At 47.0% G+C, this 54,866-nt stretch carries 49 protein-coding genes and 1 pseudogene; 28 read left to right on the forward strand and 22 right to left on the reverse strand.

Going from position 1 to position 54,866, the window contains the following annotated elements:
- Positions 1 to 255 precede the first annotated feature (255 nt).
- Positions 256 to 729 carry a TspO/MBR family protein gene (locus tag QUA90_RS22590; protein ID WP_333323304.1) on the forward strand — a complete coding sequence of 158 codons (474 nt, stop codon included), beginning with the start codon at positions 256 to 258 and terminating at the stop codon, positions 727 to 729.
- Positions 730 to 1,144: 415 nt separating this feature from the next.
- Here QUA90_RS22590 and QUA90_RS22595 read toward each other — a convergent pair whose 3' ends face one another.
- A complete protein-coding gene (locus QUA90_RS22595; protein ID WP_333447837.1) occupies positions 1,145 to 3,208 on the reverse strand; it encodes a hypothetical protein in 2,064 nt (687 codons plus the stop codon).
- Between the two features lie 246 nt (positions 3,209 to 3,454).
- Complete coding sequence (gene hslO, locus QUA90_RS22600) at positions 3,455 to 4,354, reverse strand: Hsp33 family molecular chaperone HslO (RefSeq protein WP_333230499.1); 900 nt, start codon at positions 4,352 to 4,354, stop codon at positions 3,455 to 3,457.
- A 420-nt stretch (positions 4,355 to 4,774) separates the two neighbouring features.
- Here hslO and QUA90_RS22605 point away from each other — a divergent pair, with 420 nt between their 5' ends.
- Entirely contained in the window at positions 4,775 to 5,428 is a 654-nt protein-coding gene (locus QUA90_RS22605; RefSeq protein ID WP_333447840.1) for a Crp/Fnr family transcriptional regulator, read from the forward strand.
- Positions 5,429 to 5,446: 18 nt separating this feature from the next.
- Here the strand turns inward: QUA90_RS22605 and QUA90_RS22610 are convergent, their stop codons facing one another.
- Positions 5,447 to 8,545 carry a tetratricopeptide repeat protein gene (locus tag QUA90_RS22610; protein ID WP_333447842.1) on the reverse strand — a complete coding sequence of 1,033 codons (3,099 nt, stop codon included), beginning with the start codon at positions 8,543 to 8,545 and terminating at the stop codon, positions 5,447 to 5,449.
- A 27-nt stretch (positions 8,546 to 8,572) separates the two neighbouring features.
- On the opposite strand from QUA90_RS22610, the gene QUA90_RS30510 reads away from it, so the two are divergent.
- A complete protein-coding gene (locus QUA90_RS30510; RefSeq protein ID WP_445242787.1) occupies positions 8,573 to 8,773 on the forward strand; it encodes a hypothetical protein in 201 nt (66 codons plus the stop codon).
- A gap of 417 nt (positions 8,774 to 9,190) precedes the next feature.
- Here the strand turns inward: QUA90_RS30510 and QUA90_RS22620 are convergent, their stop codons facing one another.
- Positions 9,191 to 10,411: an FtsW/RodA/SpoVE family cell cycle protein gene (locus tag QUA90_RS22620; protein ID WP_333447844.1), complete on the reverse strand. Its 1,221-nt coding sequence runs from the start codon at positions 10,409 to 10,411 to the stop codon at positions 9,191 to 9,193.
- Positions 10,412 to 10,447: 36 nt separating this feature from the next.
- On the opposite strand from QUA90_RS22620, the gene QUA90_RS22625 reads away from it, so the two are divergent.
- Positions 10,448 to 10,870 (forward strand): EamA family transporter, encoded by a 423-nt coding sequence (locus QUA90_RS22625; protein WP_333447846.1) that lies wholly within the window; start codon positions 10,448 to 10,450, stop codon positions 10,868 to 10,870.
- A gap of 118 nt (positions 10,871 to 10,988) precedes the next feature.
- On the opposite strand, the gene QUA90_RS22630 is transcribed toward QUA90_RS22625, so the two are convergent.
- The 4 genes from QUA90_RS22630 to QUA90_RS22645 all read right to left on the reverse strand — a co-directional run bounded on the left by QUA90_RS22630 (position 10,989) and on the right by QUA90_RS22645 (position 13,317).
- Positions 10,989 to 11,192: a phycobilisome linker polypeptide gene (locus QUA90_RS22630; RefSeq protein ID WP_006634929.1), complete on the reverse strand. Its 204-nt coding sequence runs from the start codon at positions 11,190 to 11,192 to the stop codon at positions 10,989 to 10,991.
- A gap of 322 nt (positions 11,193 to 11,514) precedes the next feature.
- Positions 11,515 to 12,000, reverse strand: a complete 486-nt coding sequence (gene apcB, locus QUA90_RS22635) for an allophycocyanin subunit beta (protein WP_006634930.1) — start codon at positions 11,998 to 12,000, stop codon at positions 11,515 to 11,517.
- Positions 12,001 to 12,176: 176 nt separating this feature from the next.
- Positions 12,177 to 12,662: an allophycocyanin subunit alpha gene (gene apcA, locus QUA90_RS22640; protein WP_333036136.1), complete on the reverse strand. Its 486-nt coding sequence runs from the start codon at positions 12,660 to 12,662 to the stop codon at positions 12,177 to 12,179.
- A gap of 505 nt (positions 12,663 to 13,167) precedes the next feature.
- Positions 13,168 to 13,317 carry a hypothetical protein gene (locus QUA90_RS22645; RefSeq protein WP_333323310.1) on the reverse strand — a complete coding sequence of 50 codons (150 nt, stop codon included), beginning with the start codon at positions 13,315 to 13,317 and terminating at the stop codon, positions 13,168 to 13,170.
- A gap of 398 nt (positions 13,318 to 13,715) precedes the next feature.
- Between QUA90_RS22645 and QUA90_RS22650 the strand changes: the two genes are divergently transcribed.
- Positions 13,716 to 14,918 carry a hypothetical protein gene (locus QUA90_RS22650; RefSeq protein WP_333447848.1) on the forward strand — a complete coding sequence of 401 codons (1,203 nt, stop codon included), beginning with the start codon at positions 13,716 to 13,718 and terminating at the stop codon, positions 14,916 to 14,918.
- Positions 14,919 to 15,110: 192 nt separating this feature from the next.
- Here QUA90_RS22650 and QUA90_RS22655 read toward each other — a convergent pair whose 3' ends face one another.
- Positions 15,111 to 15,695 (reverse strand): endonuclease dU, encoded by a 585-nt coding sequence (locus QUA90_RS22655; protein WP_333447850.1) that lies wholly within the window; start codon positions 15,693 to 15,695, stop codon positions 15,111 to 15,113.
- 98 nt (positions 15,696 to 15,793) lie between these two features.
- Here QUA90_RS22655 and glpK point away from each other — a divergent pair, with 98 nt between their 5' ends.
- The 4 genes from glpK to QUA90_RS22675 all read left to right on the forward strand — a co-directional run bounded on the left by glpK (position 15,794) and on the right by QUA90_RS22675 (position 18,955).
- Entirely contained in the window at positions 15,794 to 17,281 is a 1,488-nt protein-coding gene (gene glpK / locus QUA90_RS22660) for a glycerol kinase GlpK (RefSeq protein WP_333447852.1), read from the forward strand.
- Positions 17,282 to 17,355: 74 nt separating this feature from the next.
- Entirely contained in the window at positions 17,356 to 17,727 is a 372-nt protein-coding gene (locus QUA90_RS22665; RefSeq protein ID WP_333390312.1) for a c-type cytochrome, read from the forward strand.
- Between the two features lie 246 nt (positions 17,728 to 17,973).
- Positions 17,974 to 18,414 carry a DUF3122 domain-containing protein gene (locus QUA90_RS22670; RefSeq protein ID WP_333390315.1) on the forward strand — a complete coding sequence of 147 codons (441 nt, stop codon included), beginning with the start codon at positions 17,974 to 17,976 and terminating at the stop codon, positions 18,412 to 18,414.
- 325 nt (positions 18,415 to 18,739) lie between these two features.
- A complete protein-coding gene (locus QUA90_RS22675) occupies positions 18,740 to 18,955 on the forward strand; it encodes a hypothetical protein (protein WP_015176895.1) in 216 nt (71 codons plus the stop codon).
- A gap of 169 nt (positions 18,956 to 19,124) precedes the next feature.
- Here QUA90_RS22675 and QUA90_RS22680 read toward each other — a convergent pair whose 3' ends face one another.
- Both QUA90_RS22680 and QUA90_RS22685 read right to left on the reverse strand, forming a co-directional pair.
- A complete protein-coding gene (locus QUA90_RS22680) occupies positions 19,125 to 21,218 on the reverse strand; it encodes a pentapeptide repeat-containing protein (RefSeq protein ID WP_445300135.1) in 2,094 nt (697 codons plus the stop codon).
- A gap of 192 nt (positions 21,219 to 21,410) precedes the next feature.
- Positions 21,411 to 22,102: pseudogene (locus QUA90_RS22685) on the reverse strand (hypothetical protein); the annotation flags it as partial.
- A 299-nt stretch (positions 22,103 to 22,401) separates the two neighbouring features.
- On the opposite strand from QUA90_RS22685, the gene rplU reads away from it, so the two are divergent.
- A complete protein-coding gene (gene rplU, locus QUA90_RS22690; RefSeq protein ID WP_333036112.1) occupies positions 22,402 to 22,794 on the forward strand; it encodes a 50S ribosomal protein L21 in 393 nt (130 codons plus the stop codon).
- A gap of 27 nt (positions 22,795 to 22,821) precedes the next feature.
- On the forward strand, positions 22,822 to 23,121 hold the full coding sequence (rpmA, locus tag QUA90_RS22695) for a 50S ribosomal protein L27 (RefSeq protein ID WP_190738131.1): 300 nt from the start codon (positions 22,822 to 22,824) through the stop codon (positions 23,119 to 23,121).
- A 201-nt stretch (positions 23,122 to 23,322) separates the two neighbouring features.
- Here rpmA and thiS read toward each other — a convergent pair whose 3' ends face one another.
- On the reverse strand, positions 23,323 to 23,535 hold the full coding sequence (gene thiS, locus QUA90_RS22700) for a sulfur carrier protein ThiS (protein ID WP_015176890.1): 213 nt from the start codon (positions 23,533 to 23,535) through the stop codon (positions 23,323 to 23,325).
- A gap of 97 nt (positions 23,536 to 23,632) precedes the next feature.
- Entirely contained in the window at positions 23,633 to 24,715 is a 1,083-nt protein-coding gene (locus QUA90_RS22705) for a thiamine phosphate synthase (protein ID WP_333447858.1), read from the reverse strand.
- 222 nt (positions 24,716 to 24,937) lie between these two features.
- On the opposite strand from QUA90_RS22705, the gene QUA90_RS22710 reads away from it, so the two are divergent.
- Positions 24,938 to 26,815: a DUF1565 domain-containing protein gene (locus QUA90_RS22710; RefSeq protein ID WP_333447860.1), complete on the forward strand. Its 1,878-nt coding sequence runs from the start codon at positions 24,938 to 24,940 to the stop codon at positions 26,813 to 26,815.
- Positions 26,816 to 27,427: 612 nt separating this feature from the next.
- On the opposite strand, the gene QUA90_RS22715 is transcribed toward QUA90_RS22710, so the two are convergent.
- Positions 27,428 to 28,105 carry a peptidoglycan-binding protein gene (locus QUA90_RS22715; RefSeq protein WP_333390324.1) on the reverse strand — a complete coding sequence of 226 codons (678 nt, stop codon included), beginning with the start codon at positions 28,103 to 28,105 and terminating at the stop codon, positions 27,428 to 27,430.
- Between the two features lie 264 nt (positions 28,106 to 28,369).
- Here QUA90_RS22715 and QUA90_RS22720 point away from each other — a divergent pair, with 264 nt between their 5' ends.
- From QUA90_RS22720 to QUA90_RS22735, 4 genes are all read left to right on the forward strand, one after another.
- Complete coding sequence (locus QUA90_RS22720; protein ID WP_333447862.1) at positions 28,370 to 30,298, forward strand: SdrD B-like domain-containing protein; 1,929 nt, start codon at positions 28,370 to 28,372, stop codon at positions 30,296 to 30,298.
- A gap of 87 nt (positions 30,299 to 30,385) precedes the next feature.
- Positions 30,386 to 30,553 (forward strand): hypothetical protein, encoded by a 168-nt coding sequence (locus QUA90_RS22725; protein WP_333323331.1) that lies wholly within the window; start codon positions 30,386 to 30,388, stop codon positions 30,551 to 30,553.
- Positions 30,554 to 30,825: 272 nt separating this feature from the next.
- Positions 30,826 to 33,285 (forward strand): SdrD B-like domain-containing protein, encoded by a 2,460-nt coding sequence (locus tag QUA90_RS22730; RefSeq protein WP_333447864.1) that lies wholly within the window; start codon positions 30,826 to 30,828, stop codon positions 33,283 to 33,285.
- Between the two features lie 202 nt (positions 33,286 to 33,487).
- A complete protein-coding gene (locus QUA90_RS22735; protein ID WP_333084600.1) occupies positions 33,488 to 34,348 on the forward strand; it encodes an SDR family oxidoreductase in 861 nt (286 codons plus the stop codon).
- A gap of 621 nt (positions 34,349 to 34,969) precedes the next feature.
- On the opposite strand, the gene QUA90_RS22740 is transcribed toward QUA90_RS22735, so the two are convergent.
- Positions 34,970 to 35,998, reverse strand: a complete 1,029-nt coding sequence (locus tag QUA90_RS22740; protein WP_333323336.1) for a hemerythrin domain-containing protein — start codon at positions 35,996 to 35,998, stop codon at positions 34,970 to 34,972.
- A gap of 399 nt (positions 35,999 to 36,397) precedes the next feature.
- On the opposite strand from QUA90_RS22740, the gene QUA90_RS22745 reads away from it, so the two are divergent.
- A complete protein-coding gene (locus tag QUA90_RS22745) occupies positions 36,398 to 37,663 on the forward strand; it encodes a pitrilysin family protein (RefSeq protein ID WP_333447866.1) in 1,266 nt (421 codons plus the stop codon).
- A gap of 255 nt (positions 37,664 to 37,918) precedes the next feature.
- Entirely contained in the window at positions 37,919 to 39,187 is a 1,269-nt protein-coding gene (locus QUA90_RS22750) for a pitrilysin family protein (protein ID WP_333447891.1), read from the forward strand.
- A 356-nt stretch (positions 39,188 to 39,543) separates the two neighbouring features.
- On the opposite strand, the gene QUA90_RS22755 is transcribed toward QUA90_RS22750, so the two are convergent.
- Complete coding sequence (locus QUA90_RS22755; protein ID WP_333447868.1) at positions 39,544 to 41,808, reverse strand: patatin-like phospholipase family protein; 2,265 nt, start codon at positions 41,806 to 41,808, stop codon at positions 39,544 to 39,546.
- 629 nt (positions 41,809 to 42,437) lie between these two features.
- On the opposite strand from QUA90_RS22755, the gene QUA90_RS22760 reads away from it, so the two are divergent.
- From QUA90_RS22760 to QUA90_RS22805, 10 genes are all read left to right on the forward strand, one after another.
- A complete protein-coding gene (locus QUA90_RS22760; RefSeq protein WP_333447870.1) occupies positions 42,438 to 44,258 on the forward strand; it encodes an efflux RND transporter periplasmic adaptor subunit in 1,821 nt (606 codons plus the stop codon).
- Positions 44,259 to 44,661: 403 nt separating this feature from the next.
- Positions 44,662 to 45,927: an ABC transporter permease gene (locus QUA90_RS22765; RefSeq protein WP_333447872.1), complete on the forward strand. Its 1,266-nt coding sequence runs from the start codon at positions 44,662 to 44,664 to the stop codon at positions 45,925 to 45,927.
- A gap of 8 nt (positions 45,928 to 45,935) precedes the next feature.
- Positions 45,936 to 46,124, forward strand: a complete 189-nt coding sequence (locus QUA90_RS22770; RefSeq protein WP_333447874.1) for a hypothetical protein — start codon at positions 45,936 to 45,938, stop codon at positions 46,122 to 46,124.
- Between the two features lie 156 nt (positions 46,125 to 46,280).
- Positions 46,281 to 46,616, forward strand: a complete 336-nt coding sequence (locus QUA90_RS22775) for a cation:proton antiporter subunit C (protein ID WP_333323344.1) — start codon at positions 46,281 to 46,283, stop codon at positions 46,614 to 46,616.
- On the forward strand, positions 46,613 to 48,043 hold the full coding sequence (locus tag QUA90_RS22780) for a cation:proton antiporter (protein ID WP_333447876.1): 1,431 nt from the start codon (positions 46,613 to 46,615) through the stop codon (positions 48,041 to 48,043). Before QUA90_RS22775 ends, QUA90_RS22780 begins: the two co-directional genes overlap by 4 nt.
- Positions 48,040 to 48,423 (forward strand): Na+/H+ antiporter subunit E, encoded by a 384-nt coding sequence (locus QUA90_RS22785; protein ID WP_333323347.1) that lies wholly within the window; start codon positions 48,040 to 48,042, stop codon positions 48,421 to 48,423. The genes QUA90_RS22780 and QUA90_RS22785 overlap by 4 nt, the downstream gene beginning before the upstream one ends.
- Before the next feature lie 145 nt (positions 48,424 to 48,568).
- Positions 48,569 to 48,799, forward strand: coding sequence for a hypothetical protein (locus QUA90_RS22790; protein ID WP_190739580.1), 231 nt, complete (start codon positions 48,569 to 48,571; stop codon positions 48,797 to 48,799).
- Positions 48,796 to 49,083, forward strand: a complete 288-nt coding sequence (locus QUA90_RS22795; protein ID WP_333389921.1) for a monovalent cation/H(+) antiporter subunit G — start codon at positions 48,796 to 48,798, stop codon at positions 49,081 to 49,083. Before QUA90_RS22790 ends, QUA90_RS22795 begins: the two co-directional genes overlap by 4 nt.
- Entirely contained in the window at positions 49,073 to 49,660 is a 588-nt protein-coding gene (locus QUA90_RS22800) for a DUF4040 domain-containing protein (RefSeq protein ID WP_333323350.1), read from the forward strand. Before QUA90_RS22795 ends, QUA90_RS22800 begins: the two co-directional genes overlap by 11 nt.
- Complete coding sequence (locus QUA90_RS22805; RefSeq protein WP_333323352.1) at positions 49,660 to 50,325, forward strand: Na(+)/H(+) antiporter subunit B; 666 nt, start codon at positions 49,660 to 49,662, stop codon at positions 50,323 to 50,325. The genes QUA90_RS22800 and QUA90_RS22805 overlap by 1 nt, the downstream gene beginning before the upstream one ends.
- Before the next feature lie 290 nt (positions 50,326 to 50,615).
- On the opposite strand, the gene QUA90_RS22810 is transcribed toward QUA90_RS22805, so the two are convergent.
- The 6 genes from QUA90_RS22810 to QUA90_RS22835 form a co-directional block, all read right to left on the reverse strand.
- Positions 50,616 to 51,236: a Uma2 family endonuclease gene (locus tag QUA90_RS22810; RefSeq protein ID WP_333447879.1), complete on the reverse strand. Its 621-nt coding sequence runs from the start codon at positions 51,234 to 51,236 to the stop codon at positions 50,616 to 50,618.
- Between the two features lie 77 nt (positions 51,237 to 51,313).
- Positions 51,314 to 52,750, reverse strand: a complete 1,437-nt coding sequence (locus QUA90_RS22815) for a class I SAM-dependent methyltransferase (RefSeq protein WP_333447881.1) — start codon at positions 52,748 to 52,750, stop codon at positions 51,314 to 51,316.
- A complete protein-coding gene (locus QUA90_RS22820; RefSeq protein ID WP_333447883.1) occupies positions 52,747 to 53,409 on the reverse strand; it encodes a restriction endonuclease in 663 nt (220 codons plus the stop codon). The genes QUA90_RS22815 and QUA90_RS22820 overlap by 4 nt, the downstream gene beginning before the upstream one ends.
- A 132-nt stretch (positions 53,410 to 53,541) precedes the next feature.
- Positions 53,542 to 53,790: a DUF4926 domain-containing protein gene (locus QUA90_RS22825; RefSeq protein ID WP_333447885.1), complete on the reverse strand. Its 249-nt coding sequence runs from the start codon at positions 53,788 to 53,790 to the stop codon at positions 53,542 to 53,544.
- A gap of 18 nt (positions 53,791 to 53,808) precedes the next feature.
- A complete protein-coding gene (locus QUA90_RS22830) occupies positions 53,809 to 54,141 on the reverse strand; it encodes a DUF6883 domain-containing protein (protein ID WP_333447887.1) in 333 nt (110 codons plus the stop codon).
- 105 nt (positions 54,142 to 54,246) lie between these two features.
- On the reverse strand, positions 54,247 to 54,723 hold the full coding sequence (locus tag QUA90_RS22835; RefSeq protein WP_333447889.1) for a hypothetical protein: 477 nt from the start codon (positions 54,721 to 54,723) through the stop codon (positions 54,247 to 54,249).
- Positions 54,724 to 54,866 lie beyond the last annotated feature (143 nt).

Raw genomic sequence — 54,866 nt, forward strand, 5'->3', positions numbered from 1 at the left:
TTAATATTAAGCACTTTAAAAACTGGTTTACAAGCTGCTGCTACTGTACTTCATAAACCTGGAATCCCCTGTATTATGAAACGGAATAGAAAAAAATAAATTGAGGTTTCCCAGAAGTCTAAATTAGTTGTCAACTGATGTTGGGGTTTCGCAACTGGGCCCAATCTAATATAACTAGGCACAGATTGCGCGATCGCCAAAATCCGAGATAATATCTGCTGAATCGAACCCGTCAACCTCGCCCAAGGTAACAAAATGATTAAATCCTGGATGGTAATTGGAGGAGTCGCCTTTGTAGTAGCTTTAGCTGCTAACATAATCGCGCCCAGCGACATCCAATGGTTCAACCGCTTACAGCGTCCCAGATGGCTAGTATTTGAAAAAGCAATTCCCCTAATTTGGACAGTAATTTTTATTTGTGCAGCTTGGTCAGCAGTGATTGTTTGGGAAAAAGAACCAGGAACTCAGGAGACTTGGCTGAGAATGGGTTTGTACCTACTTTTAGAAATAGTAACTATGTCTTACACCTCGGTTATGTGCAAAGTTAGGAGCCTAAAAGTCGGCACAATAATCGGCGGAACTGGCGCTATTTTAAGCGTAATGCTAGCTTTAAGTGTCTTGCAAGTTTCGGAGCCGGCCGCCCTGTTATTGCTACCTTACATACTTTGGAGTCCGATCGGCACTTACACCACTTGGGCAATGATGCACCTGAATCCGGCGGATGTTTAATTGATCTAAAATTACAGGTAATTGGTAATTGATCATTGGGAAAAAGGTAATTGCTAAGATGTACCTCACCCAATAGAAAACTGCTATAGCAAGCCTCGTATCAATTGTGAAGTCTTTCTCTTGTCTCTCTTCTCTTCCTTTTCTTCCTACCCTACCCTTCGGGAACCCCTGCGGGGAACGGGAACGGCTTCGCCGAACGCGCCCTTTGCGTCTTCGCGGTTCGTTAAATAGAGATTCTCTGAGTTTTATCGCGTGGTGGGGGTGGCTTTATTTAATTTGTTGGCAATGTGAGGATTATTCGTAAACCCACCCCTAGAAGTTGATTGAGAATGATGGTTGATTTGAGTTAAAACTCAAATCAAGCACTAATTCTCAGACTTTAAACCCCCGCCCAATGTCGGGCAAACCAGTTAACCTAACGATTGCCAGAGCTGGTCGGAGGCTCAATTTCCGGCGGTTCAGGAGGGGGAGATTCAGACTCAGGAGGATTCAGCGACTCCTCCCAAACTTTGATTTGCGATCGAGCTTGCTCAAAAGCCCGAGTACCCGAGGGAATTTTCTTCAAAGTCGCGATCGCCCCAGCCAGATCCGACGACGACTGTTCCACACCAAGCGCCAAAATCCGCTGGCTCCACTCATCAATCGCCTCACTCGCCTGCCACCGGAGCGAACTCGACTCGGGAACCTGACTTGCCAGCGCAATAGCCGTTTGCAAAGCCTCAGCAGTCCCGGCTCGGGCCGTCTGACGGGCGTTCTGCAAACCTTGCTCGCCCTGAAATTGAGCCTCCCAAGTCCGAATGTTCGATCGAGCTTCCTCATAAAGCACCCGTCCCGATCGAATCCGGCGGGCCATCTCAATTGCCCCCGCCAAATTGCCGCTCGCCGCTAGCTGCTGAGCTCTATCCAAAAACGGCTGGTCAACAAGCCGCTGTCTCCTGTCGATCCAAGCTTGAATTTTGGCTTGAGCTTCCACGTAAAGCGCCCTACCTCTAGCTATCCGAGAAGCTTGAGCAACGGCGGCTTCCAGAGAATTCGGATCCCCCGTACTCGCCAAATCGTTCGCTCTTTGCAAATACGGACTGTCTTCCAGCAGCTCGATTTGACGGCTCAAGCGGCTAATTTGACTGCGAGCTTCCGAAGCGCGGGGATTTGATTCCGGGACTGTTTGCAATTGCGCGATTGCAGCCCTCAAATCATTTACCCCACCCGGCGCCGCCAGCCTGCTTGCCAAATCCAAAACTTTCACATCAGCCATTTCTTGTTGCCAGCGGCCGACTAAATCTTGAGCTTGTTTGTATAAAGGGCGGCCGGACTTCAACTTTTGAGCAATCTCGATCGCCTTGGAGAAACCCTCAACAGAGCCAGTCAAAGCCTGAGAAGTAGCATTCGCCAACTCATTAAAATCCTGTACTTGTTCCCTTAAATTTGCCGACTCTGGAATCTTGTTAGCGATCGCCATCGCCTCCTGCCAATCCCCTGCTTGCAAGCGTTTTTGGGCGATATCCAGAATTTTCTTGCTAAATTCCGTGATCGCCTTATTGGCAGCTTGATACAAATAACTGTTTTGATCAATTCCCTGAGCCAGCTTAATCCCCGTCACCAGATTGTCGAGACCTCCCTCGGAGGCTGTATTCCGGGCTTTTAGCAACTTATTGCCCTCAGCCCGAGTCGTCTGAATTAGCTTAGTCAATTCCTCGTACTTAGCCGATTCCCAGAAAGTATTTCCCAAATCCAAAAGCAGAGTAGCTTGGCTGAAAGCCAGCGGCCACTCTTCCTGACGCAAGTGGTCTTCAGCCGTGCGGTAAATTTTCTCTGCATCGCCCCATATCGACTGCCACTTTTCAATCTGCTTTTCCACCTTCGGGTAAGCGGGAACGTTTTTAGGAACCTTACGAGCGAGCCCAATCGCCTCCTCCAGCTTTCCTTCTTGGAAACTAGCATTTCCCAGCCTGAGAATATCCTCCGACCACCGATCGATTTGAGTGTTAATTCTCGGCCGCAACGGATGGTTTTGTGGCAAAGCATTCACTAATTCGATCGCCCTGAGCAAATCATCCGCCGTCCGCTTGCTTGCTGCTTCTTGAGCGCAAAAAAAGCGATCGTTAGCAGAAGCCGTTGGCCAAAAAATCTTTGAGCAATTGGACTGCGAGGTCAGGTTGAGTAAAGACGCAATTGCCACAAACCCCATACCCACCGATAGCATCAAACTCAGCGCCAGCCAAAACTGCCACTTATTCGACCAGTTCCGCCAAAACGGATTGTGTTCCCCCGGCGGCTGCGAGTTTTCCCCAGACAAATTCGGCGGTAGTTCCAGATGCCCTCCCGGCAGTTTTCCCGAAGTAACCAACTCTCGGAGCTCTTTAAGTCGTTCAGCCCGGTTTTTCCTTGCTGGTAAGCGCACCAGCGACGAAGTATCCTTTGTTGACTCCAAGGATTCTGATGCAGACCAACGGCCTGGTATTTTGCGATCTTGACTCATATCCTCACCACAAACAGCAACCAGCCAGCGTTAGTTATTTAAAAACTGCGAGCGCTGCTATCAACTGCTCTATAAAATGTATTCATCACTTTTACATACTCCCGTCGGCCCCAGACTGCAAGAGCCGATCGCCAAACCGCCAAAATCAAAATTTTGTGATTAGGTAATTGATAATGCGTAATTGGCAATTGGTCAAGGCCATCATCCCTAACTCGCACTCAATAGAGCCAATTACACATTATCGTCTCAAGAACCGGAGTTTGAGCGCAAATCGCCGATCAGTTCCGCAAGTTGGTCGCTATTAGCTTGGTAAACCTCATTGCAGAAATGGCACGTAGCCTCAGCCCCCCCATCTTTTTCAATCATGTCTTGCAATTCGGCTTCGCCCAACATTTTCAAAGCTCCCAAAACTCGATCGAACGAACAGCCACAGTCAAAGCGCACCATCTGAGTTTCCGGGAAAATTTCCAGGCCCATATCTCCCAGTAACTCTTCGAGAATCTGGTGCAGCGTTTTGCCTGATCGCAGCAGCGGCGTAAAGCCCGACAATTCAGCAACTCTAGATTCTAAAGTTTGCACCAATTTTTCGTCCGTTGCCGCCTTGGGCAGAACCTGCAACAGCACACCCCCAGACGCTTCTACCCCGCCCGCCCCCACAAACACCCCCAAAACCAGAGCCGAAGGCGTTTGCTCCGAGGTTGCCAAATAGTGAGTCAGATCGTCGCCAATTTCGCCGGAAACCAATTCCACCGTACTTGAATAAGGGAAGCCATATCCAACGTCCCGCACCACGTACAAATAACCGTCACCTATTGCCCCGCCGACATCGAGTTTGCCTTTAGCATTGGGCGGCAATTCCACTTCGGGATTATCCACATAACCTCGAACCGTTCCATCAAGTCCCGCATCCACCAGAAGCCCGCCCAGCGGCCCATCTCCTTTGATGCGAATGTTGACTCTCGATTCTGGCCGCTTCATGCTGGAGGCGAGTAACAGCCCCGCCGACATTGTGCGGCCGAGGGCGGCTGTAGCCACGTAGGAGAGCTTGTGCCGCTGTCTTGCTTCTTCGGTGAGGCGGGTGGAAATGACGCCTACAGCGCGAATTCCGCCCTCTGCGGCTGTAGCGCGAATTAATTGATCGGCCATGAAAAACCTTACTTTTCTCTTTTGATACCTTCTTGAACTATTTTATAAGTTCTTGAAGGTTGTGGCAGCAGAGAGCAGCACTTGACTCAGCGGGCCTGGGAGTGCGATCGACCTTCAGAACTCGCCTCTGTTTTCTATAAAACCTTGATTTACCGACTCTTTATTAACAAATATTCGGCGGATTTTTTAACTTAAATATTTATTTGCAAAAGCCCGAATAACGAGTACATTTATTTTCTTTAAGCCAGCGGCTCGTCAGTCATTATTTTATAACAACTAACAACTAATGACTAACAACTAATGACTAATGACTAAAACTTATCTTGGCGCTAACCAGACGATTACCAAACCTTTACCTTTGCCGGTTAGAGTCAGAGGCGTAGGTCTCAGACCAATGTTTTTTAGCTGGAAATAACGGATATGCCACCAACATCCAAAGCACTTTTAGCGGAAGTCCAGCATAACACAGGAGCGAGTCGAAACTTGCATTTTTATGCTAAGGGCGAAACCATTCCTATGATGTCGCAAGGTCTTTGGCGAGTCTGTCAAGGTCTAGCACAACTGAGTACGCTTTATCCAAACGGGGAAGAAGGACTTTTGGGTTGGGTTGGGCCTTCGATGTGCTTCGGTTTGTGGTTGACAAGCTTGCAGACTTACCGAGCTACGGCGACATCAGATATTTATTTGATGTGGTATTCTATGGTGGAAATCGAAGCTTCTCCTCAATTGGCTCACGAGTTGCTGCCTCAAATGGTACGGCGACTGCGGCAAATGGAAGCAATTTTAGCGATCGCCGGACAGCGGCGAGTAGATGACCGTTTGTATCAGCTACTGCTATTATTGCAACAGGAATTCGGTCAGCCTGTGGTTGAGGGAACTCGTTTGAATATCCGCTTGACACATCAAGATATTGCTAATGCGATTTGCACGACGCGGGTAACAGTAACTCGAATGCTGGGAAAATTGCAGCAGCAAGGGTTAATCAGTCGAGATGGCGATCGGCATTTAATTCTTAACAAAGATGTTTTTGCGTCCACATCGGATTTGTTTGGCTGCAACCCTCAAGCAGTGTAGCAAGCGCCGAAAAAAATCTTATTCTGCTTCGCCAATCAGCGTAAACGCTGCCCAATCTTGCGGATTTGGGTGCATCTTCATTGTCATCAGCATTGCTTGCCGTAAAGCTTCAGCTTTATTCGGGTTTTTCTGTAACTGGCGATAGAATTCTGCCATTAATTCCGCTGTCTGCTCATCCGGCACTAACCACAGAGAAACGATAATACTGGAAACACCAGCACTAATGAAAGCACGAGATAACCCAAGCACACCATCACCTGTGAGTTTTCCTCTGCCAGTATTGCAAGCACTTAATACCACTAATTCTGCATTTAATTTTAAATCCAAGATTTCACTGGAAGTCAGCAATCCGTCATCATTTCCTGATGGAGCCAGGGCGATCGCTCCCGGTAAATCTCGCCTCTTCACTTCATTGAGTAATCCGTGAGTTGCCAGATGAATAATCCGGGCTTTTAGCATCTGTTGAACAATCGATGCTTTAGTGGCTTGAGAGCCTGTAATCGGTTTAGTATTCAGAAGTTGGGCAATTGTAATTGCTTCCTGTTCACTGCCCGGTAAGGCAGCTAATTGGCGCGGCGGTGTGCCAATTTTGGGCATAATTGGATTGCCTACAACTAAGTTATTCTGGAGAGAAAGTTGTCGGACTTTTTGCCGTGATTGGCGGGTGAACTGCAAAATTTGCAGGGCGGGAGCGGTGAGGATAGTATGTTTTTCAATCAGATATTGACCTGTCGGATCTTGTAAGGCGACAAAGGGAACTAAAAACAGGGATTTATGGGGAATGAAGATGACAGGAGCATTCGGGTCAGTAGGTAAAAGATCGGCAATGGGTTGAATCAGTAGTTGATAACTTTGCTGTAATTTGGGGTAGATTATCCGAGAATTAGCAGTGGTAGAAGCAGGGGGATTAGCTGTTTGTTTATTGGCAGTGTCCCCCGCCGATACACCCAGAGCCTCGCGAGTGCCGCGAATCATCTCAGCGATGGCGGTATCTCGATCATTTAATCCTCTCGTCCCCAGAGCAGCAGATACTCTTGCCCCTTCGCTGGCTTCGGGTAGATTGATGTTAAGAGATTTCAGGTCAACTGAGCGAAAGGTAATTTCACCAGTCGGCTTGATGACCCAAATATAAAGGGCTTGATTCCCAATAGTTGAATACTCGACGAGGGTAGCGTTTTGCTGTTTAGCAATTTGTTGAATTTGCTGGATATTGGGCGGGTTGATAGTAGTTTGGACAGATACAGATGGGGAAAGGCGAGATGCCAATAACTCCACAAAAGCTCGGGCTCTACCCCGTTCGGCAATTTCTAAAGCGTCATTAGTTTTTTTCTGGGCAATGAGGACTTGTTGTAAATTGACGTAGGGGTTAGTTTGCGTTTCAAATATTGACACTTTATTGGCATCGTCTAATCCAGCACGGAGAGATTCGGAAACTTTAATACTATCAAGTAGGGTTTTCTCTGCTGCTGGGAGATTGCCAGAGTTGGCGAGAGCCAATCCTAGATTGTTGAGAGCCGTCCCCTCGCTTTCGCGGTCTTGAATTTCTCGGGCGATCGCCAAGTCCTGCTGTTGGTACTCGATCGCTTTGGCGTAGTTGCCCTGGGAAAGGTAAGCATTTCCCAGACTTCCCAGAGCTTTCCCCTCGCTTTGGCGGTCTTTAATTTCTCGCGCGATCGCCAAATGCTGCTGAGCGTACTCGATAGCTTTGGCGTAGTCGCCGAGGGAAAGGTAAGCATTTCCCAGATTTCCCAGAGCCACCCCTTCACCTTGGCGGTTTTTAATTTCTCGCGCGATCGCCAACTGCTGCTGAGTGTACTCGATCGCTTTGGCGTAGTCGCCGAGGAAATTGTAAGCATTTCCCAGATTTCCCAAAGCTTCCCCCTCGCTTTGGCGGTCTTTAATTTCTCGCGCGATCGCCAACTGCTGCTGTTGGTATTCGATGGCTTTGGCGTAGTCGCCGAGGTTACCGTAAGCAATTCCCAGATCTCCCAGAGCCCCCCCCTCGCTTTGGCGGTCTTTAATTTCTCGCGCGATCGCCAACGACTGCTGAGCGTACTCGATGGCTTTGGCGTAGTCGCTGAGGTTACCGTAAGCAAGTCCTAGATTTCCCAGAGCCGCCCCCTGGCTTTGGCGGTCTTTAATTTCTCGCGCGATCGCCAACAACTGCTGTTGGTACTCGATGGCTTTGGCGTAGTCGCCGAGGGAAAGGTAAGCATTTCCCAGACTTCCCAGAGCTTTCCCCTCGCTTTGGCGGTCTTTAATTTCTCGCGCGATCGCCAACTGCTGCTGAGCGTACTCGATGGCTTTGGCGTAGTCGCCGAGGGAATGGTAAGCATTTCCCAGATTTCCCAGAGCCCCCCCCTCGCTTTGGCGGTCTTTAATTTCTCGCGCGATCGCCAATAACTGCTGAGTGTACTCGATGGCTTTGGCGTAGTCGCCGAGGGAATGGTAAGCATTTCCCAGATTTCCCAGAGCTTTCCCCTGGCTTTGGCGGTCTTTAATTTCTCGGGCGATCGCCAACCACTGCTGTTGGTACTCGATCGCTTTGGCGTAGTCGCCGAGGGAAAGGTAAGCACTTCCCAGATTTCCCAGAGCTTTCCCCTGGCTTTGGCGGTCTTTAATTTCTCGGGCGATCGCCAACAACTGCTGAGCGTACTCGATGGCTTTGGCGTAGTCGCCGAGGGAATCGTAAGCAATTCCCAGATTTCCCAGAGCTTTCCCTTCACCTTGGCGGTTTTTAATTTCTCGATAAATTATTAGTGCCTGTTGCCAAGACTGCAATGCAGCTTGAAATTGACTAATCTGATGCTGCTGAATCCCTTGGTTTAACAGTCGGTCTGCTTCGGCTTTCCGCTGAGCTTGAGTTTGAGCCAAGGCCTGAGAATTGATGATTTTAAATTGAGAGTTAGGGATCAACCGAAACTCACCTACAGTCAGCGCCGCTAAGATTGAGATCAGTGCCGACAATCCAATTTTTTGCAGTTTCATAACTTTTGAGAGGCCTCTGGTTTGAATATCCGCTTGACATATCAAAATATTGCTAATGCGATTTGCACGACGCGGTTCTGTTGACTGTTGACTGTTGACTGTTGACTGTTGACCGCAAGATAGCGACATCTACCTGGAAGGAAGAGGATTGGAGTAATGAATAGTCTTTTTTTTATTTCTCCCGATCGCAGTTCCGGCTTTAAACCAATTCTTTCTGGTAACAGTAACGCGAATGCTGGGAAAATTGCAGCCGCAAGGGTTAATCAATCGAGATCGCCATCTCGGCATTTAATTCTTAACAAAGGTGTTTTTGCGTCCGCCTCCGATTTGTTTGGCTGCAACCCTCCAGCAGTATAGCAAGCGACCGCCATTTGCATTTACATAATGCTGTCTAATATTAAAGCCAAAATCGAATTGCATCAGAATTGTCTGTCTTGATTTTCCTCCCCCTATCTACAGCAACACATTTGTAGCCGGAAAAGATATAATTAAGCGCTGCATCTATTTAGGGAAAAACTCAATGGCTAACTCTACTCAAGAAACACCGCAACCAGACAAAAAAAAATTAACTGACATCACAGCTAAACCTCAAGAACAACAAGAAGAACCGCCCAATAAAGGTGACGGGCGGAAATAGTCGATCGCCCGGAATGAAAGGGCCGCAGAAGGTAAAGAAACCGGGTTTTTTGACTCTTATGGAAGGTTTTAAGCAAATATTTTGGTTAAAAAACCCGGTTTCTAGCTACCCGCGCGTCAAAGAAATAACTTGACAAATTATTCAGTTTGTGTAGTGCCGTTGTTCGATCGTAACTTCGGTTTTTCCGGCTTCCCTCTGCGTCCATCCAAAGAAACCACATCAGCCTCAGAACTCTCCCTCGCCACCCGAATCAGCAAACCCGACAACAACAAACTCGCCAACATCGAAGAACCCCCGTAACTAAAAAACGGCAGCGGCAAACCCGTAGTCGGCAAAACCCCCGTCGCCACCCCAATATTCAGCAGCGACTGTCCCACCATCACCACCATCACCCCAATCGCCACCAACTGACTCTCACTATTTCGAGCCTTCATCGCTACCCTCAAAGCCACAGTAGAGTAAGCCGCTAACATCAGTAACAGCGAGAAACCTCCCACAAAACCAAACTCCTCAGCAAACACAGCAAAAATAAAATCGCTGTACTGAATCGGCAAATAAAATAATTTTTGCTGCGACATCCCCAAACCCACACCCCAAATGCCCCCAGAACCCACAGCCAGGAGACTTTGAATCAACTGATAGCCGTCTTGCATCGGGTCAGCCCAAGGATTGAGGAAAGACATAATCCGGCGGCGCTGATATTCCCTCAAACTAATACTTAAAACCGCCAAAAGCATTCCCCCCATAGCCGTGGCGCCCAACTGCAAGTAAGGCAAGCCAGCCGCTAAAGCCACCAACCACAAAGTCATCCCGCACAAAGCCGTGGTACTTAAATTCGGCTGCAACAAAATTCCCAACAGCATTGCACCGAAAATTAACAGCCAAGTTAAGCGAACTTTATTTGTCAACCGGGACCAGTTGCCGAAAATCCGGGCGCTTTGGAGAACAAAAAACGGCTTAATCAACTCCGAAGGTTGAATAATCGGAACCGGGCCCAGAGATATCCAGCGAGTCGCCCCGTTGATTGTGGTTCCCACCCCCGGAACCAAGGTCAGCCACAGTAATCCCAGCAGCAACAAAACGCCTAACTGAGATGTTTTCATGATGTAGCGCAGTGGGGAGTACACCATCAAGTTAAAGCCGGCCAGCCCGATCGCCACTGCGACTAGCTGTCGTTTAAAATAATAAAGCCCGTCTCCAAATTCATAATTTGCAATGGGATAGGAAGCCGAAAACAATGCGGTCAGGCCTACAAACAGCCACAGAAAAGTCAGCCACCTCAGCCACCGGGCCTCAGCGGCCCATTGAGACGCGCTGGGGTCAAAAAAGGGAATCAAGCGTCGAATGTCATTAGCCATAGGATTTTAGAATGATCTCAATAAACTCTAACAAAGATGGCTAAAGTACCAGATTGGTTAATTTACGCATTAATCTGCTCGCTTTTATATGGTTTGTGGGGATTTTTCTGTAATTTAGCGACTAAATATATTGACTACAAAACTGCTTTTGTTTATGAAGCAATTGGCGCTATTTTAACTACTTTATTTATTATTTTCCACACTAATAATTTGAGTTTTGAGGGAGATGTTAGGGGAATTTTGTTTGCCATGTTAGTTGGCGTTTGTGGTACGGTGGCATCATTAGTATTTTTTATAGCCCTTGGTAAAGGTGAAGTTGCCAATGTAGTGAGTGTTACGTCTATCTACCCGCTGATTACTATATTATTATCGTCTTTATTCTTGAAAGAGGCTATTACATTACCACAAATGCTTGCTGTTTTGTTAGCGATAATCGCAGTTATACTTTCTGCTTATTGAAATATTTTTCAATGATGAGATTAAAAACGCTGGACATTATTCCTTCTGCTATAACTATAACAAACAAAAAAGAGGTCGATCGCGACCTCTTACCCCTCTACTAATCCAGCTTCGGCTCTTAAAGTAAACCTGTATTAGCACCGGGCTTACCGGTAGCCAGTTGCACTTTAATAATTCTGCCGCCCATTTTCATAATTCTTTGCTGTTCCCGGAACCAGTTGTCGTAAGGAACGAGCTTAGTAAAATAGGTATTTTGCAATTCGCGCTGAGTGCGGATGCGAGTTTGACTTGGGACGCAAGCAGTCACCTTAAACATTCTCATGGGAAACTAACTCCTGAGTAGGTTTACAGATTATTAGATGGATTTTTTAAAGATTGAAGGCAGGGAGTTAGGAGTCAAAACTAGCTCGTTAAAACTCATCGGGCTTTCTCGACAAGCCTTTGACGGTCTAGCAATCACTCTCAACTTCCCTGACCTCTTTTCAAAGCCAAAGGTAACAAGTCCAAAGTAAAAAGTAAAAAGTTAAAAGAGGCAAGAAATAAATCTTCTTCCTTCTTCCGACTTCCATCGGACTGAAATCTGTTACATCCGTTACAGAATCCGTTGCCGAACTTCCTTCTTCCTTCTTCCTTCTTCCTGAGTCTTAGCTCAAGCCAGAGCAGATGTAGTCGAAATAGACGCCCATTTCTTTACCAGCGTCAGAACCGACCAAACCGGCGGTGACTTCTTTCATTGCTTGGATTGCTTGTACGGTAGAACCGATGGGCACGCCCAAGGAGTTGTAGGTTTCTTTCAAACCGTTGAGCACGCGCTCATCGAGGATGGAAGGGTCGCCAGCTAGCATAGCGTAGGTGGCATAGCGGAGGTAGTAGTCCAAGTCGCGGATGCAAGCTGCATAACGACGAGTGGTGTACATATTGCCGCCGGGACGAGTTACATCAGAGTACAACAGAGACTTAGCAACTGCTTCTTTGACGATTGTGGCTGCATTGGCGCTGATGGCTGTAGCGGCGCGGACGCGCAGTTCACCAGAAGCAAAGTAGTTCTTGAGCTTGTCTAGAGCGCTGATGTCCAGGTACTTACCTTGAACGTCAGAGGAATTGATAACGGCGGTAATTGCGTCTTGCATGGTTGTCTTGTTTCCTAGAAAGTGGCTGAGTCAGTCCAATTTTGGAGCTAGAATTTGGAATTTGGGATTTGGGATTTGAGATTTTTAACTGGCTGGTTATTTGCAAAAGCTTTTAACTGGTTGCCGGCAACCCCCAATTTTTCAATCTAAAATCGAAAACCTAAAATCAAAATTCCTTACTGCATCGCACCGATAACGTAGTCGAAGTAAGAGGAAGCTTCGGAAGCATCTTCTCCAGACAGCAGCGAGCTTGCTGCATTTTTCATAGCGCGAACGCCTTCGGCGACGGCTTCAATCGGGGTTCCGAGAGATTTGTACATTTCGCGGACGCCGACAATACCGATTTCTTCGATCGGAGTAATGTCGCCAGCTACGATTCCGTAGGTAATCAAACGCAGGTAGTAGTCCATGTCGCGCAAGCAAGTTGCGGTCATTTCTTCGCCGTAAGCGTTGCCGCCGGGAGAAACGATATCAGGGCGCTTTTGGAAAAGTTGGTCGCCTGCTTGCTTGACGATGCGTTCGCGGGATTCGCTCAAAATTTGGGCGATGCGGACGCGGCGTTCACCAGAGGTGACGAAGCTTTTGATCCGATCTAATTCACCTGGGCTCAAGTAGCGAGCTTCGGCGTCTGCGTTGACGATTGATTTGGTGACGATACTCATCTTGTGTGTACCCGCTGGATATTTTGCTATATGAACTGCTCTGCGCTGAGCTAGCGAAAGCGGGCGCTTGTGTCCCGTATCTTTCCTGCTCAGGCAGGAGCTTTGACGGGGAAGGCTGGACTTTCCACACTCAGCAACTGTTGAAGTTGTTGGCGGTTGACTGCCTTCGGTGCTTAACGGCGCTTGTTCTTCACACCGGTGCGGTTGTGAGTGCTCGCACTAAGCCTGTCGCTTACAATACCATAAATGACTGATGCGATCTTTAATTTATGATAAAGATTGCAGCAGACCACTTAGTGGCGATCGAGTGACTATCGGGCAGTTAGTAAGGATATTGCTTCTCTGACACAACTACCTCTCGCAAGTATTTTGAGGCATTATGTTCACATTCTGAGTGTTACTGTAATAGTTTGTAACATTCCTTTTCATATTGGGGCCCTCGCTGGGGTCTTCTCCGTTAAAATTTCACAGTTAAAAAATTGCTAAAATTATCGGGCAGCAAGGGTTACAGGCGATCGAGCATTGAGCGGGAATTATGACGGGCGATCGCGCGAGGGTCAAAGACTTCTCCCTGAGAGGGAGACAAGCGGGAGATGGGGGGAGACAGGCGGGAGACAGGCGGGGAGAGGTGCGATCGTCTCACATCTTGCACCATTCTGAATAAGTCTTGGACGGGCGGAATCTCTTACCCATTGGTGTGCACTTAAGGTAAAACCGATAGTCAGGGGTTGAAACCCCTGCCTCAAAGCGAAAGTCCTCTCAAAGAGGACTAAGGAATGATTCAGTCCTCTTTGAGAGGACTTTTGCTACTAGACAGGGAATGAATTCCCTGGTGGACTGCTGGGTCAGCGGGAGGACTGGCGGACTAAAAGCTTAAGTTGACACCAATGGTTCCTGCCCAACCTCTACTACTCATAAGAAAACTCAACTCTTTGTGTTTGTGGAACAGGCATCTTGCCTGTTCTCGATCGCGATGCCAGATATAAGATCATCGGAAATCCTAAGTTTCGAGCTTGTAGCTAGATTTGACTCTCACTTTAAATCTGGTGCGCCGTGAAAAGAAATCTATCAGCCCTTAAAAAAGCTTTGCAGTTTGGGATTAGCGGTGCTGTCGGCGGTTTCGTCGGCAATCTCATCACCGAACCTTTCATGCAGCGACTCCCTGGTTCGGAATCTTTTTTTGACAGTGTATTGTCTACAGGTCGCTGGTTTGGATTGGTAGGCGGTGGTATTGCTACGGCTATCATGTTTGGCTATTATTACTATATCAAAGGCAAACCTCAAATTAAACAGGCTTTAAAAAATGGCGGATTGTTTGGTTTAATAGCAGGAGCGATTTCTGGGGCGATCGCAGAAGGTATTTACAGCGGAATTGGCGACGGAAACAACGAATTATTACGAGTAATTTGCTGGGGAATAGCTGGCAGTTTGTTAGGACTGGGACTTGCACAGCGGATTCCTAATTTGGGAGCGCTTCGCGGCACTGGAGGCGGCGGTGTTGGAGGAGTTTTGGGCGGCTGTTTGTTTATTCTGTTTGCTTACAATTTATCGGGTACAGCAGGCCGCTTAGCTGGCTGTGCTGCGATCGGTTTTTGGATTGGAATTATGCTAGTTGTAGCTGAAACTTTGTTCAACAAAGCTTGGCTGGTAATTAGTTACGATACCGGAGCAAATCGCACTCTCACTCTGGGTTCGGAACCAGTGACTTTTGGCAGTGATGAAAATTTGTCTATTATCTGCATTCCTAATGTTTCACCCTTGGCAATGCGGTTTCAATTAGAAGCAGGTCAAATTGTTTGCGAGAATGTTGATAGCGGGGCGGTGAGTTATTTGCGATCGGGCGACCAAAAGAAAATCGGCAACTGTACAATTACAGTAGGAAACTCTGACTTGCCAGCCCCAACAACGGCAAATATTCCGCCTACCTTTATATCAGATCAGCCCGCAGTAAATTCTTTTACCAGCAGGCAATTTTCTCTGAAATTAGGCAGTCGAGTTATTCCTCTGAGTGCGGGAACTCAACTATTCACCTCTGACATACCGAGTTTAACAGCCGCAGCATCTAACGGTCTTGTAGCTATAGTCACTTCTCGATCGAGAAACGAGCTTTCGTTAGGATTGACCAATTTGTGCGATCGCGCTTGGTGGGCTACAGACATTCAAGGTGATATAAAAATGGTAGAACCTGAAAGTACCCTGACTTTGGCATTGGGAACTCAAATCGAATTCGGTGAAATTGACGGCGAAATTGTGTAAGTAAGCGAGTACAAACTGAGATATTGCACCATTGTCAATAAGTCTTGCATGGGCGGGCAGGATGCCCACCCCACAAGAAAATTTACTCTTTGTGGAACGGGCATCTTGCCCGTTCTTAACGGGATCTCCGGCCCACCCATCAGAAAAGTTAGTCTGTGTGGAACGGGCATCTTGCCCGTTCTTAACAATGATTCAAGCAGAACTGCTGCTAACTCCATTAATTACCGCCGCACCAATCAAATGAGCTAAACGCAAAGCTTCAGGAACTTTTCCAGTGTCTGTCAAACGCTGAAGCACCAGCGCAATTACTTCGGGTTTTTCGCCACAAACTTGAAAAAAGAAAGGTTCAAAAGCGTGAATTTTCCCGGCGCGACGCAACAATTCTAAACGGTATTCTGAATCGGGTAAATGACCGAGGGCTTTTTCCACAGCATCTAAATTGGGTTGGCGACGCATGACAGCAACGCAAGGAATTTGCAGCCGCGATGCTAACTCGGGAAGGTCAATAATATTGAAGCCGCCGAAAGCAATTCCGTCTAGCAAAACCAAATGCAATTGCGGCAGAAATTTGCCTCCGATGAGTAGCCCAGAAATAGCATCCGTGGCATCTAATCCGTCTGGGAAAACTTGTCCCCACACCATTCCTTCAAATCGAGTTCCCCCGCACACTATGCCCGCGATCGACACTAGACTGCCGCTTGTACGAGAAAACGGAGCGTCGTCAAAGCCAATAACCTTAATTGTGCGATCGAGCCTGAGCAAATCTACCAGTTTCAACTTGTGGAGTTCCCTAAACTAAAGTTTTTGAGATTAGGTTGTGTTTTACATAGTATCATATACGTTAAATAGCTCATTACTAAAAAGGTTTTAGACAATTGGCAAAAAAATACGTAGCAGCGATCGACCAAGGAACCACCAGCACCAGATTTATCATATTCGATCGCCGGGGACAGATAATTTGCAGCAACCAACAAGAACACCAGCAAATTTATCCGCAACCAGGATGGGTTGAACACAATCCCGATGAAATTTGGCAGCGCACTCAAAGCGTGATTAAAAATGCTCTCGAAATCGGCAATATCGACCCGCAAGATATTGCTGCTCTCGGTATTACCAACCAGCGCGAAACTACAATTGTTTGGAACAGAAAAACAGGCAAACCTTACGGAAATGCGATTGTTTGGCAAGATACCCGCACTCGCTTTATTTGCGATACCTTAGCTGAAGTTGAGGGCAAAAATCGATTTCAAAAACGATGCGGCTTGCCACTGGCAACTTATTTCAGCGGGCCGAAAATTAAGTGGATGCTGGACAATATTTCAGGATTGCGGGAAGCTGCAAATCGAGGGGATGCGATTTTTGGCAATGTCGATACCTTTCTGATTTGGCATCTGACTGGCGGCGCGCACATTACCGATGTTACCAACGCCAGCCGCACGATGCTGATGGATTTGCAAACCCTCGATTGGGATGCGGAAACTTTGGAAATAATGGCAATTCCCCGCCAGATGCTGCCAGAAATTCGCCCTTCGAGTCAAGTTTTTGGAACTGCAAAAGGATTGCTTGCAGGTGTTCCGATTGCTGCTGCTTTGGGCGATCAGCAGGCCGCCCTCGTCGGGCAAACTTGTTTCAGTCTGGGGGAGGCGAAAAATACTTACGGTACGGGCTGTTTTATGCTGCTGAATACCGGTGAGGCGATCGTCCCTTCTAAAAACGGGTTACTAACAACAGTCGCCTACAAGATGGGGGAATCGCCCGCTGTGTATGCTTTGGAAGGCAGTATTGCGATCGCCGGAGCTCTAGTGCAGTGGCTGCGAGACAATTTGGGCATCATCAACACATCTGCGGAAGTAGAAACATTAGCAAATACAGTTGAAGATAGCGGCGGAGTTTACGTTGTCCCGGCATTTTCTGGACTCTACGCACCCTATTGGAAAGACAGCGCGCGGGGAGTAATTGCAGGCTTAACTCGCTACGTGACTAAGGCACACATTGCCCGCGCAGTATTGGAAGCGACAGCGTGGCAAACGCGGGAAATTTTGGACGCTATGAATCAGGATTCAGCAGTGCAACTTTTGTCTTTAAAAGTAGACGGAGGTATGGTGGAAAATCACACGCTGATGCAGTTTCAGAGTGATGTTTTGGGAGTGCCGGTGGTGCGGCCTGTGGTAGCAGAAACTACTGCACTCGGTGCGGCTTATGCGGCTGGTTTGGCGGTGGGTTTTTGGAGTCAGCTAGCCGAATTGCGGGACAATTGGGCGGTGGATTGTACTTGGGAACCAAAAATGCCGATCGCACTTCGCGAGCAAAAATATCGCTTTTGGAAAAAAGCAGTTTCCCGCACATTCGATTGGGAAGAATGAATCGCTGAGTTAACCCCAAAATCCGTATTTAGTGATATCCTTAAATCCAGCACTATTTTTCAACTTGCAAATAAATGATTTCGCTAAAGAACTTAAAAAAAATTCTCACCGCCTTTCTATTGATACTGACACTGGCATTTGTAGAAATCGCCACTAATTCCCAAATGGCGATCGCAGATACAACTACAAATCCCACAACTGCAGCCGAAGTCTTCAGCGCCAACTGTGCAGGCTGTCACATCAACGGCAGCAACATTATCAGGCGCGGCAAAAACTTGAAACAAAAAGCCTTAAAAAAATACGGCATGGATTCCATCGCCAACATTTCCAACTTAGTAACCAACGGCAAAGGTATTATGCCAGCTTACAAAGAGCGTTTGTCGGAACAACAAATTATCGATGTTTCAGCTTATGTGCTATCCCAAGCTGAAACTGATTGGAAATAAAGCTGATTATGGAGATTGTCAGAGCAGGTTTAGCGCTTAACTTGGTCATCCATGAATAATATTTATACAAACAAAGCCTGCCTGCTTTTTATCTTCTATTGTTCATTCCTTAATAATCTCAATACAAAATCTATCATTTTTTCTATGTTCTGGTGAAAAAGTGTAAATTATCGGAGGTATTGCAAGGTGAAAAAACATTATTGTTGGCGTAGAACTTTAACTGTTATTAGCTTGTGCGTGTATCTAATGTTAGCTGTCAGCGCGCCCGCTTTCGCCTCGATTCACAAATATCCAGAAACTGCCGAGACAGTAATGTTCCGATCCGTACAAAGCCTGCGTGATACAGATGACAAAGCATGGCAAGTTGTTTTGTACAAGCGAGTTAAGTCGGGAGTAGTAAAGTCTTTAAATCTGAGATTAGTAGGATTTCCCGGAACAGAATTGCAGCACCCGGTTCCGCTGAAAGTTGTGGCGGGGCAGCGCGAAATTGGCAATGCTAATGATATTTGGAACGAGTCTGGTTTGCCAATTAATGTCGGAGAATACGATTTCAAATCAATAATTACACAAGTGGAAAGTAATCGACCTTTGCTGTTGAAATTTCCCGTGAAAAATCAAAAAGAAACAGAATTGCTGGTTCCTCCTTTTGCTGTCAGAGAATGGCGGCTGTTGTTAGACAGAAACTAAATATACCAATTTAATCGCACTCTACATTTAAAATCCAGACAATTTGCAATGTTACAAATCGCTATGTTTAAATTCTGCCTTAAGGTAGATTTAACGTAGTTGAAGGATAATGTTGTCTGACACAAACTAAAGATACCAATTTAATCGCACTCTACATTTAAAATAGCTACAGTTTCATCAATGTATCAAAAATAACTTTATTTACATAGACCTTAAGGTAGATTTAACCTATTTTAAGGGTAATTATGAAACAAACTAAAAGCTGAGTTAGTCTGGTGACAAAACTTCAGTGTTTTAACGTAGGTGTATTCAGGGTAAATCTACTATGACTTTAATCAGTAAAATTGTCCGAAAAGCATTGGCAACAGGTTACTTAACGGTTGAGGCCGAAGAACAGTTGCGACAGCAGTTGCAGATGACTAAGTACGGTTTAGAAGATTTTGAGGCTTTTATTAATTTGCAAAAAGAGGTGATGGAGGGTAGGGTGAAACAGCAAGCTTTGGAATTGTTGCGATCGCGCAAATGTTCTGCGACGGCTTAAATCCACTCCGATCGACCTTTTGGATAAAATAAGGTCGATCGACCTTCCTATGTCGATCGGCCTTTCGGGCGCGGACTCTGGCGCCCACCCTACAAGAAAATTCGCTCTTTGTGGAACAGGCCGGAAAGCCTGTTCATAAAAATGATACGCCAAGCCTGGAAAAAGGTTTCTACTGCATTCCTAGCTGTCGCCTTAACGCTTCTGGGACATTAACGGCTGTATCCAAACCTCGAACATTCTCCCACTTTGTGTCTTCATCCCATTCGAGCTCTCCAAAAGTGCTATCGGTGAGGTTTGCGCCGCTGAGGTCTGCGCCTCTGAGGTCTGCACCGGTGAGGTCTGCGCCGCTGAGGTCTGCGCCGCTGAGGTCTGCGTCGCTGAGCTCTGCGCTGCTGAGGTCTGCGCCACTGAGGTCTGCGTCTCTGAGGTCTGCGTCAAGGAGCTCTACGCTGCTGAGGTCTGCGCTGTTGAGCTTTGCGCCGCTGAGTTGTGCGCCGATGAGGTTTGCGCCGATGAGGTTTGCGTCAATGAGGTCTGCGTCAATGAGGTCTGCGCCACTGAGGTCTGCGTCGCTGAGGTCTGCGTCGCTGAGGTCTGCGTCGATGAGGTTTGCGCCGATGAGGTCTGCGCCACTGAGGTTTGCGCCGATGAGGTATGCGCCACTGAGGTTTGCGCCGGTGAGGTCTGCGCGGCTGAGGTTTGCGCCACTGAGGAATGTCCCAACTGTTTGGACAAAGCCAAAATTCCCTACACAACAGCTATAACCGATGAGACGCAATAACCGACTTGCATCGTCAAGTTTACCTTCAGCATTAGGTTCTCCACAAGGATAAAACATTATTTTGTCTTTTAATTGATCTCTCTGCTGACCGTAACGGTGCAACTCCAACAGCAAAATCATCACATTCAAACCAGCATAAATATCTATTTGTCGCTGTCCCAAATCTTGGGTTTTCAATTGAGCTCGCAGTAGGCGCATCTTCTTCTGAGGCAAACTTTCCGGCAGCATATCAATAAATTCCCCATCGCACCACCGCAGATAAAAATCTTCCAGACGCTGGAATAACTCCACAGGGCGAAACTGATTTTCTTCTCCTGGACTAGCCGGAGTTGTTAACAACCCCATCAAATATTCCACAATTTCTTCTGTCAGCCCCCCATAACCCAACAAATCATAAATCTCCCAGGCCATATCACAGTCTTTAGTATTAAAGACTCTACCTTTCTTTCCCGGTTCCGTCCACTCTTGCAAACTTTCTTTCAATCGTTCTGCACACAGAAATTCACCAAAACTCTTGTGTACAAACTCCACAGAACCTTCTTTGCTGCCTTGCTGAATATAAAAAGCAGCCAAAGCATTTGTCAGAGGATCATCAATCCGTTTTTGTGCTTCCTCAAGAAATTCTTTAACCGACTCATCTTCTTTCAATCGTTCCGCTATCATCGCTACAGGAGCGCGTTCCCCTCCAGACTGCACCACGCACAACCCTGCTTCTGTCAAGATGCGCCGCAAATTCTCTGTGTTCAATCCTGTTAAGTCGAGATTGAGTGATTTAGAGCGTTGTTTTGTGAGTACCCAATTCACAGCTTGGTTGTAAATCAAAATTTTTGCTTGAGTGCTGTTAGTTCCTTGAAAATCCCCAACTTTCAAGATTTTGTCCCGGTGCATCGCCGCTAACAGATAAAGCAAGAGCGGCTCTCGCGACAGTTCTGATTTTACATTTTCTGGACAGCTTTGATGTTGCAAAAACTGCTGAAAATCTGAGGTTTCTTCCGCCCCAAATAGAGCTTCCCACTTGCTCAACCACTGTTCTTGTATCCCGTCATCCATTACCTGAATTTCGACTCGCTCCAAGTTATCTGGCATTTGCCTTTCAATTCCTTGCAAAGCTAAAGTTCTGCCAGTAATCAAAACCCGGTGTCCCATTTCCGAACTCTGCTGACAATCCCGCTGGAATTGTCCTACTTGCTTGAGAAAATTCTCTAAACCCCGGCTACTTCTCCCCTCCATCAGCAACTCATCAAAGCCATCCAAGAAAAACAAATATCGCGTGTTTCGATCCGTCAACCAGCCGTCATCGCTAGCAAAACCCGCAGTTACTGCATTTTTCAGCGTTTCTCGAAAACTATTTTGCACTATGGGAATATCTCGCAGTCGAATTAACACGGGCGTCCAAACTGGATGCAAATTTTGCCACACCCAGTCAGCAAACATCCGACAAAAAACGCTTTTACCGCGTCCGGGCCCAGCTTCGACAAACATCACCCGATTTTGTTTGTTTTCATCTGCAAGCAAGTCTTTTGCCCAAGTTTCTAAATCGAAAGCTTGTGCATTTTCAATAAGCTTGCCATTTTGATCGAGTGGCTTGGCCTTCAGAGACACGTAGATATCTTTAAACTTAAAGTCTTCATCAAATACTTTTTCTTCTGGTTTTGAGGCAATTTTATCTTCTAAGTAAGCATCGATATTGTCGTATTTATCTAGATCTTTTTGCCAGCGATCTCGATAACGTTCTGCCAGCACTTTTAAGTCATCTTTGGCTTCAGCTAATGCCTGACTGATGTAGCGAGGTGTGCTCCAAGCTACTCGCTCTGTCAAAGTCTGAGCTTCGCCTTCAGTTAATCCTACTTGCTGTAAGTAAGTTAATAATAAATGATTGAATTTTCAGCCAATTTAGATCCGGGAAAACCGCTCATCGTTCTCCTAGCTTCCTGTTCATCTAAGGAAGATTCGGCAAGTTCTTCGATTTGTTGTTTAAACTCTTCTGATACAACAGAGTTGAGATTAATTCGAGTTAGGAAATCGCTGTCGTTTAGACATTTATCGAAAGATTTACAATAAGCTAGAACCGAAGCTAACTGCACGTAATCAGAGAACGAGCGTTCTTGCGGAGGCTTGTTTTCAAAGCGCTTGTGCCAGCGCACAGCAATTTGCGCCAACCCCATCCCAGCGGCAACAACTGCAATAGCAGGATTGATAGCCGCACCAGTCAGTCCTACTACAGCAACAACACTAGAAATCGCCGCATTTATACTATCAACACTATCTACCACAACATCGTGCTGTCCCCGCAACAATTGCCGGTGGTCGGTAGTCAAAGTTCTCCAGATTTTTTTCAGCAAATGTTCGGAATTTTCCTGAGTCATACTTTTACCTGCCCTGTTTCAGAAGAGAGAATTTGAGAAAATCTACATTTAACTCTGTAAGCATTCCGTAGTTGGTCGCCACAAATCTGTTCTCAAACTAACAATTAGAAAAGATTAAGTCTCTTTTACCTTGACAAAACTCCAACAATCCGCAATAATAGTAGATTGTCTGTCTAAATCCGGCTCGGATCAGGTTAAGACATTCCAAAAGCTAGAGAGCAGTCAGCAGTCAAAAGTCCACAACGACTAATGACCAATGACTCATCAGCTACCTGTACGGCAATCTCAACAACCATCCCATGACTTACGCAATCATTGAAACCGGCGGCAAACAATTTCGGGTAGAACCAGGCCGCTTCTACGACATCGAACTGCTTCACGTTGAAGCTGAATCCAAAGTCACCATAGACAAAGTATTTCTGATCCAGCACGAAGGCGAGGTTCATATCGGCCAGCCTCTACTAGAAAATGCCACGGTAGAAGGAACGGTTCTACGGCATTTCCGGGGCCGCAAAGTCCTCGTCTACAAGATGAAGCCGAAAAAGAAAACTCGGAAGAAAAAAGGGCACCGTCAAGAAACAACTCGCTTTATGATTGACTCGATTAGCGTCAACGGTACAGTCTTGGCCGCCAGAGACTTAACTCAAGCAGTTGTCGAAACTCCCCAAACCGCCGAAACTGATTCAGAATAAAACATAGTAAATACAGTTGAGGATATTATGGCCCACAAGAAAGGTACAGGCAGTACACGTAACGGACGCGACTCTAATTCTCAGCGTCTGGGTGTCAAAAAGTACGGCGGTCAAGTTGTCAAAGCTGGCAACATTTTGATCCGCCAACGCGGCACTAAAGTTCACCCTGGTAATAATGTTGGTATCGGCAGAGATGATACTCTGTTTGCCATGATTGACGGTGTGGTGACTTTTGAAAGAAAAGGCAAAACTCGCAAGAAAGTCAGCATTTATCCTGTTGTAGCAGCACCTGTGGCTGAACCCGTGGCTGAAGCTGTCGCTGTTTAATTCTTTGTTCCTAGGTTCGGCAGATTCCTGACAACTTAGCGTAGAACCGATAGTCCGACAGGGGTTGAAACCCCTGCCTCAAAGCTAAAGTCCTCTGAAGAGGACTGAAGAACTTATTAGTCCTCTGGAGAGGACTTTAGCTATTAGCCAGGGAATTCATTCCCTGGCGGACTACAGGCTTAATTGGTCACCCATTTGTGGCTAGCCTCCTCCGACAATTGTGACAACTTCTAAGATGTCGCCCTCTTGCATCTGTGTAGTTTCCCAAAATTGTTTGTGCAGAATTTCCCCGTTGTACTCCACAGCCACCAAGCGCGGGTTTAATCCCAATTGTTCTAGTAATTTTGGTAACGGTGTGTCGATCGCACAATTGCGGGTTTCTCCGTTAACTTGCAGCGCAATTTGATTTATCATCAGTAAAATATCTGTTTTCAGGGCGGGTTTTGTAACAAAATTATATTTTATGCACACATTTCCTGTGCTAAACCCGCCCTACAAATCCCCAATCAACCTAGCTTTTTCCGTGCAAAGCTTTCTGAGCTTTCAGATTCTGCATCCGAATCAACTGCGAGATGAAAAACTGCGTGACTAAAGTAGGCTGTTCTGCTTCCATAATTGCGCGTACTATCGCAACCCTTTGAGCTCCGGCATTCAATACTTCATCGAGGTTGTTGATATCAATTCCGCCGATCGCAAACCACGGAATCGGCGACTTAGTAGCAGCATACCGCACATAGTCCAAACCCGCCGCCTGTTTATCAGGTTTAGTAGGAGTGGAGTAAACCGGCCCAACTCCAATATAGTCGGCTCCCGCATCAACGGCTCGCTGCATTTCCTCGCCATTGGTAGTCGAACAACCGATGATCCGTCCCGGGCCGAGCAACTTCCGCGCTTCCGCCACAGGCAAATCTCCCTGGCCTAAGTGTACGCCGTCGGCGTCGGCTGCGATCGCAAAATCCACGCGATCGTTCACAATCAGCAAAGCATCATAGCGGTGACAAAGTTCGCAAAGCTTCCGCGCGTTGGCCAGCTTTACCCCGTCGTCTGAGGTTTTGTCGCGGTACTGCACCAAAGTCAGTCCCCCTTGCAAAGCAGCTTCCACGACTCCCATCAAGTTGTCTCGCGGCGAAGTTACAAGGTATAACTGCGATCGAAGTAACTGCTGGTAGCGCCGGTAAGCCAGCAAATCGCTTTCGAGAGTATAAACCCGATAGCGCATCTGCTTAAAAGCCGCGCCCATATTCCGATCGTAAATTTTGCCATACTCTTCGAGTACCCGCAGAGCTTCTTCCACCCGACAGAAATTCGCCTCCAGTAGCTGCTGAATGCTCGAACGCTGCTCTTCCTGCGGGTGAGTCAACTCCGTACCCGGATCAGCCGGCGTATCCCTAGCGCTGCGAAGTTCTGCAACGTGCCAAGCAGCCAATTCTTGACGCAGTTGCTTGCACTCGCCAGCTAAATCCGCGCTGTTGAGACCAAACCTGCACCATTCTTCAATAATTCTCAACCCTTCGCGCGATCGATCTAAATTTGCATCTAAAATCCGGCAGAGGGCTGACTGTGCCGGTAAAGTTCTGTTTTGTTTGTCGGTCATTCAGAACCACCCTAATTATAATTAATCTTACCAATCAACCCGCTATGTTCTCCCACGCCGTCAAGATTGTGGCAAAGCAGGCGGCTTAATTTTGGCATAAACCGATGTAAATTCGACAATAATTTTTTAAGTTTTATTGAATTTGATGAAAACAAAGCATAATAGATCAAACTTGATGAGAGTGGAATCGTTAAACTGCATACCACACTTCGGAGGAGAGCCGTGAGGTTAGCAGAACAACACAAAAGATTAACAGAAGAAAACCCCAGCAGGCGGGTGAAATCAAAGTTCGATCGCGAAAACCCGACACCAAACTCGGGAAGCGGAACTCGGATCGCAAATCAGTGGGGTTTATTTATGCTCCCAAACTCTAAATATAGCGAGTGCAAAGAAAAGCGATCGCAAAAATCTTGTTTGAGTTCTTGCCTTTTGCTCGTTTTTGCCACCACCGCCCTTTGCAACCATCAACCGTCAGTTATCGCTGCCGGGATACCGGGAGTGCAGCTACTTTCTCAGACGCTGCTGAGCGACATCAACATACTGTACGTCAGCTCGACAGGAGGCAGCGACACGGGGGGCAACGGCAGCGATCAAGCTCCGTTCAAAACCCTTACCTACGCCTTAAGCGTCGCCCCACCCAAGACAGCGATTTTGCTAGCGCCCGGTACTTACAGCGAGCAAACCGGCGAAAAATTTCCATTAATGCTCAGACCCAGCGTGACAGTTCAGGGAAATCCCAACACTCGCGGTCAGAATATTGTCATCAAAGGCGGAGGATACTTTATCAGTCCGACTTCGGCGGGTCAAAATATTGCGATTTTAGGCGCAGACGGGGCGGGCCTCAGCGGGGTGACGGTGACGAATACCAACTATCGCGGTTACGCTTTGTGGATCGAATCGAGTTCTCCGACGGTTGTTAACAATACTTTTTCTGGCAGCACTCACGACGGCATTTCGGTAGTGGGTACTTCCAGGCCGACGATTGGCGGGAATGTTTTCTCGAAGAATGGAGCTAACGGCATTACAATTTTTGGCAGTTCCCAGCCGGAAGTTCGAGATAATGTGTTTGAAAACACGGGATTTGGGGTGAATGTAGCGCAGAACGCTTCGCCTCTGCTAATCGGTAACAAAATTACTCGCAATAAAGATGGCGTGGTGGTGCAAGCTAATGCTAGACCTGTGCTGCGTAACAATTATATCGAGAGTAATCGCCGGGACGGAATTGTGGCGATCGCGAGTTCTCTGCCGGATTTGGGAACTGCAGCCGAACCGGGGGGCAATGTCATTCGCAACAACGGTCAGTACGATGTCAACAATGCGGCAAAAGGTCAAGTAATCCCAGCTTACGGCAATCAATTGTCGAGCAGCCGGACGACGGGCTCGGTTGATGTGGCGGGAACTTTTACCCCTGGGCCAATGGGGGGAAGCGCTTTGCAGCTAACGACCGATCGACCCCCCAGCATCGGTGGGCCAGACACTTCTCTCCCTGCTTACACTCCCGGGCGGCTAAGTCCCAGAGTAGAAAGAGCGCCACTTCCCCCGCCTGCGCCCGTTTCCCAGCGACCGGTGCAAAATCGACCCGCACCGCGAAGCGCCCAGTTGCGACAAGAACTTTCTCCGAGGAATGCCGCTGCTTCATCGGTAGCCCAAGGGGCGATCGCAATTCCCGTGCCCGATCCGAATTATCGATCAATTTCGGAAAGTTCGGTACAGCAACCAATGATTCCTCCCAATTTTGATAGTTCGAGTTCGGTTTCTTCCGAGGGTAGATTGCCGGTTCCGGGTCGCAACATTCCGATAGGAAGGGGTGGCTATGTACCTGCATCTTTAGGGGGGAATTCTTTGCCCGATGCCGTGGATAATTCGCCGTCATTCGATCGAGCCAGAGCTTTGGGTTTCCGGTATCGAGTTGTGGTGGATACCGACAGTTGGCGCGATCGACAAAAAATGCAATCTCTCGTTCCCGGTGCTTTTCGCTCTTTTTCCAGCGGGCGATCGGTGATGCAAGCCGGTGCTTTTCGGGAACTCGAAAAAGCTGAGGAATTGCTACAAATGCTCAGCGCTAACGGTTTGAATGCTCGAATTGAAGAAATTCAATGAAATGGTCATTAGTCATTAGTTAACGGTTGACTGTTGACTCTTGACTGTTGACAGCCAAAGACTGCTGACTACTTCAAAAAAATCTCAAAATTTTAGGGCCTAGCATATCGGATGCCAGACCCTAAAAAGTTTGTAAATTAAGTTGATTCAAGTGGGTTTTTAGTTCTGCTGAGTTTCAGCAAACTACAACTAAGGTGGACTTTTTGGCAACTACTCTGTAGACGAGCTAGCTATCAGCGGAGTCTATTCAGACTTCTGTGTTTGATTGTGCGATCGCAACTTTTGATTAATCCAATAGCCTCAAGCTATTTAACAAATCTCGATCCCAATGTCAACCTTTCTTTGCTAATAAACTACACGGTTCAGGCGTTGCCTGCGGACTAGAGCCGAGCGGGACAAATACTCTAATTCCAAGTTTTTTATCCAAGTTTTTTGTGCTTCTTGGTTTTGCCCCTCATGTTTTTAAGTTAACACCAACTGCGCGCATAAAAACACTTTGTTTACCAAACTTGACACTTTTTGATGTGATGAAATACTTCCAAAAGCGATTATTAACAATTTGTACGATCGCTCGATACCGCAACGTGCACACCCGACACTTTTCGCTTGCTGTCAACGCAGCAGAGCTTCCCAAGTTGCGCGGCCGACAATGCCGTCTGCTGGCAGTTGATATTGTCGCTGAGCCGCCTTGACAGCAGCTTGAGTTTCCGGGCCAAACACGCCGTCAGCACTCACCCGCAAAAATCCCTTGGCCTGCAGCCGTTCTTGCAAATCTCTGACTGCCGCCCCCCGCATTCGTCTTCTCAAAACCGGAAAATTAGTTGGCTGCGCTTGGGGGTTAATCTCTGAATCGTCGGCAGTTACAGGATCGTTGGCTATCGGGTTCTCGATCGCGCTCGGAGTCGCAGGAAACAGCCGGTTCCAAGTATCTTGACCGACTATTCCGTCGGGAGGCAGACCTGCTGCTTCTTGGAACTGAGACACAGATCTAGCGGTGCTTTGTGAGAAAATCCCGTCTACAGTGTCAGCGTAAAAGCCCAACAATTGAAGAGCAGCTTGGAGTTCGATCACTTCTGAGCCGCGGCTGCCCAATTTGATTGCGGGGCGGACGATCGCACCTGTTTGGGCGATCGGGCTGTTGCTGTTACTCTGTTCGGAGGTAGGTAGCTGTGCGACAGCAGGAGTAGGGGCGATCGAGCTCATTGCCAATAAACCGCACAAACTCCAGCCGAAGAGCAAACTCGGAACCTCGCGGGCTTCATTCCAGCTTGCTGTCAAGTTTTGGGACATTGGGAATTCGACCTCTGCAAAACTGGTAGCGATCGTACATCAAATCTGGAAAAAATTGGGAATTTAGGCATAGGGAATTGGGCATAAGGCATTAACTGACTCCCTGGCTATGTCTGCGAACCAGTTAACTCAAAACTCACAACTTTTCCCCCCTTCCCTTTCCTAAAAATAATTTCTCCTCTCAAATAGCTGCAATTGGCAAAAAAACTGCTAGATTGCCCTACAGAAAACATTGAACCGCGTTCATTGGGCCCCAGCAACACCATGTCCGAATCCACCCCCACCAGAATTGCCAGCCAAATAGACATCGGCAATGTCAACATCGGGAACTTCCAAGTCGGCAGCATCAGCGGCACTAAATACAACGATTTTAACGCCAACGGCCTCCCTGATCCCGGAGAAGTCCCCATTCCCAACTGGCAAATCTACCTCGACCTCAACAACAACGGCCAGCCAGAATTTAACGAACCTTCCACCGTCACAAACGCGCAAGGCAACTACATCTTCGCCAACCTGCCACCGGGAACTTACCAAGTTAGGGAAGTCCAGCAGCCGAACTTTCGCCAAACTACCCCAAATCCCGCACCCATCACGATTACCAGTGGCACAAATGCTGGCAATATCAATTTTGGCAACAACTTTAACGCAGGGACGATCGCAGGCACAAAATTCAACGACATCAACAACAACAGCAGCCGAGATCCTGGGGAACAAGGGCTAGCTAACTGGCAAATTTACCTCGACCTCAACCGCAACAACAGGCTCGACGCCGACGAACCTTTTACATTTACAAACGTTGAAGGCAATTACGCTTTTGTCAATATTCCCGCCGATACATATTTGGTGAGAGAAGTCCAGCAACCGGGTTTTCTCCAAACCACACCTGACCCCGGCCCGGTTAACGTTACTTCCAACGCCACTGTCAACAACATCAATTTTGGCAATGTCTTTTTTGTCGGCAGCATCAGCGGTGTCAAGTTCAACGACCTCAATGCCAACAGCGTCAGAGACGCGACAGACCCGCCTCTGGCAAACTGGCCAATTTACCTCGACCTCAACGGCAACAGCAGCTTTGATCCGGGCGAACCCAATACCATCACAAACCCCCAAGGCAACTACACTTTTGCCAATGTTTCTCCCGGCAGATATTTGGTGAGGGAAGTTCAGCAACCGGGATGGGTACAGACTACGCCAAATCCAGGCCCGATCGACATCATCGGCAATACCAACGCAGTCGGCGTCAATTTCGGCAACAATTTTCCTACCGGCAGCATCAGCGGCTTCAAGTTCAACGACCTCAACGCTAACGGTATCAACGAACCGACGGAACCGAGAGTTGCCAACTGGCCGATTTACCTTGATTTCAACAACAACGGCAGTTTAGATCCGGGCGAACCTTCGACTTTAACCAACCCCGAAGGTAATTTCTCTTTTATCAATTTACCTCAAGGAACCTATGTCGTGAGGGAAGTCCCGCAGCCCGGTTTTCGACAAACCACGCCCAATCCGACTCCGATCACCGTGGGCAACGGCACAAATGCCACTAATCTCAGCTTTGGCAATGTATTGGTGACTGGCACCATCAGCGGTGTGAAATTTAACGATTTTAACGCCAACGGCCGCCTAGATCCTGGGGAACCCCCAATCGCCAATACTCAAATTTATATCGACCTCAACAACAACAGCAGTTTAGATCCGGGCGAAGCGAGTACCTTAAGCGACCTTCAAGGCAATTACAGTTTCCGCAATGTTCCGGTAGGTAGTTATGTTGTCCGCGAAGTTCCGCCGCCCGGTTTCATTCAAACGACTCCGCCTGCGGTGGTTGTTGTCTCGGCAGAGATTGGGGCTAGCAGCATCGATTTGGTGACTGGAGAGGCTGAGGGTAGGTCGGCTAAATCCTGGAAGGGCGACCCGTTAACGGATGCCAACAGCTATACGAGACCCGAACCTGCGGGTAATATGGGGGCGGATAGCTTGCTTTTGAGCCAGGGTCGTGATAGTGATCAAATTAGTAAATTTTTGAGTGATGGATTTTTTGCAAATTTAGGCAATATTCCTAACTTTGGGCAACAGAATGTCGGTCTGGAGCCTAATTCACAAGTTGGTAATTGTGTCAATATCAATGAATTAGATAATGGGCTGATCGCTGACTGGTTTGTGCCGATGGGTGTGAGGAATTTCCCGGTTAAGTAGGGTGAGACAAAGCTCGATCGCCCCGAATCCCAAACCGCAGATAAAAATTAGGAAGAGGTTAAAGGGCGATCGCGTGATACCCTATTGTTGGCAACCTCCAAAGCCAAGCCAGAGTTCCGGGAAGCCCAAAGCTGGCTTGTATATGAGGAGCAAGATTCAGAGACAGTATCATACCTGTTTTTAGGAATTATCAGACAATTCCCCAAGTGCGATCGCCCTCGTGGCATGGTCGCTCAAGTCACCGAGGTGCAGTGAGTTTTAACGTTGTTCCAGCTCAAAACAGCAAGTGTCCACGGGCAGAAGAACTCCGGGCGCAAATCTTGAAGATATTGCGCTCAAATTGCCACAGCTATTCAAAACCTGATATAATCTCGTGCGACAAAGCTGGAGTAAGCCTGATGTTAGATGAGGAACCTTCGAGCAACGTAGACGTATGTATGATTGAGTAGCGATCGTCAGTCGCTAGCAGCAGCTAACTGCTGATTGACAAAGTGATACAGTAGCCTGTAGCTTACGTAGATTTAGGTGTGAAGGAACAGAAAATCATGGCAGAAAAAAGTGCTAGTCAGGTAACTCCTGTATTATTTCCAGTAGTGTTACCGCCAACCATCAATTTTGGCAACGCTCCTGCGGGTATCCAGGGTACCAAGTTCAACGACCAGAACCTCAACGGCATTCGAGAGCCCGGCGAACCGGGACTCCCCAACGTCCAAATCTTTATTGACACCAATAACAACACCACTGTCGATCCAGGTGAACCCTCGACGTTGACAAACCCCAGCGGAAACTTCATATTTCCAGGCTTGCTTCCAGGCACCTATACAGTCAGGGAAATCCCGCCAGCCGGTTTCAGCCCGACAACTCCCAACCCAGTCGTCGTCACCCTCGCGGGCACTAATGCCACAGTGTTGTTCGGCAATGGTCGCGTCCCGGAAGGTCAGATTATTGGCTGCAAATACCTCGACGTAGACAACGACGGCTTTCGAGACGGGAGTGAACCCCCGATGGAAAACGTCAGAATCTATATCGATGCCAACAACAACGGTCAGCTAGATACAGGGGAACGCACTACCTTAACCGATAGAAACGGCGAGTTCCGATTCACTGGTTTGTCGGCTGGGCTGTACCGGATTCGGGAAGAGCGCGCCAACGGGCCGGGCACTGAACCGTTAGAAAGAGATTTTCCCCAAAGCACTCCCCCCGGCAGCACCCCCCTGCTTGACGTGAACCTCGGCCCTGGCGAAACCTGGGCCTGCGCTCAAGTGGGCAACACTCCCCTGTACGAAATCCCGATCTTCAAATTCCGGGACAACAACGCCAACGGCATACAAGACTCCGGCGAAGTTGCCCTCGAAGGCATCCCGTTCATCCTCGATTTGAACCGGAACGGCAGGACAGACGCGGGCGAACCGCGACTGTTAACTGGGCCTGATGGTAGGGCTACCTTCAGAGATTTGAAAGCTGGCAGCTACTCAGTATTGGAAACCTTTGAAACATTCATACCCAACCAGCCGCCAATTGCAACTACGCAGAACCCGGTAGAAGTCACAGCCCCCGGGCCCCAATCGCGGCAGCAGGGCACGCTGCCTTTCATAGTCGCAGATAATAGTGTTCCAGGCGGCCAGCGGATCGTTGCGGCGAACTTCCCGCCCCCGTTCCCGCCGGTCAACCCGGAACCTGCAGTCTTCTTCACCCCGATTTTGGTAAATCCAGGTAGCGGTGCTGTCGGGAATACGCGCCCCAACATCACGGTCTTCAAATACAACGATCAGAACGCTAATGGTCGTTACGAACCGGCCAACACTCTACAGGAAGTGGGCATTCCCGGCATCACGGTCTACCTTGATGCCAACGACAACGGCGCCCTCGACACAGGGGAACAGTCGCGAGTAACTGATGCCAACGGGCGCGGTGCTTTCACTAACCTGGAACCGGGCAATTATGTGGTTCGGGAAGTGCCCCAAGCTGGTTTTAGTCCTACTACTCCGGATCGGGTGCAGTTCAACCTCAGCACTCAAGATGCCAACGTTGTCTTTGGCAACACCCCCAACAGTCGCATCACTGGGTGCAAATTCCAAGACTTGAACGGCAACGGCTACCGAGACGGCTTTGAAACGCCGATCGCAGGGGTCACAATCTACCTCGACAGCAACGGTAACGATGCCCTTGATGCCGGAGAAGCAAGTACCGTCAGCGATCAGTTCGGCCGCTGGGAGTTTGGCAATTTGACCCCCGGTATTTACCGAGTCCGGGAAGTGGTGCCTTCCAATTCTTTCCAAACTACTCAACCACTGGACATCGTTTTGGGCGCAAACCAAACGTTTACTTGTGCTTTGGTGGGCAACGGTCAGTTCTTTAACTATCTAGGAGGAAAATTCCGGGACGACAACCGCAACGGGCTTCGAGATGAGGGCGAACCTCCTTTGGAGGGCATCCCGTTCACCTTGGATTTCAACAACAATGGTCGCTACGATCCTGCTACCGAGCCTCTGGTGAGGAGTAATGCTCAGGGCGAGGTTCTGTTCACCAATTTAGCTCCAGGCAACTATTCCCTATTGGAAGTTTTCAACGCTCCGGGCGTTCCCAACCCATTCCCCATTCCGACAGGGCCTAATCCTGTTACGTTCTCGGTGCCGGGGCCAAATACTTTTGTAACGCCGATCGTGCCGGCGCCAGTACCGACGGAACCAGAAAGAACGGGTGGTAGTATGGATCTGCTGACTGGCGGCACGGTAACTGCTTCTAGCATCCCCGATTATAATGATCCGCTGAATAACCCCGTCCCCGGCTCAGTCCCTCAACCAGTCAGCACTGTTGACAAGATTGTAGTAGGTGAGAGTGGATTTGTTAACAACTCTGTTAACCTTAATCAGTGGGAAAGCTTGGTGAGTTCGCTCGCTGTAACGCCAGACGCTTTCGCTGTCCATCAGGCAGAGCTGGAAAAATATACGGTAGGAATTACTACTAATCCAGAGCGAGTGTTTTAGTTCGAGTTAGCAATTAGCAACTAGCTTGTTTAAACTGCACGTCAAATGATCTTTTGGCGTGCTTTTTGCTGTTGTGACAATAATAACAAGCGGTTTCGATCGCCCAAACTGTCTTTAGTAGTAGGGCACGATCGGCAAAAAGAGCGATTCCCTAGTTCCAGAAAACCTTTATTTATAGAGGTAGAACGTAGAGGAATATGTTATGCCAACTCAACAACAAACCAATCCGGCTCAACATCAAGAACAGCAACCCGGTATTGAATCGCAAATGACCCCGCAACCCCAATCCTTTGCAGAGGGATATCGCGGTAGCGACAAATTGCGGGACAAAGTAGCCTTAATTACCGGCGGAGACAGCGGTATCGGGCGTGCAGTGGCTCTTGCCTTTGCCAAAGAAGGCGCTAACGTAGTCATCAGCTATCTCAACGAAGATGATGATGCCAAAAAGACCAAAGAGGCGATCGAACAACAAGGCCGGCGCTGTATTGCGATCGCCGGCGACATCGGCGACGAAAACGTCTGTCAAAACCTTGTAGAACAAACAGTTAAAGAATTCGGACACCTCGACATCCTTGTCAACAACGCCGCCGAACAGCATCCCCAAGAAAGCATTGAAGATATCACCGCCGAACAATTAGAGCGCACCTTCCGCACCAACATTTTCTCAATGTTTTACCTCACAAAAGCCGCTCTCAAACACCTCAAAGAGGGAAGTGCAATTATCAACACTACCTCTGTCACCGCCTACAAAGGCAACCAACAATTATTAGATTACTCCTCCACAAAAGGAGCAATTGTTGCCTTTACCCGGTCTTTGTCTCAAAGTTTAGCTGAGAAAGGAATTCGCGTCAACGGAGTCGCCCCCGGCCCGATTTGGACGCCTCTAATTCCTGCAACTTTCCCTGAAGAAAAAGTGGAGAAATTTGGTGCAGACACGGCCTTGGGACGCGCCGGTCAACCCGATGAAGTTGCCCCTAGTTTTGTGTTTTTAGCTTCAAAAGATTCGTCTTACATGACGGGTCAAATTTTGCATCCCAACGGCGGATCTGTGATTAACGGGTAGATTTGGCGCGAGTTAATATAAAAATAACCGCATTTGGTCGGAGAACTTTCACCCACAACCTGTGACTATAACTCACAATCTAAATAAACCCGCCCCCACAACCACGTTACCTAGGGCGGGTTTATTCATTTTTTTAGTTATATTCAATCTGCTAGCATCATTGGGTGTAACATACAGTCAACAGTGATGCCCACTTAGCTTCGCCGAAGGGTCAACAATCACGGACGATGCAAACGAAATTGATACAATTAATCTGCGTTAATCTGTGTTGATATGCCCTCATCTGCGGCAAAAAAAAAGAATTGCTGAACCGCAGATGACAAGGGATTGACGCTGATTCACGCAGAGGTCGAGAATAGATAGATAAATAATTCCGATGCTATAGCAGTCCTAAATCATTTGTGAATTTCTTACTCCCTCCCCAAGGCATCGGGGAGGGTTGGGGTGGGGTAAAAAATTTACGACTCCTGCAAGCATTGCTAAAACAGATTTGATATTAGTTTGTGAACATTGGTGACGTTTATACAAAACAGTCATCCCGCTACGTGGGTAGCGGGATTGATAGGTTGCAGTTTAGCTAGTTTTGAACCCAGCTAGAGCTACAATTAGCTCGCTGCGGAATTAGCTCATGTTAGCCATTTCTTGCTGCATCGTGCTTTTGGCTGCTTTGAATTGAGTAGCCATTTGTTCCATTTGTGCTTCGCTCAGGTTGCGGCGAATTTGAGGGAACATATCGTTTTCTTCTTCTTTTACGTGATCCTGAACCGCTGTTTGGAGCTGTTTGATTTGGGCTTTGAACTCAGGAGAACTCGGGCTCATTGACTTAATCTTGGCGAGCATTTGCTTCATTTCTGCTTGCTCGTCGTAGAGTTCTTGAGTGTTGCTGTAGTAGCTGCGAATTGCTGGGTAAACAACTTGTTCTTCGGCTTCGGCGTGAACGCTGAGGTCTTTGTAAAGTTGACCGAAGAATTCTTGTAGTTTTTGAGGATCGTCGGTGCTTGCGATTTCCATAAATAGGGTATCGGCTTTGCGGTGATCCATTGAGATGATTTCGGTGATGTTCATCTCATCTTTGGTGCGGGTAACTGCACCGCCGATGATGCCGGTCATTGCTGCCATTGCATCTTGTACGCGGGCCCAAACGCCTTGGTCGGGGTCTTTGCCGGTCAGTTCGCGTACTCCTAAAATTTCCAGAACTCCTTTGAGTTGTTCTTGGTGAGCGCGGTTTTCAAAGTTAACTGTGTTGAGGGGGGTAATAGCAGCTTCGATGTCGGCGCCGACTACTTGAGCAGCTTTGTGAATTAACAAACCAGCCATTGTTTGTTTGTGTTTGAGCAGTTCGTGCTGAGCGACTTTTTCAAACAATGTGAGTTCAGAACCTTGCATGAGTTTCTGAACTTCTTCAATCATTTTTGTGCTGGTTTCTTTGGGTTCGGCTTGAATGCCGTATTGCACGATCGTAGTTTCTAATACGCCCAAGTTTTTGCGATCGTCTTCGAGCATATCCCGGAAGCGCTGGGCTAGTTCGGAGTCGTTGCAGGAATTGATGAACAATTGCTCGTTGGCGATCAACAGGTTTTGCAGCGCTTTCATGTCTGCTAATTTCATCGCGATCGCTTGGCGCTTGGTATCTTCTAGGGTAGCTACCATCTGTCGTTTCTCCTCTCAATGTCTTTAGTGTTCTTACATCTCTTAATTTATTGATATATTCTGATAACATCCTCTTTCTCCCGACTGATTCATTAATATCCCGCGCAACCTATTGACTTTTAAACCAAGAAATGATAGTTAATTAAGGCTAAGGTCGTTTTTTAAAAAAGCAAAAATTACCCTTAATAACTGCCAACTGACCACTGACAACTATTAAGTGACAACTACCAAGTGACAACTGCCCACTGATAACTGCCCACTGTCCACTGCCAACTGCCAACTGCCCACTGCCCACTGCCCACTGACAACTGACTTTTGTATCAATTAATCCCGATCGCAGAGCTGTAAAGCGCTACCATAGTTGCAGCCGAAGTTAACTAAAGTTTAAGAATAACTAGCTTGTCTCAACTGCTCACTGCTTTAGAGTTCCCAGCCAATGTCTGGAAGCTGAATAATGGGTTAACGGTCATTCACCAGCGGATTTCGGCCACACCGGTGGTCGCGCTAGACGTGTGGGTGAGGGCTGGCGCTACGCTGGAGCCGGATTCTTGGTCAGGAATGGCTCATTTTTTAGAACACATGATATTTAAAGGGACGGATTCGATCGCCCCTGGAGAATTTGACCAAGTAATCGAAAATCGCGGCGGTGTCGCCAACGCAGCTACAAGTCACGACTACGCCCATTTTTTCGTCAACGCTGCGGCCGATTATTTAGCAGAAACAGCGCAGCCACTGGCAGAATTGCTGCTGCGGGCTTCGATTCCGGATCAGGAATTCGATCGCGAGCGAGATGTTGTGCTCGAAGAAATCCGCCAAGCTCAAGACAATCCAGATTGGCTCGGTTTCCAAGCCATGATGGAAACAGTTTACCAGCGGCATCCCTACAGGCGATCGGTACTCGGCACGGAAGAACTGCTGATGTCGCGAACTCCCCACGAAATGCGCTGTTTCCACCGATCGCACTATCAGCCGGAAAATATGACTGTGGTGGTAGTCGGGGGAATTGATGAACAACAGGCCAGAGATGTTACGGAGAAAGCATTCGAGCAGTTTTCGGATCGGTGGGATTGTCCCAAATTAACCGCAGAGGCGGAACCGCCACTGATAGAAATTCGCCGTCAGGAACTCAGTCTCCCCCGATTGGAACAAGCGCGGCTGATGATGGCCTGGACGGGCCCGGGAGTTGAACACTTGCAAAGTGCTTGCGGCTTGGATTTGCTGTCGGTGTTGCTTGCAGACGGGCGGACTTCGCGTTTAGTCAGGGAACTGCGGGAAGAATTACAATTGGTAGAGGCGATCGAGAGCACTTTCTCGTTGCAACGGGAATCGAGTTTATTTACTATCAGTGCAGTCTTGGACGCGAAGGATATTGAAGAGGTGGAATCTCGGATTTGTGATCGACTTTGGGAATTGCAGTCTGAGCCGGTTTCCGAGGTAGAATTGCTTCGCTGTAAGCGTTTGCTGTGCAACGATTTTGCTTTCTCGCTCGAAACGCCGGGACAGTTAGCCGGTCTTTACGGATATTACAATACGATCGCCACTGCAGAATTAGCGCTTAGCTATCCCACCAGGATTAAAGCATTTGGCCCATTAGACCTTCAGCGCCTAGCTCAACAATATCTTTCTCCCCGCCGCTATACAGCCGTGGTACTCAAACCAATCTAATAACGGTTGACGGTTGACGATTAATTGAAAAAAGGTAAGAGAAGACTTGCAGCTAAAATAGCAAGAGCGATGGTTACATTAAGTCATCATCGTTTTAAGCATATTAAGCATATGTCATACAAAGTAGATTTAGGTGGATTCCTAGATTTACCGGGTTAAATGTATCTGTTACTGTGGTCAACAATCAACAGCGAACAGTCAACAGCCAATAGCGAACAGCCAACAGTCAACAGTCAACAGTTAACAAAGAATTCAATGAAAAATGAAATCCAGCGCACGGTTTTAGACAACGGTATTGTTGTCTTAGCAGCAGAAAATCCAGCAGCAGATATTATTGCAGCTAGGATATTCCTGCGGGCCGGCAGTCGCTACGTGCAGCCGGAACAAGCAGGATTGTGTCACTTGCTGTCGGCGGTAATGACTAAGGGAACCGATCAACTGTCTTCGCTGGAAATTGCCGAGCGTGTAGAATCGGTGGGAGCGAGGTTGAGTGCCGACTCTACTACAGACTATTTTTTAGTGAGTTTGAAGACGGTTTCTGCGGATTTTGAGGAGATTTTGGAGTTAGCGGCGCAATTGACCCGATCGCCCAATTTCCCGGAAGCTGAAGTCGAACTTGAACGCCGCATTGCCATATCGGCAATTCGATCGCAACAAGAACAGCCATTTGCGATCGCCTTCGAGCAATTGCGGCACGCTATGTACCAGGAACACCCCTATGCTTTTTCTCCCTTGGGCACGGAAGCTACCATGTCAAAGCTCACCAGAAACGAGCTCGAACAGTTCCACAAAACCTATTTCCGTCCCGATAATGTAGTTATTTCGGTAGCCGGCAGAATATCCACCGAAGATGCGATCGCCCTGATCGATCGAACTTTTGGGGACTGGAAAGCGCCTTTAACACCCCTGCCAACTTTAACCGTCCCCCCTCTCTACCCCTCCCCTCAATCGGTCGTTACGGCGCAAGATACCCAGCAATCAGTGATTATGCTGGGCTACCTCGCACCCTCTGTCAAAAATCCCGACTACGCAGCGATTAAGTTGCTGAATACTTATTTGGGTAACGGTTTGTCGAGCCGGTTGTTTGTGGAATTGCGGGAAAAGCGGGGCTTGGCTTACGACGTTTCTGCGGTCTATGCGACGCGCTTGGACACGGCTCAGTTTGTCGTGTACATGGGTACGGCGCCGGAAAATACGGCGACTGCTTTTGAAGGATTGCGCGCAGAAGTCGATCGACTCGCCAACACCGAACTAAGCGAGGAAGAATTGCAAGCTTGCAAGAATAAAATGCTCGGTCAATATGCTTTAGGAAAACAAACTAATTCGCAAATTGCCCAAGTTTTAGGTTGGTACGAAATTTTGGGATTGGGAATTAAATTTGACCAGCAATTTCAAGAAGAAATTGCACAGGTGACAGCTTCAGAAGCGCGGGATGCTGCTAAGAAATATTTTGTAGAACCCTATGTTTCTTTGGTGGGCCCGGAGGCGGCGATTACAGAGTTGGGTGTAGTGGCTGTTTGTTGAGTAGGCAATTGGCGATCGAACTTTTGAAAAGTTCGATCGATGCGATCGCAGACAAAAAGACTTTTTGCTTAACAATTATTTGTGTTTTGCGATCGCTTTTAACCTTTCCAAACTTAACAACAAAGCCAACTATTATTGCTTGCCTTATCTAGAACTGACACCGACAAGCTCAACGGACTTTTCGCTGGTAGTATAAAGTTCCGGTTGAGCTGTTGCAAATAACACTCGTAGCACCACCAGCAACTTTCAACAATCCACTCCAACCGAATTGTTAGGTTGCGCCGTTAGCTTAAGGATTCCACGCTCCGCCTTTGCTAAATAGACAGTAGGTGTAGATGGCTAGACATTAGCTTAATCTAACTCAAATCGTTGCCAATCGATGTGATCACACAAAGGTTATGATTGTCATCCATAACCACCCGACCGTTTGCAATGGCTTGTCGGAATTTTTTGATATCACAGGGTCTTGCTTTGGGGTCAGGTGTCTGCTGATCGATAAAGTCCCTTGAGTGCTTAGAGATGAGCCAACCCAGAGGCAACTTAACGCCATCACCTGACTTTTTCAGGAACAAGGTTCTGAATTTATATTTGAGTGGATCATCAATCCCATCATTGACCGTGAATGTAGACAACTCAACAGCACTGCGGCTGCGGGACTTGCGCGCACTAAACAAGGCACGAACTGGCGATAAAGCCTCGTTCAGTCCTTCTCTCTTGAGTTGAGTTGTAGGCTCGTTAAATTGCCCATCAATTAAGGATAGGTAGACAATTTCAAAGGTTGTTCCGTAACCCTTAAGTCGCTGTAAGCTGCGTCCAATGTCCAAAGCAGTAGGAATACCAGAATTATCAAAATAACCGCCATCAGCCAAATGCAATTTACTTTTGTCCTTACTGCGTTGGTACCACCCTACAGGGGTGAAGTAGGGAAAACGAGCACTGAGGCCAGCCGCTGTACTCAGTTTCAAATCTAGATCGGGTTCATCAATGGCAATATTTTCTTTGTTGGGCAAGTTAATCTGAAAGGGGCTGATCACCAGGCGATCGCCAGTTTCGACAACAGTTGTGTTGAGAACCAGTGCAGGGGCGATGCCCTGGGGCTGCCAGTGTTGGTAAAAAGACTGCCGCAAGGGATTATCTTGATTTGGAAGAGACAGCTTATCCCAAGCTTTTTCAAACGCAACTTCCAGACCTCTTCCCCGATCCCAATCGTATATTGGGAAAAAGATAAATCGTTGAATCAGGTCAGGGAATAGCCCCATCGTTAGGAGGGGCGTAAGCAAGTCACTGCTAAACAGTTTGCTAGCCGTTTGGCTAAGGGATTTACCACTAATTCCACCAAATTTCACCAAACTTGAAAAGGCAGAAGCCCCCAAGCTACCGCCAGAAACACTACTGATTGCAAATATATGCTGAGGAAAACTTGGAAAATATTCTGTTACCTTTGTGAAGGCTGTCGCTGCATGATAAGCGGCATAGATACCCCCACCTTGAGCCGCAGCGATATAGACAGGATAGGGTTTATTTGAGAATTGATCGAGATCGGGGCGATTAGCTAACCATTGCTGAAAACTAGATTCTAAAGCTGGAAGGACTGACTTTTCGGGTTTGCTAAACTGTCGAAAGCGATGATTGTCATTAAAATTAAAATTGCTAGAAACAACAATCAACACGATGAGAATCGTAATCCCAGGTATTTTGGTTTGCAGACCCCAGTCGTAAATTGTTGAAAAAACAACCACCACAATCGCCAATGATATTGCCACCACACTAATTGAACCCAGCCGATCTGGAAGAAATGTTGGAGGCAATATCAACCCTAATGCGAGGGAGGCCAGCAGAGAAATTGAACAAGTCCTAACAACTGTAATTCGTGATTTTACCGTGTGTTGCCAAGAAAACAGCGCCACATTAAAAAATACGAGCAACAGAAAAACCGCAACTAAACCAAAAGACAACTGTGAATCTTTTGCTGCCACGATCATAGGCAAAGATAAAACAATAAAAACAAAGCCGGCTAGATTAACAAAGATATTTTCAAATTTTTGCCCAAATAAACCTTCCCCCTTCTTATTAGAGGCAAAGGAACCTAGGCACTTTGAGTCTTTTAAAATTTCAATACGTTTTATTATTAAATAAGATAAAATTACTAATAAAACTATATTGCTAAACATCCACACTAGCAAAAAATTTTTGGGAGTAGGATCTGATAAGTTATGCAATGTGTTTTGGGTAGCCCAATTGCCATAAGCAAGGCTACCCAGTGGTATAGCACCTAGCAAACGAGGTGCATTTTTGTAGAAGCAATCGAATTTTGGCTTGTAGAATTCAGGAAGACGAGCTTCATAGCATTTCTCATGTAAACGTGCCGCGAACCACACACCAAGTGAAAGCAAAACAACAAATACTGTAGAAAAAACTGCCTGAGATACATTCTTATCGAAAGCAATTACACGATAGACCTCAATGGTTTGATCGATCTGGGTAAAAAAATACCAAGCTGCGATTGCAACTGTCAGAGGCACTCTTAAATATATCAAGAACTGCACGATGGGTTTAAGCTGGTTTTCAAAGCAATTAGAAAATTTTTGACTTAATTTATTTCTGTTATTAATTTCAGCCATATATCACTACCCAATGACTTTAAGGGAACATCTGTATCTTGAAATAACTGCAACCTAACGCCTAAATTGAGCGGAAAACGATCGCCTCTGACTCAAACCTCAAATATTGCGAGTTTGTCAGATCCAATGATTCTTTAGGCATCGATCGCTTAACAATTATTTATGCTTTGCGCTCACCGATAACTTCAGCTTGACTAAAATCATAGGTGTTTGTCCGCTCCAATGATTTGTTATACCTCGATCGCTTCAATAGTCCGGACTGTTTTTAGTTCTTAGGCTGAAACCCTCGATTTTCCGTTGGTAGTTCGATCGCCGAATCGCCTTGAAACCCTTATTCTACGGTTGGCAATCAAAAACTGTCCGAAGTATTGTTAACAATTATTTATGCTTCGCGATCGCCAGCCCAAAATGCTCACTCATCCCAAAAGTCGTGGTGTGACACGCTCGCTGGTGCCAAAGGTGGGATAAATTTTAGCGTGAGGTTCTTTCTCTAGAGTCATGTTTAAGTCGTCCAGGACTGTGAGTGACTTGGCGCCACCACAAACGCAAAAACTCGATGAGACTTAAATTGAACGTTTTCGGTTCCCGATGGGTCTAAATTGAACAGACGCCCGATCGGTCTAATTTATATGTACTTAGTAAAGCACTTTCAGATTAAAAAAGAGCTGACTCCGTGGCTTAGCGGACTCCTGGCCACATCCCTGCTTGCAGGAGTCGGCTACACAGCTTACAGCCAGTTAACAGTCAAATCCAGCCGCGAAACCAGAGGCAGGGAAAAAACCGTTGCTGTCGAAAGGGTGAACCTGCCGATTACAATTTCGGCAAACGGCACAATTGTGCCCGAACGTTCCGTTAACGTCAGCCCCAAAACTTCAGGAATGCTCAAAAGTTTGCTTGTCAAGGAAGGAGATAAGGTTGAACAAGGGCAGATTCTCGCCTACATGGATGACTCCAACCTCCAAGGCCAACTTACCCAAACTCGCGGACAACTCGCAGCCGCAGAAGCAAACCTGGAAAAATTGGTCAACGGCACTCGATCGCAGGATATTGCTGTGGCTAAGGCAGTGTTAACAGAACAACAGGCAAGTCTGGAAAAATTGGTCAACGGCAATCGCACCCAAGACATTGCTGTAGCTGAGGCAGCGTTAGCAGAACAACAGGCAACCTTGCAAAAATTGCTCAACGGCAATCGAACCCAAGATATTGCCGTAGCTGAGGCACAACTAGCTGAACAACAGGCAAATTTACAAAAATTGCTTAAGGGCAATCGCCCTGAAGACATCGCACAAGCGATCGCCCAACTCAGAGATGCCGAATACGCCAAAAACCAAGCTGAGGAAGACTTTCAGAGAAATCAGGAACTCTATAATGCCGGAGCCATTGCTTTGCAAGTTGTCAACAACTCCCGCACCGCGCGCGATCGATCTCAAACGCAAGTCAGGCAAGCCGAACAAGCTGTAGCTTTGCTGCAAGCGGGTGCTCGCCCCGAAGAAATCGCTTCTGCGCGGGCTGCTGTGGAGCAAAAACGGCAAGCTTTGACCCTGGCGCGATCGGGGGCACGCCCGGAAGAAATCGCTGCGGGGCGGGCCGCTGTGGAGCAAAAACGGCAAGCTTTGGCCCTGGCGCGATCGGGCGCACGCCCGGAAGACATCGCTGGGGGGCAGGCCGCCGTCGAGCAAAAACAGCAAGCTTTGGCGCTACTAGAAGCCGGTTCTCGCCCGGAAGACATCGCCCAAGCCCGCGCTCAAGTTCTCGCCGCTAGAGGCAGCCTGCAAAGCGTTCAAGCGCAGGTTAACGACACTGTACTGCGGGCTCCTTTCACCGGCACTGTTACCCGCAAGTACGCCGATCCGGGCGCTTTTGTGACTCCCACTACGGCAGGTAGTGCGGTTTCTTCGGCGACTTCTTCTTCGATTTTGTCCTTAGCTTCCAAAAATCAATTAGTAGCAAACGTCGCAGAAACAAATATTTCTCAGATTCGGATCGGCCAGGCTGCGTCTATTCAAGCTGATGCTTTTGCGGGAAAGACTTTTGTAGGTAAAATCAGTCAAATTTCGCCTCAGTCGATCGTCCAGCAAAATGTGACAAGTTTTGAGGTAAAAGCGGCAATTATTAATGATGATAAACAAATCCTGCGATCGGGCATGAATGTGAATGTTGAGTTTAAGGCTGGTGAACTTAAAAATGTTTTGGTAGTTCCGACTGCGGCAATTGTCCGCCAACAAAGGGAAACGGGGGTTTTTGTTGCGGGTGGAGAAGATGGTAAACCTGCTTTTATGCCGATTAAGACTGGTATGACGGTGGATGATAAGACGGAAGTGCGATCGGGTTTGAAAGGAAATGAAAAAGTGCTGCTTAGTTTCCCTCCGGGATTGCGGCCTAGATCCCAAAATCCATCGCCGGGCGGGATTCCGGGTTTGCAACCGGGTGGGGGAACGCGCTTGCGTTAGTTAGTCCGCGCAGTCGGGGCTAGTTGGTTCGTCGTAGAGTCCGCCAGGGATTGAAATCCCTGTCTCATAGCGAAAGTCCTCTGAAAGAGGACTGAAGAGTTAGTTGATCTACATCAGTTTCAGACGAATTTTCAGTCGGTTTCAACCGACTTTAGCTATGAGACGGGGGTTGAAACCCCCGGCGGATCGTGCCACAAATCATATCGTTTCCGGCTGCATCATCAGACGAATTTTCAGTCGGTTTCAACCGACTTTAGCTATGAGACGGGGGTTTCAACTCCCGGCGAGTCGTGCCACAAATCATATCGTTTCCGGTTGCATCGTCAGGTGATAAATTAGGGACTAATTTAGGCATAATTCTTAGAAGTTACCACCAAATAATAAATAATAAATAACAAACAACATGAAATTACAGACTCGCCCCCGCACCAACAAAATCTCTAACGTTCAAATTGCGTTCATGGCGACAGAGGCGCTGTGGAATAATAAGTTGCGTACCAGTTTAACTATGCTGGGCGTAATTATTGGGATATCTTCGGTAATTGCTATTACTTCGGTGGGACAGGGAGTGCAAAAATCAACTGAAGAACAGTTAAAAGCTTTGGGTACAAATGTGCTGTTAGTTTTATCCGGTGCTTCGCGATCGGGCGGTGTCAGTCAGGGAAGCGGTTCTGCTAGTACCCTGACTTGGGATGACGCTAAGGCGATCGGCAAACAAGCTCCTGCAGTTAAGGCAATTTCGGCTTATTTGCAGCGACAAGTGCAAGTCGTTTACGGCGGACAAAATTCATTTACTTCGATTTTGGGGACGGATTTAAACTATCCCGATGTGAAGAACATTCAACCCCAAGAAGGACGGTTTTTTAACGAGGATGAATTGAATGCTGCTGAGCCTGTAGTTGTCCTCGGTTCTAAGGTGCGAGACGAACTTTTTGGAGCCGGAGCTAATGCGCTATCCTCCGATATTCGTATTCAGGGAAACCGCTACAAGGTCATTGGAGTGATGGAAACTAAGGGGTCTGTAGGGGGAACTGATCAGGACGATCGAGTGTATATTCCCCTCAAAAATATGTCTTCGCGGATTGTGGGGAGAAATTCTTTAGCGGGGATTGCAATATCGGGTTTTTGGTTGGAAACTGCGGCAGAAGCTGATTTAGCAGATGCTCAATTTCAAGTGGAAAATATCATGCGCTTGCGCCACAATATTTATCCGCCACAACCGGATGATTTTCGAGTTGTCAATCAAGCTGAAATAGTTAATACTTTTAGCAATGTGATCGGTTTATTTACCGTTATGGTGGGAGCGATCGCCGGAATTTCTTTGGTGGTTGGCGGCATCGGTATTGCTAATATTATGTTGGTGTCTGTTGTGGAACGCACTAAGGAAATCGGGATTCGCAAAGCGGTAGGCGCTACTAATGCAGCAATTCTCATTCAATTTATGGCCGAATCTATTTTAGTTTCCACGGTGGGGGGAACGGCGGGTATTGGGTTGGGAATTGCGATCGCCTTTGGGGCCTCGACAGCGTTCAAATTTCCGTTTGTGGTTTCTGTATGGTCGATCGCGGCGGGTTTTGGGCTATCTTTTACTGTAGGCTTATTGGCGGGAGTATTGCCGGCTCGGAATGCGGCTCGCTTAGATCCGATCGCAGCCTTGCGGAATGATTGAACTTAGTGATGTTCGCCCCAGTGAAATTGAACACTTCTGGACGCACGGGTGGTCTGAAACCGGGTTTGATGGACGATCGGACTTCGTTGTCGGCCACAGATTCGTTAACGGGACTTAAACAAAAATCACGTCAACAATGGCTGCAAACGCTGACAGGTAAAGGGTTTGAGGTTGAATTGGGATCGGTTCAGAGCTGACAAGGGTTTCAGCTCTGACAGGGCATCAAACTCTTTGCCTTACCTAGACAGCTTTTCAGGTCTTTGAGCAGCTAGAAAATGTCTAAGTCTCATTAGAAATAATATACGTCTCTTCAAATATAATAACAAAAACCCCTTATCCAACAGGCAATTTCCATGTTAGAAGCATTGGTATTGGCGACAGTATTTTGCGGATTTTTTGGTATCATCTTCAAAAAGAACCTGATCATGAAAATCGTCTGTATGGATGTCATGAGTACAGGGGTTATAGCCTATTACGTGGTGGTGGCATCGCGAGAAGGCTGGCTGACACCAATTATTTCAAAGGGCAAAAACGTCGATTACGCCGATCCGGTTCCCCAGGCGGTGATCTTAACGGCGATCGTGATCGGCTTTTCGATTCAGGCTTTAATGCTGGTCAGTGTGATGAAGCTGGCACGAGATAATCCGACATTAGAAAGTAACGAAATCGAGATGAATAATACCCCATGAATACCCTGACGCTAGCCTGGATTGGACTCCCGTTTTTTGTCGGGTTTACTATTTATTTGATTCCGAAGCTTGACAAGTATCTCGCAATATTCGGAGCGATCGCGTCCGCTGCCTATGCGTTCCAGCTTTTTGTTATGCCGTCAGCGGTGACGCTGGAGTTACTGGATAATTTCAGTGTCACGTTGTTAGTCGATCGCTTGAGCGGCTATTTCATCTTAACCAATGCCTTAGTCACGGCAGCGGTGATTATCTACTGTTGGCCCACAGATAAGACGGCATTTTTTTATGCACAAATTCTGATGGTACACGGCAGCCTGAATGCGGCCTTTGCCTCTAGTGACTTTATCAGTTTATATGTGGGGTTAGAGGTCAGCGGCATTGCGGCGTTTCTCTTGATTGCCTATCCTCGCACCGATCGCTCGATTTGGGTGGCTTTGCGCTATCTATTTATTAGCAACACGGCAATGCTGTTTTATCTAGTCGGTGCCGTGCTGGTTTATAAGGCAAGTCATTCGTTTAGTTTTGCCGGCTTGGGCGCAGCACCCCCAGAGGCGATCGCTCTGATCTTTATGGGACTCTTGGTTAAGGGAGGTGTGTTTGTATCGGGGCTATGGCTACCGTTAACTCACTCGGAAGCAGAAACGCCTGTGTCGGCTTTGCTGTCAGGGATTGTGGTCAAAGCGGGGGTATATCCCCTCGTGCGCTGTGCGCTGATGGTGGAGGAGGTGGCACCCATCGTCCAAATCTTTGGCGTCGGGACGGCGCTGCTGGGCGTGTTCTATGCCGTTTTAGAAAAAGATAGCAAACGGATGTTGGCTTTTCACACGGTTTCGCAGTTGGGCTTTATCCTCGCTGCACCGTCCGTGGGTGGGTTTTATGCGCTGGCCCACGGTTTGGTCAAATCGTCGCTGTTTCTGATTGCAGGATCGTTACCGAGTCGTAATCTGAAAGAATTGAAACAGAAGCCGATCGATACCAAGATCTGGATTGCCTTAGTCATAGCTAGCTTATCAATCTCTGGCTTTCCCTTGTTAGTTGGCTTTGGGGCAAAGGCGTTGACGGTGAAGAATTTGGGTTCCTGGCAAGTGATCGCGATGAATGTCGCAGCAGTCGGAACAGCAATCTCTTTTGCTAAATTCATCTTTCTACCCCGTGGCGGACAAACAGCAGCCAAACCCGGTTTTTGGCCTGCGGTGTTGCTGTTGCTAGCTGGGCTGATTGGAGCCAATGCTTTTGATCTTCAGGCTTATACGCTGGAAAATATGCTTAAGGCGATCGCCATCATCGGCGTTGGTTGGTCAGCCTATTTTCTAATTTTTCAACGCACGGCAATCAAACTGCCACGTATGCTTGAAGAATTCGATCATTTGGTCGGTTTTATGAGCTTAATTTCGCTCCTACTATTCTGGATGGCATTACCCACATGATTGGACAGCTAATATTAAGACTGACGATCTGGTTTCTACTGACAGCCGATTTGAGTTTGGCAAATATTGCGATCGGCTTCATCATTGCTTTCCTGTTGCCGCGCAGCTACGCACCTCCGGAACCTTTGAGGGAATGGTTGGGGGTGTTGGGTAAAATCTTCATGGCGATTCCTATAGCTTATTTAGAAGCGTTTGAACTCATCCTCCGTCCCCACAGACACGAAGATGTGATCATGGAAAAAGTGCCAAACCATCGATCGCCCTTGCTGATATTCCTAGATGTCTTCCTGATTACTTTTACTCCTAAGACGATTGTCGTGAAATATCACGAAGAGGGTTTTTACGAAGTACACCGAGTGCGACGGACATCAAACACATAGCTAAACTTTGTTTCTGAGGATTTAACCGCTATTGAGGCAGAGTCAGAGAAGAGAAGAGAGAAATGAATAATTTTGATTGAGCTAAGTAAGAAAAAATCAGGAGTGAACACAATTGAACAACTTGAACAACTTGATTTTAATTGCCATGATTTTGGCTCTGCTCATACCCATGTACGAGGTATGGAAAGATCATGATATCTGGCAGACAATGTTGGCGTTTGCCAGTATATCGACCAAGGCGGCAATCATCGCTCTCGTCATATCCGTCTGGCGCGATGATTGGATGATCGGTGTGGTGGCGGCGATTATCCTCAGTGTGGGTAATGCTGGATTGATGTTGTTGGCACAAATAATCAAACGTATCACTGAAGCATGATCGTAATAGATGTATTGAGCTATACCTGCATCGGTATAGGGATTTTTTTCTGGTTTTGGGGTACTTCTTTCCTACTTGGGAAGCGATCGGTTTTATATAAACTGCACAGTCTTTCGGTATCAGATACGCTGGGTTCGATGGCGATCCTCGTCGGATTGCTGCTGCAAATACCCAGTAAATGGCCCCTGCTGATTCTGGCGATCATTTGCTTAGCAATCTGGAACACCATGCTGGGATATGTGTTGGCCTATTGTTCCAAAACAGGGAGTAACTATGAACGATAATAGCTACATTTATGTCCTCGTCGCTCTGCTACCGTTAGCTGCTGGTATGGTGGTATTTCAGGTCAATCCATACCACGCATTGGTACTGCGGGGGGTATTGGGAGCGATCGCGGCCTTGGTGTATACAATTTTAGGCGCGGGGGATGTGGGCTTGACCGAAGCCTTGATGGGCACCCTGCTGGCGATTACACTTTATGCAGTGACGGTGCGTTCATCCCTCGTGCTGCGTCTGGGTGTAATCGAAGAGGGGACAGAGGGCGATGCTATACCAAATGACAAAACCGCAGGTCATTTTAAGCAACTGATAGATGACATCCGCACAGTTTTTCAGAAACGCCATATGCGCCTGGAACTGGTTCCCTATGCGAGTGCACAGGCATTGCAGCGGGCGCTGATGGAAAAAGAAGTTCATGCAGCTTGTTCCCCAGAAGGCCAACTAGAACACAGCGGCGAAGCGCAACTTTATAACACCGCAATCAGAGTTCGGCGTGTCTACGACATCATGCAAACCGAACTTTCATCACCAGGGACAACCCTAACCTATGTAAATACACCAGACGCAGAGGACAAGCATTGATGAAGTGGGTTTACTTTTTATCAGGAATAGCGCTGTTTGTCAAAATGCTGCTAATCGCTAATCCCACAATGGACTTATCGCAGCAAAGTTCGATCGTCGAATTGGTTGTTCAAGATAGTGGAGTATCCAATGCGGTTTCCGGTATCATTTTGCGAAATCGGCTGTACGACACGATCTTTGAAGTAGTAGTATTTACGATCGCCATCTTAGGTGCAAGTTTTATGCTAGCCAATGAAAGTCCCTCCTGCGCCATATATCAGTTTACCGATCAACCATCGATTATTTTGGCGCGATTGGGAGCGACGATTGCTGCCTTGGTGGGTATCGAACTAGCAATTCGCGGGCATTTAAGTCCAGGCGGTGGTTTTGCAGCGGGTGTAGCGGGGGGAACTGCGATCGGCTTAGTAGCGATTACCTCATCACCGCAGTGGATGCAAGAAATCTACCAGCGCTGGCACGCCGCGACTTTGGAGAAGGTTTCGGTACTTGTTTTCATTGTATTGTCCGTTATCACTCTGTCAGGATATGAGTTACCCCACGGAGAGTTAGGCACACTTTTCAGCGGTGGCATTCTCCCCTTGCTCAATATCCTGGTTGCAGTCAAAGTCGCATTAGGATCGTGGGCGGTGCTGTTGGTGTTTATTCGCTATCGCGGATTGCTATGAAAAATGTCCCGATCTCAAATCCATTGGCATCGAAATTATTCATCTCTCTCAATCTCTGACTCTGTGTCCTCTGTGTTCTCTGCCGTTTAATCATTCAGCAACAACCGTAAACGATATTTTACGTTTATAAGGCTTACCCACGAGTAGTCAGAAACCGGGTTTTTTGCGAAATACTTCGTTACACCCGCAGAATTTTCCAAAAACCCGGTTTCTTTGCTTTTGGTGAGTAATTCCTGTGTACTCATCTGCGTGCATCTGCGGTTAAAAAATCCAATCTGCAAGATATCAGCTTATACTAAACCAGCTTGAAAAATCTGGTTTGCTGTGAGGTTCAAATCAGGAAAAGTTTGCGACACAATCCGATCATTCTCTCGAAACTTGAGGACTTGATATTCACCATCAACCAAGTTACACACAGAAATTGTCGGTTGTTTGGGATTGCCAATAAAATTGCGTCCACCCAACGCAGCATAATCCACAATCCAATATTCAGGGATACCCATCTCCTCATAATCAGCATATTTCAAATAGTAATCATCGCGCCAATTGGTTGACACAACCTCAATTACCAACGGTATCGATGCACCCCAACTGAGGATAGATTGTTTTTTCCACAATGTTTCATTTACCAGATTTGCACGATTTAGCACCAACACATCGGGGAAATAACCAGAATCTTTTTCAGGAGGTCTAACTATCACTTGGTTGGGGATACTGTATGGCAACCCCAGACGATCGATTGCAACGGAAACTTTGATTGTAAGAAAGCCTTTAACTTCCTCATGTTCGCCTACTGGTTGTGCCATCTCAACAATATCTCCATTATGCAGTTCGTAGCGTACCGCCGAATTTTCAGGCAGCCAGTCCACAAATTCCTCGAAGTTTACGAGTTTGGGTAAAGCTTGAGTCATAGGTTTTCAGAAATACCGATAATATCAATTATATCTCTATTTATCTGCGTTTATCTGCGGGCATCTGCGGTTAAAAATTACGAATCTGCCAGCCTTGCTAGATTCAGACAATTTAAAATGCTGGATTTAATCGGGCGCTTTTCATCCCAAAATACGAGTGCTGAATAAAAGTTAATTGCCGTCGGTGAATTCAAAAGCTCAAAAGTTTGACGTGCAACTCTCTCGCTGTCAAAGCTGAGAAAGTAAACAGTATCATCGAAAATTGCAGGTTTATTAGCTATTTCACCGATTAACCTAAAATCCAATTTTTTATAAAGCCCGCAAATCGCAATTTTCCAAGGTTGGAAGCTATAATCGCCTACTCCAAAAATCGAAAAGCGAGGGTTATTTTGGTAAATTTTGCTTTTGCGATTATCTAGATATTGCCCGCACTTCTCTAGATAACGTCCGGTTTTAGGGGCTATAGTTTTGATATTTTCGGTTGATTCACCGATAAATTTTTGAGTAACTAAGATATATCGATCTGTAGCATTAATGCGATTTTGAGCAACATCCGATCCTTTAAGTAGCGGAAATAGATAAGTTTCCTCAAGCTCGACAGATTCCCCAAATCCATTGACAAACAAATTATCAATTTTCCGAAACTCCATCACATTCGAGCAGTCATGCTTGACGCCCGATCGCCATTTCGTTCCTAAATTTACAGCATATAAATTACTAAACTTCTTGAAAGAATCTATATCTTTAACCAGGAGATTGTTGTGATGTCCGATTCGGTGACAATCTGAACTTTCTAAACTGCTAAATACATCGCAGAAGTAGTTTTGTGAACTTAAGTCAAACTTGCAGAATAACAGACAGGCATCAACATTTGCATCAAAATATTTTTTAGCATCTATTTTGTAAGTTGCACAGCTAGCGAGATTAAGTTTTTTTGAATGAATGTAACTCAATAACTTTCTCGCCACGGAAGTCTTGCAAAGCATTGCCAGAGTGGCGTCACGATTTTGCAACCATTGTATCGCATGGATCAGCATCCATTCTGATATATCGAAGTTACTTTTACCTGTTAGTGCATCTAAGCCAGTGTGCTTTTGAAAATTAGTTTTTTTCGGCAAGTTTTCACTGCCAATAGTTCCTTGTTGTGAGTTTGTTACCCAAGGAAAGTTGCCAAGTACCAGCACCCTATGATTGAATTGGTTGATTAATGATGTCCAGTCAAATTCAAAAAAATCTCCGTGCTTAACCTCACATCTTTCATCCTCTAACAATTCATGCTTAGCTGTTAATTCTCTTAAATAACTTTGATTGATTTCAACCCCGATAATATGGCTGGCGGATGGAAACGAATTTGCAGCAGCTTTAATGAAATTACCTATGCCGCAAGTTGGCTCAATGATGACTTTGGGGTTAACATCTAGTTCTATCAATTTCCGACACACCATCTCGGCTAATGCCAGCGGTGTCTGAAAATCCCCATATTCTAGTTTGGTTTTGCGATCGTTGGAACTCATCGGTTAGATTGATAAACTGCGATAACCCCTTCCTGTTGTCCAGCACGCTCAATGACTCTTCCATACTGACGTCGCCATTGCAACGCATTAGAAATCGTCAAAAAACCTTGCACTGGTGGGTTTCTCAGTATTTCGTCTGCAATGTTACCTGCTTCAATTTCGTCAACAGGTAAATTTTTGTCAAACATGAAAGCAAGCAAATCATCTTTATTGCCTTCATTGTCTAAAATATTACGAATTCCACGGGTCATTTGAAAATCTGCTGTTCTTTCGGCACTCACGTAAATTGTATGCAAAATATTCAGGGTTGCAGTTCGGATCGTACTGTTGTCTGTCTTTTCGTAAACAAAGATAATCAGTGAATATCCCAGCCCAAAAATCTTTTGCCTTGCAGATTTGAAAGGACATGACGACTGCGGTTGCCTAATGCTTGTTACCTTCACGTCAACCAGTAGCCCAGGGAAATCGATGCCGCTTGCTGAATTACCATCTATAAATTCATATTTTTGCTTGAGATAGAGTCTGAACTTTTGCTCCAAATATGTCCCAACAGCCTTTCCGTCTGTGATGCCATAAAGCAGAGGTTCTGGGTGTTGAGACTCGGCTGCTGAAAATATTGCCGCCTCAGAACAAAGAATTTCTACGGTCAGAGTCGTCATTTTGATGAACCACCAGATTATTTAATTTGCTGACCCATTAAACGGTATCATTAAAGATCGCAGGTTTATTAGCTATTTCACTTATCAACCTGAAATCCAATTTTTTATAAAGTCCGCAAGTTATTGTGCCGCTTATGCTGTAACCATTTCGGGTTTGATATTAGGTGATGCTGGCTCAAAGTATAACACCATGATTTGCTCTGGATACAGCCCGACAGATTCATAAGTGCGTCCGTTGCGGTCGCTAAATTCAACCTCAAACGCTGCACCATCAGCCAACAGTTCAACCACAGTCCCTACTTGTCCGCGCCACAGATTGTATTCAGGAAGGTCAACTGTCAATGCAACGACATCTAGTAATTTAATTGTATTCTTTGTCACTCTTATTACCTCCAGAGATTAGAGAGGATAGCAGGTTGTTAATCTCGGAATATCCGAATCATGCTCAATAATCCAGCCACTCCGAAGGGTTGCACTTCTATTTTGCCATTCAATCGTGAAATCTAGGGTGTAGCGTTGCCCGAACCCATCCCGCCTCCCTAACTGAGCTTCGTGAGTTTGAATAACTTCAACCAAAATTTGGCGCAATTCCTCAGCATTGTCAGGCGTCATCCCAAGAATTGACGAAAAAAGTCGCGCTTTGTGTTTGCCATCGTCGTGTTCTGGATTGAGGCAGTAGTCACGAAGTTTACGAATATCAACAACTGCATTTTTTGCATTTGGAATGAGCATAGAAAAGCTGATACGAATAAGCAGCCCTCAGTTTATCTTGAAATCGGCGATCGCTTTAACGGCCAAGCTCACCGGATGCAGATAATCTTTCGGACTCAACGTCATCTACCTTGAAGATTTAATCTTATCAATAACCTGCAACATTCTCTTTGCACAGGCAACTGCCTGATCTGCGGTTTGGCACTCTGAGGCTCGGATTCGCTCAATATGAACCCCCTCATGGGCAAGCATAGCTGTCCTATCATGTGCTGCTGCTGGTGTTTCTTTATGTACAGTATCACCATCTACTTCTACAACCAGTACAACACCGTTTTTAACAATGACAAAATCGGGTTCAATTCTTTTGTATTCTTCACCACCTCTAATGAAAACGGGTAATGGAGCAAAGGGTACCCCAAGTAATTTAAGAGCTTTGTAAAAAAGCACTTCGTTCTGAGAACGAAAGAACAGCCCGTCTACTGTTCTCGAAGGTATATTATCAGACCTAACACGACCTTGATTATTGACACCTTTACCTGTGACCCAATTGTTTGCTTTTTCGCGCCACTCCTCACCTGCGCTCAGAATTGGAGTAATACTCAAATAAGCTAAATCATCATCTGGGTATGGTTTGAGAAGTATTCTTGCCTTCTCCAGAATTAGATTTTCAGTAACCGTTCAGGGGGTGCGCCTGCGGCGCACCACCCCAAGAGGAGTTGTAAAGAATTTGGGGAGAAAGGCGGGCG

It is taken from the genome of Microcoleus sp. D3_18_C4 (assembly GCF_036702355.1).
GTDB lineage: Bacteria > Cyanobacteriota > Cyanobacteriia > Cyanobacteriales > Microcoleaceae > Microcoleus.

Excerpts from the sequence above, each read along its gene's own strand:
- QUA90_RS22755 (WP_333447868.1), bottom strand. The coding sequence starts at position 41,808 with ATGGCTGAAATTAATAACAGAAATAAATTAAGTCAAAAATTTTCTAAT.
- QUA90_RS22815 (WP_333447881.1), bottom strand. The coding sequence starts at position 52,750 with ATGAGTTCCAACGATCGCAAAACCAAACTAGAATATGGGGATTTTCAG.
- QUA90_RS22810 (WP_333447879.1), bottom strand. The coding sequence starts at position 51,236 with ATGACTCAAGCTTTACCCAAACTCGTAAACTTCGAGGAATTTGTGGAC.
- thiS (WP_015176890.1), bottom strand. The coding sequence starts at position 23,535 with ATGATAAATCAAATTGCGCTGCAAGTTAACGGAGAAACCCGCAATTGT.
- QUA90_RS22605 (WP_333447840.1), top strand. The coding sequence starts at position 4,775 with ATGCCACCAACATCCAAAGCACTTTTAGCGGAAGTCCAGCATAACACA.
- QUA90_RS22670 (WP_333390315.1), top strand. The coding sequence starts at position 17,974 with ATGTTAGCTGTCAGCGCGCCCGCTTTCGCCTCGATTCACAAATATCCA.
- apcA (WP_333036136.1), bottom strand. The coding sequence starts at position 12,662 with ATGAGTATCGTCACCAAATCAATCGTCAACGCAGACGCCGAAGCTCGC.
- rpmA (WP_190738131.1), top strand. The coding sequence starts at position 22,822 with ATGGCCCACAAGAAAGGTACAGGCAGTACACGTAACGGACGCGACTCT.
- QUA90_RS22645 (WP_333323310.1), bottom strand. The coding sequence starts at position 13,317 with ATGGTGCAAGATGTGAGACGATCGCACCTCTCCCCGCCTGTCTCCCGC.
- QUA90_RS22715 (WP_333390324.1), bottom strand. The coding sequence starts at position 28,105 with ATGTCCCAAAACTTGACAGCAAGCTGGAATGAAGCCCGCGAGGTTCCG.
- QUA90_RS22630 (WP_006634929.1), bottom strand. The coding sequence starts at position 11,192 with ATGAGAATGTTTAAGGTGACTGCTTGCGTCCCAAGTCAAACTCGCATC.
- QUA90_RS30510 (WP_445242787.1), top strand. The coding sequence starts at position 8,573 with ATGAATAGTCTTTTTTTTATTTCTCCCGATCGCAGTTCCGGCTTTAAA.
- QUA90_RS22620 (WP_333447844.1), bottom strand. The coding sequence starts at position 10,411 with ATGGCTAATGACATTCGACGCTTGATTCCCTTTTTTGACCCCAGCGCG.
- QUA90_RS22675 (WP_015176895.1), top strand. The coding sequence starts at position 18,740 with ATGACTTTAATCAGTAAAATTGTCCGAAAAGCATTGGCAACAGGTTAC.
- QUA90_RS22800 (WP_333323350.1), top strand. The coding sequence starts at position 49,073 with ATGAACGATAATAGCTACATTTATGTCCTCGTCGCTCTGCTACCGTTA.
- QUA90_RS22780 (WP_333447876.1), top strand. The coding sequence starts at position 46,613 with ATGAATACCCTGACGCTAGCCTGGATTGGACTCCCGTTTTTTGTCGGG.
- QUA90_RS22595 (WP_333447837.1), bottom strand. The coding sequence starts at position 3,208 with ATGAGTCAAGATCGCAAAATACCAGGCCGTTGGTCTGCATCAGAATCC.
- QUA90_RS22625 (WP_333447846.1), top strand. The coding sequence starts at position 10,448 with ATGGCTAAAGTACCAGATTGGTTAATTTACGCATTAATCTGCTCGCTT.
- QUA90_RS22705 (WP_333447858.1), bottom strand. The coding sequence starts at position 24,715 with ATGACCGACAAACAAAACAGAACTTTACCGGCACAGTCAGCCCTCTGC.
- QUA90_RS22680 (WP_445300135.1), bottom strand. The coding sequence starts at position 21,218 with ATGTTTGTCGAAGCTGGGCCCGGACGCGGTAAAAGCGTTTTTTGTCGG.
- QUA90_RS22785 (WP_333323347.1), top strand. The coding sequence starts at position 48,040 with ATGATTGGACAGCTAATATTAAGACTGACGATCTGGTTTCTACTGACA.
- QUA90_RS22790 (WP_190739580.1), top strand. The coding sequence starts at position 48,569 with ATGATTTTGGCTCTGCTCATACCCATGTACGAGGTATGGAAAGATCAT.
- QUA90_RS22760 (WP_333447870.1), top strand. The coding sequence starts at position 42,438 with ATGTACTTAGTAAAGCACTTTCAGATTAAAAAAGAGCTGACTCCGTGG.
- QUA90_RS22610 (WP_333447842.1), bottom strand. The coding sequence starts at position 8,545 with ATGTCGCTATCTTGCGGTCAACAGTCAACAGTCAACAGTCAACAGTCA.
- apcB (WP_006634930.1), bottom strand. The coding sequence starts at position 12,000 with ATGCAAGACGCAATTACCGCCGTTATCAATTCCTCTGACGTTCAAGGT.
- QUA90_RS22665 (WP_333390312.1), top strand. The coding sequence starts at position 17,356 with ATGATTTCGCTAAAGAACTTAAAAAAAATTCTCACCGCCTTTCTATTG.
- QUA90_RS22805 (WP_333323352.1), top strand. The coding sequence starts at position 49,660 with ATGAAGTGGGTTTACTTTTTATCAGGAATAGCGCTGTTTGTCAAAATG.
- QUA90_RS22720 (WP_333447862.1), top strand. The coding sequence starts at position 28,370 with ATGTCCGAATCCACCCCCACCAGAATTGCCAGCCAAATAGACATCGGC.
- QUA90_RS22775 (WP_333323344.1), top strand. The coding sequence starts at position 46,281 with ATGTTAGAAGCATTGGTATTGGCGACAGTATTTTGCGGATTTTTTGGT.
- QUA90_RS22830 (WP_333447887.1), bottom strand. The coding sequence starts at position 54,141 with ATGCTCATTCCAAATGCAAAAAATGCAGTTGTTGATATTCGTAAACTT.
- QUA90_RS22770 (WP_333447874.1), top strand. The coding sequence starts at position 45,936 with ATGTTCGCCCCAGTGAAATTGAACACTTCTGGACGCACGGGTGGTCTG.
- QUA90_RS22795 (WP_333389921.1), top strand. The coding sequence starts at position 48,796 with ATGATCGTAATAGATGTATTGAGCTATACCTGCATCGGTATAGGGATT.
- QUA90_RS22820 (WP_333447883.1), bottom strand. The coding sequence starts at position 53,409 with ATGACGACTCTGACCGTAGAAATTCTTTGTTCTGAGGCGGCAATATTT.
- hslO (WP_333230499.1), bottom strand. The coding sequence starts at position 4,354 with ATGGCCGATCAATTAATTCGCGCTACAGCCGCAGAGGGCGGAATTCGC.
- QUA90_RS22590 (WP_333323304.1), top strand. The coding sequence starts at position 256 with ATGATTAAATCCTGGATGGTAATTGGAGGAGTCGCCTTTGTAGTAGCT.
- rplU (WP_333036112.1), top strand. The coding sequence starts at position 22,402 with ATGACTTACGCAATCATTGAAACCGGCGGCAAACAATTTCGGGTAGAA.
- QUA90_RS22735 (WP_333084600.1), top strand. The coding sequence starts at position 33,488 with ATGCCAACTCAACAACAAACCAATCCGGCTCAACATCAAGAACAGCAA.
- QUA90_RS22740 (WP_333323336.1), bottom strand. The coding sequence starts at position 35,998 with ATGGTAGCTACCCTAGAAGATACCAAGCGCCAAGCGATCGCGATGAAA.
- QUA90_RS22750 (WP_333447891.1), top strand. The coding sequence starts at position 37,919 with ATGAAAAATGAAATCCAGCGCACGGTTTTAGACAACGGTATTGTTGTC.
- QUA90_RS22765 (WP_333447872.1), top strand. The coding sequence starts at position 44,662 with ATGAAATTACAGACTCGCCCCCGCACCAACAAAATCTCTAACGTTCAA.